This is a genomic window from Variovorax sp. Soil_C_19 (assembly GCF_057657255.1).
Genome location: NZ_JBDGIV010000003.1, coordinates 219896 through 274795, shown reverse-complemented (window position 1 = coordinate 274795; position 54900 = coordinate 219896). Strand labels below are relative to the sequence as shown.

At 68.5% G+C, this 54900-nt stretch carries 54 protein-coding genes and 1 tRNA gene (2 of these 55 only partly in view); 28 read left to right on the top strand and 27 right to left on the bottom strand.

What is annotated here, in order from left to right:
- On the top strand, positions 1 to 938 hold the 3' portion of the coding sequence (locus AC3A6R_RS08700) for a hypothetical protein (protein ID WP_487864269.1). It extends 304 nt beyond the left edge of the window; only the last 938 of its 1242 coding nucleotides appear in the window; its start codon lies off the left edge, out of view; its stop codon occupies positions 936 to 938.
- Complete coding sequence (locus tag AC3A6R_RS08695; protein WP_487864268.1) at positions 935 to 2158, top strand: lipopolysaccharide biosynthesis protein; 1224 nt, start codon at positions 935 to 937, stop codon at positions 2156 to 2158. Before AC3A6R_RS08700 ends, AC3A6R_RS08695 begins: the two co-directional genes overlap by 4 nt.
- Before the next feature lies 1 nt (position 2159).
- Here the strand turns inward: AC3A6R_RS08695 and AC3A6R_RS08690 are convergent, their stop codons facing one another.
- From AC3A6R_RS08690 to AC3A6R_RS08675, 4 genes are all read right to left on the bottom strand, one after another.
- Complete coding sequence (locus tag AC3A6R_RS08690) at positions 2160 to 5204, bottom strand: YjbH domain-containing protein (RefSeq protein WP_487864267.1); 3045 nt, start codon at positions 5202 to 5204, stop codon at positions 2160 to 2162.
- The gene (locus AC3A6R_RS08685) at positions 5201 to 5815 is read right to left on the bottom strand and encodes a YjbF family lipoprotein (RefSeq protein WP_487862132.1); all 615 of its coding nucleotides are present in this window, start codon (positions 5813 to 5815) and stop codon (positions 5201 to 5203) included. Before AC3A6R_RS08685 ends, AC3A6R_RS08690 begins: the two co-directional genes overlap by 4 nt.
- 134 nt (positions 5816 to 5949) lie before the next feature.
- Positions 5950 to 6255: a hypothetical protein gene (locus AC3A6R_RS08680; protein WP_487862131.1), complete on the bottom strand. Its 306-nt coding sequence runs from the start codon at positions 6253 to 6255 to the stop codon at positions 5950 to 5952.
- Positions 6256 to 6300: 45 nt separating this feature from the next.
- Positions 6301 to 6453: a hypothetical protein gene (locus AC3A6R_RS08675; protein WP_487864266.1), complete on the bottom strand. Its 153-nt coding sequence runs from the start codon at positions 6451 to 6453 to the stop codon at positions 6301 to 6303.
- Between the two features lie 101 nt (positions 6454 to 6554).
- Between AC3A6R_RS08675 and petA the strand changes: the two genes are divergently transcribed.
- The 6 genes from petA (at position 6555) to AC3A6R_RS08645 (ending at position 10881) form a co-directional block, all read left to right on the top strand.
- Positions 6555 to 7172: a ubiquinol-cytochrome c reductase iron-sulfur subunit gene (gene petA / locus AC3A6R_RS08670; protein WP_487862130.1), complete on the top strand. Its 618-nt coding sequence runs from the start codon at positions 6555 to 6557 to the stop codon at positions 7170 to 7172.
- Positions 7173 to 7186: 14 nt separating this feature from the next.
- Complete coding sequence (locus AC3A6R_RS08665; protein WP_487864265.1) at positions 7187 to 8623, top strand: cytochrome b; 1437 nt, start codon at positions 7187 to 7189, stop codon at positions 8621 to 8623.
- Positions 8624 to 8652: 29 nt separating this feature from the next.
- Entirely contained in the window at positions 8653 to 9426 is a 774-nt protein-coding gene (locus tag AC3A6R_RS08660; protein ID WP_487864264.1) for a cytochrome c1, read from the top strand.
- A 95-nt stretch (positions 9427 to 9521) separates the two neighbouring features.
- Complete coding sequence (locus AC3A6R_RS08655; protein ID WP_487862127.1) at positions 9522 to 10133, top strand: glutathione S-transferase N-terminal domain-containing protein; 612 nt, start codon at positions 9522 to 9524, stop codon at positions 10131 to 10133.
- 33 nt (positions 10134 to 10166) lie between these two features.
- Positions 10167 to 10733: a ClpXP protease specificity-enhancing factor gene (locus AC3A6R_RS08650; RefSeq protein ID WP_487864263.1), complete on the top strand. Its 567-nt coding sequence runs from the start codon at positions 10167 to 10169 to the stop codon at positions 10731 to 10733.
- A 72-nt stretch (positions 10734 to 10805) separates the two neighbouring features.
- Positions 10806 to 10881 (top strand) — tRNA-Thr (locus tag AC3A6R_RS08645).
- Between the two features lie 602 nt (positions 10882 to 11483).
- Here the strand turns inward: AC3A6R_RS08645 and AC3A6R_RS08640 are convergent.
- Positions 11484 to 12494: an SDR family oxidoreductase gene (locus tag AC3A6R_RS08640; RefSeq protein ID WP_487859372.1), complete on the bottom strand. Its 1011-nt coding sequence runs from the start codon at positions 12492 to 12494 to the stop codon at positions 11484 to 11486.
- 191 nt (positions 12495 to 12685) lie between these two features.
- On the opposite strand from AC3A6R_RS08640, the gene AC3A6R_RS08635 reads away from it, so the two are divergent.
- Positions 12686 to 13261 (top strand): DUF1003 domain-containing protein, encoded by a 576-nt coding sequence (locus AC3A6R_RS08635; protein WP_487859373.1) that lies wholly within the window; start codon positions 12686 to 12688, stop codon positions 13259 to 13261.
- A gap of 7 nt (positions 13262 to 13268) precedes the next feature.
- Here the strand turns inward: AC3A6R_RS08635 and recJ are convergent, their stop codons facing one another.
- Entirely contained in the window at positions 13269 to 14993 is a 1725-nt protein-coding gene (recJ, locus tag AC3A6R_RS08630; protein WP_487859374.1) for a single-stranded-DNA-specific exonuclease RecJ, read from the bottom strand.
- The gene (locus AC3A6R_RS08625) at positions 14990 to 15958 is read right to left on the bottom strand and encodes a hypothetical protein (protein ID WP_487864262.1); all 969 of its coding nucleotides are present in this window, start codon (positions 15956 to 15958) and stop codon (positions 14990 to 14992) included. Before AC3A6R_RS08625 ends, recJ begins: the two co-directional genes overlap by 4 nt.
- 62 nt (positions 15959 to 16020) lie before the next feature.
- Here AC3A6R_RS08625 and AC3A6R_RS08620 point away from each other — a divergent pair, with 62 nt between their 5' ends.
- From AC3A6R_RS08620 to AC3A6R_RS08605, 4 genes are all read left to right on the top strand, one after another.
- Complete coding sequence (locus AC3A6R_RS08620; RefSeq protein ID WP_487859376.1) at positions 16021 to 17277, top strand: lipoprotein-releasing ABC transporter permease subunit; 1257 nt, start codon at positions 16021 to 16023, stop codon at positions 17275 to 17277.
- Positions 17270 to 17974: a lipoprotein-releasing ABC transporter ATP-binding protein LolD gene (lolD, locus tag AC3A6R_RS08615; protein ID WP_487859377.1), complete on the top strand. Its 705-nt coding sequence runs from the start codon at positions 17270 to 17272 to the stop codon at positions 17972 to 17974. The genes AC3A6R_RS08620 and lolD overlap by 8 nt, the downstream gene beginning before the upstream one ends.
- Before the next feature lie 133 nt (positions 17975 to 18107).
- Positions 18108 to 19451 (top strand): NADP-specific glutamate dehydrogenase, encoded by a 1344-nt coding sequence (gene gdhA, locus AC3A6R_RS08610; protein WP_487864261.1) that lies wholly within the window; start codon positions 18108 to 18110, stop codon positions 19449 to 19451.
- A gap of 34 nt (positions 19452 to 19485) precedes the next feature.
- Positions 19486 to 20091 carry an ATP-dependent Clp protease proteolytic subunit gene (locus AC3A6R_RS08605; RefSeq protein ID WP_487859379.1) on the top strand — a complete coding sequence of 202 codons (606 nt, stop codon included), beginning with the start codon at positions 19486 to 19488 and terminating at the stop codon, positions 20089 to 20091.
- A 21-nt stretch (positions 20092 to 20112) separates the two neighbouring features.
- On the opposite strand, the gene AC3A6R_RS08600 is transcribed toward AC3A6R_RS08605, so the two are convergent.
- A complete protein-coding gene (locus AC3A6R_RS08600; protein WP_487864260.1) occupies positions 20113 to 20502 on the bottom strand; it encodes a RidA family protein in 390 nt (129 codons plus the stop codon).
- A gap of 189 nt (positions 20503 to 20691) precedes the next feature.
- Between AC3A6R_RS08600 and AC3A6R_RS08595 the strand changes: the two genes are divergently transcribed.
- From AC3A6R_RS08595 to AC3A6R_RS08560, 8 genes are read left to right on the top strand one after another with little or no spacing between them, the layout of a single operon-like run.
- The gene (locus AC3A6R_RS08595; RefSeq protein WP_487864259.1) at positions 20692 to 22275 is read left to right on the top strand and encodes an ABC transporter substrate-binding protein; all 1584 of its coding nucleotides are present in this window, start codon (positions 20692 to 20694) and stop codon (positions 22273 to 22275) included.
- A 33-nt stretch (positions 22276 to 22308) separates the two neighbouring features.
- Positions 22309 to 23250: an ABC transporter permease gene (locus AC3A6R_RS08590; protein ID WP_487859382.1), complete on the top strand. Its 942-nt coding sequence runs from the start codon at positions 22309 to 22311 to the stop codon at positions 23248 to 23250.
- Positions 23251 to 23253: 3 nt separating this feature from the next.
- Positions 23254 to 24093 (top strand): ABC transporter permease, encoded by an 840-nt coding sequence (locus AC3A6R_RS08585; protein WP_487859383.1) that lies wholly within the window; start codon positions 23254 to 23256, stop codon positions 24091 to 24093.
- Positions 24093 to 25130 (top strand): ABC transporter ATP-binding protein, encoded by a 1038-nt coding sequence (locus AC3A6R_RS08580; RefSeq protein ID WP_487864258.1) that lies wholly within the window; start codon positions 24093 to 24095, stop codon positions 25128 to 25130. The genes AC3A6R_RS08585 and AC3A6R_RS08580 overlap by 1 nt, the downstream gene beginning before the upstream one ends.
- A complete protein-coding gene (locus AC3A6R_RS08575; RefSeq protein ID WP_487864257.1) occupies positions 25127 to 26113 on the top strand; it encodes an ABC transporter ATP-binding protein in 987 nt (328 codons plus the stop codon). The genes AC3A6R_RS08580 and AC3A6R_RS08575 overlap by 4 nt, the downstream gene beginning before the upstream one ends.
- Positions 26110 to 27426, top strand: a complete 1317-nt coding sequence (locus AC3A6R_RS08570; protein ID WP_487864256.1) for an amino acid deaminase — start codon at positions 26110 to 26112, stop codon at positions 27424 to 27426. Before AC3A6R_RS08575 ends, AC3A6R_RS08570 begins: the two co-directional genes overlap by 4 nt.
- An 11-nt stretch (positions 27427 to 27437) precedes the next feature.
- Complete coding sequence (locus AC3A6R_RS08565) at positions 27438 to 28349, top strand: MurR/RpiR family transcriptional regulator (protein WP_487859387.1); 912 nt, start codon at positions 27438 to 27440, stop codon at positions 28347 to 28349.
- Positions 28346 to 29839, top strand: a complete 1494-nt coding sequence (locus AC3A6R_RS08560) for an N-acyl-D-amino-acid deacylase family protein (protein WP_487864255.1) — start codon at positions 28346 to 28348, stop codon at positions 29837 to 29839. The genes AC3A6R_RS08565 and AC3A6R_RS08560 overlap by 4 nt, the downstream gene beginning before the upstream one ends.
- Here AC3A6R_RS08560 and AC3A6R_RS08555 read toward each other — a convergent pair.
- From AC3A6R_RS08555 to AC3A6R_RS08485, 15 genes are all read right to left on the bottom strand, one after another.
- A complete protein-coding gene (locus tag AC3A6R_RS08555; RefSeq protein WP_487859389.1) occupies positions 29820 to 30380 on the bottom strand; it encodes a methyltransferase family protein in 561 nt (186 codons plus the stop codon). The genes AC3A6R_RS08560 and AC3A6R_RS08555 overlap by 20 nt on opposite strands.
- Before the next feature lie 30 nt (positions 30381 to 30410).
- Positions 30411 to 31169 (bottom strand): SDR family NAD(P)-dependent oxidoreductase, encoded by a 759-nt coding sequence (locus AC3A6R_RS08550; protein ID WP_487859390.1) that lies wholly within the window; start codon positions 31167 to 31169, stop codon positions 30411 to 30413.
- Complete coding sequence (gene paaZ / locus AC3A6R_RS08545) at positions 31169 to 33220, bottom strand: phenylacetic acid degradation bifunctional protein PaaZ (protein WP_487864254.1); 2052 nt, start codon at positions 33218 to 33220, stop codon at positions 31169 to 31171. Before paaZ ends, AC3A6R_RS08550 begins: the two co-directional genes overlap by 1 nt.
- Positions 33221 to 33369: 149 nt before the next feature.
- On the bottom strand, positions 33370 to 34101 hold the full coding sequence (locus AC3A6R_RS08540) for an ABC transporter ATP-binding protein (RefSeq protein ID WP_487864253.1): 732 nt from the start codon (positions 34099 to 34101) through the stop codon (positions 33370 to 33372).
- The gene (locus AC3A6R_RS08535; RefSeq protein ID WP_487864252.1) at positions 34098 to 36008 is read right to left on the bottom strand and encodes a branched-chain amino acid ABC transporter ATP-binding protein/permease; all 1911 of its coding nucleotides are present in this window, start codon (positions 36006 to 36008) and stop codon (positions 34098 to 34100) included. The genes AC3A6R_RS08540 and AC3A6R_RS08535 overlap by 4 nt, the downstream gene beginning before the upstream one ends.
- On the bottom strand, positions 36005 to 37033 hold the full coding sequence (locus tag AC3A6R_RS08530) for a branched-chain amino acid ABC transporter permease (RefSeq protein ID WP_487859394.1): 1029 nt from the start codon (positions 37031 to 37033) through the stop codon (positions 36005 to 36007). Before AC3A6R_RS08530 ends, AC3A6R_RS08535 begins: the two co-directional genes overlap by 4 nt.
- A 150-nt stretch (positions 37034 to 37183) precedes the next feature.
- Positions 37184 to 38332 carry an ABC transporter substrate-binding protein gene (locus AC3A6R_RS08525; protein WP_487859395.1) on the bottom strand — a complete coding sequence of 383 codons (1149 nt, stop codon included), beginning with the start codon at positions 38330 to 38332 and terminating at the stop codon, positions 37184 to 37186.
- 48 nt (positions 38333 to 38380) lie between these two features.
- Positions 38381 to 39475 (bottom strand): 1,2-phenylacetyl-CoA epoxidase subunit PaaE, encoded by a 1095-nt coding sequence (gene paaE / locus AC3A6R_RS08520; RefSeq protein ID WP_487864251.1) that lies wholly within the window; start codon positions 39473 to 39475, stop codon positions 38381 to 38383.
- Positions 39476 to 40012 carry a 1,2-phenylacetyl-CoA epoxidase subunit PaaD gene (paaD, locus tag AC3A6R_RS08515; RefSeq protein ID WP_487859397.1) on the bottom strand — a complete coding sequence of 179 codons (537 nt, stop codon included), beginning with the start codon at positions 40010 to 40012 and terminating at the stop codon, positions 39476 to 39478.
- Positions 40006 to 40797 (bottom strand): 1,2-phenylacetyl-CoA epoxidase subunit PaaC, encoded by a 792-nt coding sequence (gene paaC, locus AC3A6R_RS08510; protein ID WP_487859398.1) that lies wholly within the window; start codon positions 40795 to 40797, stop codon positions 40006 to 40008. The genes paaD and paaC overlap by 7 nt, the downstream gene beginning before the upstream one ends.
- 8 nt (positions 40798 to 40805) lie before the next feature.
- A complete protein-coding gene (gene paaB / locus AC3A6R_RS08505; RefSeq protein WP_487859399.1) occupies positions 40806 to 41102 on the bottom strand; it encodes a 1,2-phenylacetyl-CoA epoxidase subunit PaaB in 297 nt (98 codons plus the stop codon).
- On the bottom strand, positions 41099 to 42109 hold the full coding sequence (paaA, locus tag AC3A6R_RS08500) for a 1,2-phenylacetyl-CoA epoxidase subunit PaaA (RefSeq protein ID WP_487864250.1): 1011 nt from the start codon (positions 42107 to 42109) through the stop codon (positions 41099 to 41101). Before paaA ends, paaB begins: the two co-directional genes overlap by 4 nt.
- Positions 42110 to 42140: 31 nt before the next feature.
- Positions 42141 to 43460, bottom strand: coding sequence for a phenylacetate--CoA ligase PaaK (paaK, locus tag AC3A6R_RS08495; protein WP_487864249.1), 1320 nt, complete (start codon positions 43458 to 43460; stop codon positions 42141 to 42143).
- 20 nt (positions 43461 to 43480) lie between these two features.
- Positions 43481 to 43924: a hydroxyphenylacetyl-CoA thioesterase PaaI gene (paaI, locus tag AC3A6R_RS08490; RefSeq protein ID WP_487864248.1), complete on the bottom strand. Its 444-nt coding sequence runs from the start codon at positions 43922 to 43924 to the stop codon at positions 43481 to 43483.
- A gap of 3 nt (positions 43925 to 43927) precedes the next feature.
- The gene (locus AC3A6R_RS08485) at positions 43928 to 44731 is read right to left on the bottom strand and encodes an enoyl-CoA hydratase-related protein (protein WP_487864247.1); all 804 of its coding nucleotides are present in this window, start codon (positions 44729 to 44731) and stop codon (positions 43928 to 43930) included.
- Between the two features lie 157 nt (positions 44732 to 44888).
- On the opposite strand from AC3A6R_RS08485, the gene AC3A6R_RS08480 reads away from it, so the two are divergent.
- Together AC3A6R_RS08480 and AC3A6R_RS08475 are read left to right on the top strand one after the other, a co-directional pair.
- Complete coding sequence (locus tag AC3A6R_RS08480) at positions 44889 to 45491, top strand: phenylacetic acid degradation protein PaaY (protein WP_487859404.1); 603 nt, start codon at positions 44889 to 44891, stop codon at positions 45489 to 45491.
- Between the two features lie 71 nt (positions 45492 to 45562).
- Positions 45563 to 46204, top strand: coding sequence for a TetR/AcrR family transcriptional regulator (locus AC3A6R_RS08475; RefSeq protein WP_487864246.1), 642 nt, complete (start codon positions 45563 to 45565; stop codon positions 46202 to 46204).
- Here the strand turns inward: AC3A6R_RS08475 and AC3A6R_RS08470 are convergent.
- From AC3A6R_RS08470 to AC3A6R_RS08455, 4 genes are all read right to left on the bottom strand, one after another.
- Entirely contained in the window at positions 46188 to 47225 is a 1038-nt protein-coding gene (locus tag AC3A6R_RS08470; RefSeq protein WP_487859406.1) for a VWA domain-containing protein, read from the bottom strand. The genes AC3A6R_RS08475 and AC3A6R_RS08470 overlap by 17 nt on opposite strands.
- Positions 47222 to 48211 carry a DUF58 domain-containing protein gene (locus AC3A6R_RS08465; RefSeq protein WP_487864245.1) on the bottom strand — a complete coding sequence of 330 codons (990 nt, stop codon included), beginning with the start codon at positions 48209 to 48211 and terminating at the stop codon, positions 47222 to 47224. Before AC3A6R_RS08465 ends, AC3A6R_RS08470 begins: the two co-directional genes overlap by 4 nt.
- Complete coding sequence (locus AC3A6R_RS08460) at positions 48192 to 49205, bottom strand: AAA family ATPase (RefSeq protein ID WP_487859408.1); 1014 nt, start codon at positions 49203 to 49205, stop codon at positions 48192 to 48194. Before AC3A6R_RS08460 ends, AC3A6R_RS08465 begins: the two co-directional genes overlap by 20 nt.
- 62 nt (positions 49206 to 49267) lie before the next feature.
- Positions 49268 to 50260 carry a S1C family serine protease gene (locus AC3A6R_RS08455; RefSeq protein ID WP_487859409.1) on the bottom strand — a complete coding sequence of 331 codons (993 nt, stop codon included), beginning with the start codon at positions 50258 to 50260 and terminating at the stop codon, positions 49268 to 49270.
- A gap of 89 nt (positions 50261 to 50349) precedes the next feature.
- On the opposite strand from AC3A6R_RS08455, the gene AC3A6R_RS08450 reads away from it, so the two are divergent.
- The 5 genes from AC3A6R_RS08450 to tfpB form a co-directional block, all read left to right on the top strand.
- Positions 50350 to 51210: a TatD family hydrolase gene (locus AC3A6R_RS08450; RefSeq protein ID WP_487864244.1), complete on the top strand. Its 861-nt coding sequence runs from the start codon at positions 50350 to 50352 to the stop codon at positions 51208 to 51210.
- A gap of 131 nt (positions 51211 to 51341) precedes the next feature.
- On the top strand, positions 51342 to 51875 hold the full coding sequence (locus AC3A6R_RS08445) for a hypothetical protein (protein WP_487864243.1): 534 nt from the start codon (positions 51342 to 51344) through the stop codon (positions 51873 to 51875).
- A 75-nt stretch (positions 51876 to 51950) separates the two neighbouring features.
- Positions 51951 to 52490: a DNA-deoxyinosine glycosylase gene (locus AC3A6R_RS08440; RefSeq protein ID WP_487864242.1), complete on the top strand. Its 540-nt coding sequence runs from the start codon at positions 51951 to 51953 to the stop codon at positions 52488 to 52490.
- Positions 52490 to 53281: a class I SAM-dependent methyltransferase gene (locus AC3A6R_RS08435; protein ID WP_487859413.1), complete on the top strand. Its 792-nt coding sequence runs from the start codon at positions 52490 to 52492 to the stop codon at positions 53279 to 53281. Before AC3A6R_RS08440 ends, AC3A6R_RS08435 begins: the two co-directional genes overlap by 1 nt.
- On the top strand, positions 53278 to 54900 hold the 5' portion of the coding sequence (tfpB, locus tag AC3A6R_RS08430) for a type IV pilus assembly ATPase TfpB (protein WP_487859414.1). 168 nt of this gene lie beyond the right edge of the window; only the first 1623 of its 1791 coding nucleotides appear in the window; the start codon lies at positions 53278 to 53280; its stop codon lies off the right edge, out of view. Before AC3A6R_RS08435 ends, tfpB begins: the two co-directional genes overlap by 4 nt.

Sequence of the window (54900 nt, the reverse complement as noted above, 5' to 3'; positions counted from 1 at the left end):
GCGAAATCTGGGGCCAGCGGCCGGCGGACCTGCGCGGCGGCCAGCGCGAGAAGCTGTTCGCGGAGTTCGCGCGCGGCTTCATGGAGGCGCATGCGGATGACGTGGCTGTGTGGGAACTCTGGAACGAGCCCGACCACAAGACTTTTCTCAATCCGTCGCTGCATGCGGACTTCGGCGTCGCGACCGCGGCCTTCTGCAGCAGCATCTCGCAGCTGAAGACGCCGCCGAAGATCGTCATGGGCTTCGGCTTCGCCAAGCTGCCGTTCCACGCGGGCCAGGTGCCGGCGCCGATCGAGAATGCCTTCGTCTCGGCCGCCAAGTCGAACTGCCTGACGGACATCTCGATCCATCCGTACCGCTCGGTGCCCGAAACCGCCATCGCCGACTACGCCAGGCTGCGCGCCGAGCTCGACCAGCGGCAGTTGAACAAGGTGGGCATCGTGGCCTCGGAATGGGGCTATGCCTCGTACCTGCCGGTGCGCGACCGCAACGGCCAGGCCTCGCTGATCTTCCGCGAATACCTCACCAACGTGGCGGCCGGCATCAAGCTGCTGAACCTCTATGCCTGGAAGGACCGCGGCACCTCGGTCGTCGCGCGGGAAGACAACTTCGGGCTCAAGTCGAAGAGCGGCGAGAAGAAGGAGGCGTTCGGGAGCCTCACCGAGTTCCTGCGGATCGTGCGCGACGCGAGGAAGGTCTCCTACGAGGAGGCCGGAGGCGTGCACAAGCTGGTGCTGAGCCGTGGAAGCGCGCTGCTGCACGTGGTGTGGACCGAGCGCGGCGAACAGAACGTGGTCGTGCCGGCCGAGAAGGGCAGGAAATGCACGCGCGTCGAGTTCTTCCCGCAGGTGCGCCGCGGCGGCTGCGGTGCGCCGGACGAGGGCGGCTTCGCAGCCAGGGCCAGCGCCCAGCCGGTCCTGCTGTCGTTCTCGGAATGAACATCGCGGGAATTCGAAAGCGCCTGGGCCCGGTCTACGCGATTGCCGATCAGTGCATCTACAGCGCGAGCCAGCTGCTGCTGAGCTTCGCGCTCGCGCGCGCCCTGTCGCCCGCCGACTTCGGCATCGCCTCGGCCTTTCTCGCGATCGTCAGCTTCCAGTACATCCTGCACACGGCCGTGGTGCACGAGCCGATCCTGATCAAGCGCTACTACGCGAGCCGGTCGGCGGCATGGTGGAGCTGGGCGCTCGTGCTGGGCGTCTCGGTGGCGGGCTTCCTCGCGTGGCAGTTCACGAGCTTTCCCGGTCCGCTGGCCTGGGCCGGCATCGCGCTGATCGTGGGCTACGAGCTGTTCTGGACCGCGCGCAGCATGCTGCTCGTGGGACGGCGCTTTCTCGCGCTCTGCGCGTCGGGCCTCCTGGTGTGCGTCGGCTACGTGGTGGTGCTGATCGGGCTGAAGCCCGCTACATGGGCCGAGGCGCTGCTGTGGATCGCCATCGTCCAGTTGCCGTTCGCCCTGCTGATCGCCGGCAACCTGGGGCGCGTGATCGCGCCGCTGCCGGCGCCTGCCGATGCACAGGCCTTGACCATCGGCGAGGCCGCCAGCTATGGCTGGAAGGCCGGCCTTTCGCAGTGGATGAGCTGGATCATGACGGGCGGCGCGATCCTGCTGCTCGGCTCTTCGGCGGATGCCGCGCAGGGCGGGCTGCTGAAGATCTACATCACTTTCCTGCTGCCGATGCAGTACGTGCTGCTGGCGCTGGGTTACTACATCCTGCCGCGGCTCGCGGCCGGCTGGAAGACGGACGCGCGCAAGGAGGCGCACCGCCTCTTCGTCAAGTTCGTGCTGTTCGGCTTTCTCGTGGCGGCCGTCGGCGGCGTCGTGCTCGGCCTGCTCGGGCCGCACCTGGTGGTGCTGGCCTTCGGCCCGAACTACGCCGGCATGGATTTCTCGCCGTTCTTCTATGCCCCGGCCGTGTTCGGCCTCACGATGTGCCTGCGCACCGGATTCAGGGCCGCCGGACGGCCCGGCGCGCTGCTGTGGTGCTCGATCTTCGGTGCGCTGGTCTTTGCGGCCTGCATGCTCGCAACCAAGCCGCCGATCTCCTACATCCAGACCATCCATGCCATGACCGTCGGCTTCGCCTGCATGGCGGCGGCCATGATCGCCTGGCTGTTCTTCATCATGCGCGCCGGCGCCGCATCGCCGGCGCGCTGAGCTAGCGCCGCTCGAAGTTCAGGATGTTGTCGCCGGCGCGCGGCTCGCCCGTGCCCGGTGCGCGGAACTTGTAGGCGCTCGGGTCGCGCGCGGAGGTCATCTCGTAGAGCGGATGGATACGGCCCAGCCGCGCACCGCCGTCGCGCACCAGCGGCGCCCAGGCGAAGTTGGCGGTGAACTTGTTCGTGCGCGGCAGCAGTGCGTCGAACGGGATCGACAGGTAGATGCCCTTGTCGAAGCTGCCTTCGCCGAACTGCCGCGCCGAGACGTTCGTCTTCGTCGCGTAGGCGCCGAGCACCACGCCGTTGTCGAAGCGGCGGCTGATGTCGATCGTCACGCCGCGGTCGCCCGCGAGGTATTGGCCCGCGCTGACCTTCGCGAGCACGCCGTTCCAGCCTGTGTCCCAGTAGACCGTCGCATGGCCAGTGTTGACCTTGTAGTCGCGCAGTCCGAAGTCCTGCTCGAAGTCGCGTTGCCGCACATGGTTGAAGTCGACGCCGAATGCGAGCTTGCTGCGCCAGGGGCGGTAGAGCCACTCGCCGCCGACGCCGGCGAACATCGTTTCGAGCGCGCCGCCGTACACGCTGTAGTACTGGTTGTCGGTGAGCCGGCCCACATGCGTGAGCTGGAACACCGGCATGGTCAGCCGCCGCGAGGTCACGTATTCGCGCTGGAAGGTCCGCACGCGCGGCAGGTTGCTGGGCGCGGTGTAGGTGAACTTGTCGAAGTTGTCGACCAGGCGCAGGTTCAGCGCGCCGTTGACCCAGGTGCTCGGCGTGAAGCGGTACTCGGCCACGGCCTGCACACCGATCTGGTAGAGCACGAAGGCGTTCGGTCCGCCGAGGATCTGGCCCAGGCTGGGCGTGAGCCCGATAGTGAACTTGGGCGTGTCGCGCTCCCATGCGGGCAGGCGCTTGCTGCTGTCGATGTCGCCGCCGTTGTTGTCTACGGCGGCAGCGGCGGTGCGGCTTGTCACCACAGGCACGATCACGCCGGGATCGGCACCGAGCGGCGCGGGCGCGTAGTCGCGCTGGCTCGCGGCGCGTTGCTGGGCCGGGGTCTGCGCCTGGTAGTGCGCATTCACCCATTCGTCGCGGTCGACCACCTGCGCATGCATCGGCAGTCCGCGTTCCGAATAGTGCAGCACGAAATTCCGGACCGAGCCGGGCGCGTCGCGGTGCAGCACCGCGATGATCTGCTCGACGCGCGCACTGCGGTAGACGGTGGCGCTCTCGGTGATCCAGACGTGCAGCATCGCGCCCTGCGGCGCAATGCGCTGGATGGTCCAGTCGGTGCGGCGTTCGATGTCCGCTGCCGTGGCGGCCCAGCCCTGGAAGGCGGTGGGCGCGGTCGGCGAGAACTTCGGCGCGGGCGGGTCCGCCGTCTTGGGCATCTGCATCTTCGCGAGGTTGGTCTGCAGCGTGAGCCCGACCATCACCTTGTCGCCGCGCTCGAAGCCGGCCGAGAAGGTCACGCCCGGCGCGTAGCGGTACTCGAGCCCGATGTTGACCGGCGAGCGCTGCCGCTGGTTGTTGTTGAGCGGCTCGTTCTGATAGTCATTGCCTTCGTATTCGAGCTTCAGCGTCAGCGGCTCCCAGGGCGTGCGCCACTGCACGCCGCCGAACAGCGCGGCAGGTCCGCGGAAGAGCCGGCTGAAGTTAGCGCCGCCCCAGGTCGTCTGGCTCACTCGGGTCTTGAAGCGGCTGTCGAGCAGGCCGAAGGGGTTGCTGATGGTGCCGGCGTTCCCCATGTAGCCCCAACCGATGCCGAGGCTGAAGTCGAACTCGCCATAGCGCTTGTTCGCCACCAGGTACTCGGACGAGAACAGGCCGGTGCCGCCGATGTCGCGAAAACCGAGCGCCACTTCGGGCAGGTAGGCCGATTCCTTCCAGAGCCGCGCCTTCAGGTCGATGCTCTTGTCCTTGTAGCCCTGGTTGCTGAGGCCGATGCCGTAGATCCGGTTGCTGATCGAGCTGTAGCGGAAGCCCGCCTCGAGCCAGTCCAGCGGCTGGAACATCACGTTGAGCCGGGTGTACGGGGACACATGCGAGATCGACGTTCGCATGTCGCCCGCCTGGCCCATGCGTGCGGTCGGCGTCTGCAGCAGGCCGGTTTCGCCCCAGTCGTTGCCGCTGGTCTGAAGCGCTCGGTACTCGGGGGCCGGCTCGGTGAGGACGGAGATCACCGTCGAGGGCGGCGCGGCCGGAGAGTCCGGTGCGGAGGCTGCGGCCTCGGTGAGGGGCGCCTGCGCAGTGGCTTCTTCCTGCGGCGACGGCCCCTGCGTGGCCAGCAGCTTGATGATGCCCTCGGAGATGCGCCGCAGGTCGTCCATGCCGCGTGGCGCGGACCAGATCCAGGCGCCCGGCGCGGGCTCGTCCGACGGATGCGCGTTCCATGGCGACACGCCCACGCGCGCCGTGCGGCCGTCGGGCTGGGCAACCCAGGCCCAGTCGTGGTCGCCCTCGACATCGCAGGCCGCAACGTAGTCCCACGCCTTGCGGCCAGCCTCGTGCGCGACCTGGCACAGCCGGCCGTCGGGCTGCAGCACCGTCACGGTCCGCAGCGCTGGTGGCGGCGCCACCAGCTGCTGGCCGGCCGCGAGCACCGGGTCCTGGTCGGGATGCGCCTCGAGCCAGCGCGGGTCGACGATGCCGAGGGCCACGCGGCCGGTGACCGGCAGGCCCTGTAGCCGCGCGATCAGTTGCTGGTGCTGCGCCTGTTCGGCCTTCGGTGCGCGGCGGCGCGACGCTTCGAGCCGCACCAGCAGCGTGTTCTTGAGAAATTGCTGGGCCAGCCGCTCTTGCGGAACACGCCAGGCGAGTCCGGGCGATGCCGCGGCGGGCGGCTGCCGCAGCAGCCAGGCGCTCAGCCGCTCGCCGGGCCGGATGTCTGCGTCGCTCGTGGGCGAGGAGGCACTGTCGGCCGGCGCATTGGCAGGCACCTGGGCGTTTGCGGCGCAGCTTGCCGCCAATGCACAGGCGGCCATCGCAGCGCGAAGGGGCCGGGGATCCCTGGCAAGGCCACGCAGCAGAAGCGGACGGCTCATGAACCAGCGCTCGCCGCTGCGACGGGTGCTGGAGAAGAAGGCGTCCACTGCTCGAAGCTCATACACAGGTCATTGGAAATACATTGCTCGGAATAGACGACGCGCGGCGCGCCTCCCGCTTGCAGGACACCGAAGCGGGCGGCCGGGAGCGATGCGCTTGCCGGTCGCGTCGTGCTGCGCTCCTCGTACCAGCGCAGCGATGCGGCGGGCCTGCCGGCCAGCGCCGACTGGCTGGGAGCGGCGATCGGCGCCAGTGCCACCTCGTCGCGGATGCCGAAGCGGTAGCCGGGCATCATGTCGCGCTCACGCACGTAGGTTTTCGCGGCCGCGTCGCCGGACCAGGCGGGCAGCTTCGAGAAGCGCACCTCGCGCCAGTCGGTCGACAGCCCGCTCGTACCCACCAGCCGTCCGTCGAGCAGCCGCAGCACTTCGCCGCTGCCGCTGTACCAGACCTCGACCGCGCCTTCGGAGCGCTGGTCGATATAGCCCAGCGCCATGAAGACCGTCTGCGCGCCGGTCGTCACGCGCAGATAGCGGTAATTCGGATTGAAGGTGGGTTCGGAAGCGGCAGCGGACTGGCCGCCATAGAGATGCCGCGCCGTGGCCAGCATGGCCGAGGAACCGGAAGAGCAGCCGCCAATGCCCAAAAGAAATGCTGCCAGAAGACAGCATTCGACCGACCGCACGGCGAAGCCGGCGGACGGGACCTTTGGCGAGCGCCCTCCCGCAGGGAGGGCCGGCACGTTCAGTTGGTGCCGGTCGTGCCCGTGCCGGTGCCGCCGGTACCACCCGTACCGCTGCCGCCACCGCTGTTGCCACCATTGCCGCTGGCAACGGCCGCTGCGAGGCCGACGCTGGCGGCCACGCCGCCGGCTTGGGCCGCTGTGAGCTGGCCGAAGGCCGAGCTGGAGGCGCCCGAGCCGCCCCCCGGCTGAGGTGCCGGCGTCGCGACCGAAGCGGGTGCCGGCGGCGGGGTCTGCGTCTGGGCAAACGCCGAGGAGAGGCCCAGAACGGCGACAGCGGCCGCGGAAACCAATGGCTTAATTCTCATGGCGATATATCCTCTCTATAGCAATTAACAGTTGAGAGAAGACTATCAGCTGGCGAAGTGTGCCGCAACTAATTTACCTTTTATGGCGTTTGCGGGTGCAAATGGCTGTGTCGAAATGTCTTTGAAATAAATGGCTAATTCATTGTTCTTAATTGAGCCTTCTGCATGACCTGCATGACCTGCATGACCTGCATGCATGGGTTGGGGCCTGCGCGCCCGTGACCGTTGAATATGCGCTCCACAGCCCGCTACAATCGCGGGTTGACCCTGCTCCAGCGAAGAAGACTTAGAGGATCCCCATGAGTGACATGACCTCCGGCTCCCCCCGGATCGACACAAGCAAGCGGACGTGGTTGATCGCATCCAGCTGTGCCGGCGTAGCGGGAGGCGTGGCAACCGCGATTCCCTTTGTAAGCACATTCCAGCCCTCCGAGAAGGCCAAGGCCGCGGGCGCCGCCATCGAGGTCGACATCGGCGGCCTCCAGGTCGGCGAGAAGATCACCGTCGAGTGGCGCGGCAAGCCCGTCTGGATCCTCAAGCGTTCGCCTGAGCAATTGGCCGAGCTGCCCAAGCTCGATGGCCAGCTGGCGGACCCGCAGTCCAAGCGCTACCCCGACGAGTTCACCCCGGCTTACGCGCAGAACGAACACCGTTCGATCAAGCCCGATGTGCTGGTGGTGGTGGGCATCTGCACCCACCTCGGGTGCTCGCCCGTCGACCGCCTTCAGGCCGGTCCGCAGCCATCGCTGCCGAACGATTGGGAGGGTGGCTTCCTGTGCCCCTGCCATGGTTCGACCTTCGATCTCGCCGGCCGTGTCTTCAAGAACAAGCCCGCACCCGACAACCTGCCTGTGCCGCCGCACATGTACCTGTCGGACACCAAGCTCCTGATCGGTGAAGACTCCAAGAAGGCCTGAGGCAGAAGAAGAACATGGCTGAATTCCGCGAAATCTCCCCCAACGCGCCCGCGGGCGAGAAGCTCCTCAACTGGGTCGACAACCGGTTCCCGCTGACCAAGCTCTGGAACGACCAGTGGGGCAAGTACTACGCACCGAAGAACTTCAACTTCTGGTACATCTTCGGCTCGCTCGCGATGCTGGTGCTCGTCATTCAGATCGTGACCGGCATCTTCCTCGTGATGCACTACAAGCCCGACGCGAACCTCGCCTTCGCCTCGGTCGAGTACATCATGCGCGACGTCCCCTGGGGCTGGCTGATCCGTTACATCCACTCCACGGGCGCCTCGGCGTTCTTCGTCGTGGTGTACCTGCACATGTTTCGCGGCCTCATGTACGGCAGCTACCGCAAGCCGCGCGAGCTGATCTGGGTGTTCGGCTGTGCGATCTTCCTGTGCCTCATGGCCGAAGCCTTCATGGGCTACCTGTTGCCCTGGGGCCAGATGTCGTACTGGGGCGCGCAGGTGATCGTGAACCTGTTCGCGGCCATTCCGTTCATCGGCCCTGACCTGGCGCTCCTGATCCGCGGCGACTACGTGGTGAGCGATGCCACGCTGAACCGCTTCTTCAGCTTCCACGTGATCGCGGTGCCGCTGGTGCTGCTCGGCCTCGTTGTGGCCCACCTGATCGCGCTGCACGAAGTGGGTTCCAACAACCCCGACGGCATCGAGATCAAGGCCACGCGCGGACCTGATGGTCATCCGCTCGACGGCATCCCGTCGCACCCGTATTACACGGTGCACGACATCTTCGGCGTGGTGGTGTTCCTCACGATCTTCTCGGCCGTGGTTTTCTTCGCGCCGGAAGCCGGTGGGTACTTCCTCGAGTACAACAACTTCATCCCGGCCGATTCGCTCAAGACGCCGAACCACATCGCGCCGGTCTGGTACTTCACGCCGTTCTATTCGATGCTGCGTGCGACCACCGACGACATGGTCAACGTGTTCGCGCTGATCATCGGCGCGGCCGCGATCCTGAATTTCGTCAAGGGCAGGTCGGGCATGGCCCTGAAGATCGCGGTTGTCGTCGTGGCAGCCGTGGTGATCTTCCTGCTCAAGGCCTTCGACGCCAAGTTCTGGGGCGTGGTCGTGATGGGCGGCTCGGTCATCATCCTGTTCTTCCTGCCCTGGCTCGACAAGAGCGAGGTCAAGTCGATCCGCTACCGTCCGAGCTGGCACAAGTACGTGTACGCCGTCTTCGTGTTCTTCTTCCTGATCCTGGGCTACCTGGGCATCCAGGCACCAGGCGTCTGGGGCAACCTGGTCATCGGTTCGTTCGCGCTCGATATCGCGCAGACCATCTCGCAGATCGGCACGCTGTTCTACTTCGGTTTCTTCCTGCTCATGCCCTGGTGGAGCAGCAAGGGCGAGTTCAAGCCCGTGCCCGACCGCGTGACCTTCGCCGCCCATTGAGTAGCCCAAGAGAGCTCGAGAGAAACACGATGAAGAAATGCATTTCTGGCTGGATCGCGGTTGTGGGTCTGGCATTGGGCCTGAGCTTCTCCGCGGCCGCATCGGCCGCCGAGGGCGGCATTGCCTGGGACAAGGCGCCCAACAAGACCACCGACGTCGCTTCGCTGCAGAACGGCGCCAAGCTGTTCGTCAACTACTGCCTCAATTGCCACTCGGCCGCCTTCATGCGCTACAACCGCCTGCAGGACATCGGCATCAGCGAGCAGCAGATCAAGGACAACCTTCTGTTCACGACCGAGAAGGTCGGCGAGACGATGAAGGCCAACTTCGATCCGCGCCAAGCCAAGGATTGGTTCGGCACCACGCCGCCCGACCTGACGCTCGTAGCCCGCTCGCGGGCCGGCCATGGCGGCACCGGCGCCGACTACCTGTACACCTACCTGCGTACCTACTACCGCGACGACACCAAGGCCACGGGCTGGAACAACCTGGCGTTCCCGAGCGTCGCAATGCCCAACCCGCTGTGGGAACTGCAGGGCGAGCGCCGTCCGGTCTACACCAAGGTGGTGTCGCACGGCCACGAGACCGAAGTCTTCAAGGGCTGGGAGCAGGTCACGCCCGGCACCATGACCCCGCTGCAGTTCGACAATGCGGTGGGCGACCTCGTGGGCTACCTCCAATGGATGGCCGAGCCGGCGCAGAACACCCGCATCCGCATCGGCGTGTGGGTCCTGCTGTTCCTCGTCATGTCGTTGGTCTTCGTGTGGCGACTGAACGCCTCGTACTGGAAAGACGTCAAGTAGTTCCGTCCACGCCGACCGGGCGCCGCGCGCGTCCGGTCCCACAGAGTGGGTTGCGAACGCGACCCACTCTTTTTGATTTTTAGGAGTCTCTCGCCATGATGGTCTTGTATTCAGGAACGACCTGCCCCTTTTCCCACCGCTGCCGGTTCGTGTTGTTCGAAAAGGGCATGGACTTCGAGATCCGCGACGTCGACCTCTACAACAAGCCCGAAGACATCGGCGTGATGAACCCGTACGGCCAGGTGCCGATCCTGGTCGAGCGCGACCTGATCCTGTATGAGTCGAACATCATCAACGAGTACATCGACGAGCGCTTCCCGCATCCGCAGCTGATGCCCGGCGACCCGGTGGACCGCGCCCGCGTGCGGCTGTTTCTGCTCAATTTCGAGAAGGAACTGTTCGTGCATGTGGCCGCCCTCGAGAACCGCACCGCCAAGGGCAACGAGAAAGCCCTCGAGAAGGCGCGCGCGCACATCCGCGACCGCCTCACGCAGCTCGCGCCCGTGTTCCTCAAGAACAAGTACATGCTGGGCGACAACTTCTCGATGCTCGACGTCGCGATCGCGCCGCTGCTCTGGCGCCTCGACTACTACGGCATCGACCTGAGCAAGAATGCGGCGCCGCTCTTGAAGTATGCCGAGCGGATCTTCTCGCGTCCGGCCTACATCGAGGCGCTCACGCCGTCCGAAAAGGTCATGCGGAAGTAAGGTTCTCCCACGGGGCACGGTAGTAGAAATTTCATGATCAACGCGCTCGAGTCGTCCTCCACCCGCCCGTACCTGATTCGGGCGCTCTATGAATGGTGCACCGACAACGGGTTCACGCCCTATGTCGCTGTGCAGGTGGATGACACCGTGCAGGTGCCGCGCGAGTACGTGAAGAACGGCGAGATCGTGCTCAATGTGAGCTTCGACGCGACCAGCTCTCTCAAGCTGGGCAACGAGTTCATCGAGTTCAAGGCGCGTTTCGCGGGCTCGGCACGCGAGATCGTCGTGCCGGTGGGCCGCGTGATCGCCATCTATGCACGCGAGAACGGGCAGGGCATGGCTTTCCCGCCCGCCGTGCCTCTCAGCACGCAAGACGGCCAAGCGGGCGCAGAGCCGGTATTGCCAACGGCCTCGGCGCCAGCGCGCATGCCGCTGCGGGATGCGTCCCGGGGCACCGAGGGCGATGCCAACAATATCGTCCACTTGGTGTCTGGCGAAGACTCGAGCGACGCATCGGGCGTCGACGAGAACGCCCCCGACGAGCCGCCGCGCCCTCCGACCGGCGGCGGCAACCGCCCTTCGCTCAAGCGAATCAAATAGAAAAGAAGCCGGGCCGGGGGCGAATGCAACGCTCCGCAAGCCTTCGGTAGAATTCACCCACTCAGCAATCATGCCGCTTTAGCTCAATTGGTAGAGCACCCGCCTTGTAAGCGGAAGGTCGTCAGTTCGATTCCGACAAGCGGCACCATCTTCAAAGCCCGGTAGCGCCCCACAAGGCGCCTCGGGCTTTTTCTTGTTGCGCTGATTGCCCATCCACAAAAACAGGCCATCCGCTCGCTGCCGTTTCGCATCTGAAAAAGCTGCCCGTTGCCGCCGCGTCGCGTTGCCCGATGCGGCGCAAGGCATGACCGCCAGGTAACGATCATGAGGCATCGCGGCCGTAGCCCGTGGCTCTGCGTGGTTTAGGTCACGAATTCGGAAAGAAACGACGGTCGCGTCCTGCGCGTGTGCAGAACCATCATGCGGCCTAGTGACGGCAAATGGGAATCGTCACCCGCTTTGCCGCTATTTGAGAGCGTGGAAATAGCGACCGTCCGGAAGAGCAAATGGCGGATCAGTCCATCGATATGGCATTGGATGAATAAAGAACATCCAAGCCTTTGCGCAATTGCAGCCCGGAGCGTTCACCCTCAACAACAAGAAGGTCCAATGAAAGATCGGTGGGTGGCCGATCCGCAGCGCGTCGATTCCCGGGATCAAGGTGCCGATGGTCGACGCTCTGGTCACGGCGTTGAGCGTGCTCGACGCCATGACGTCGCACACTCTGCGCCGGCCGCCGCGACCGCCGGCTCACACCGCGCCGACGCTGCCCGTCACCGGCAGCACGATGCCGGTGATGTAGCCCGCGCAGCTCGGCGCGGCCAGGAACACGTAGGCCGGCGAGAGTTCCTCGGGCTGCGCCGGGCGTTGCATGTCGGTGGCCTTGCCGAAGTCCTTGATTTTTTCGGGCGGGCTGTCGGCCGGGTTCAGCGGTGTCCACACCGGCCCCGGCGCCACCGCGTTCACGCGGATGCCCTTGGGCAGCAGGTTGCTCGCGAGCGACTTGGTGAAGGCGTGGATCGCGCCCTTGGTGGTCGAATAGTCGAGCAGGTGGGCGCTGCCCTCGAGGCCCGTGACCGAGCCGGTGTTGATGATCGATGCGCCCTGGCCGAGGTGCGGCACTGCGGCGCGCACCATCTGGAAGTAGCCGAAGACGTTGGTGCGTAGCGTCATCTCGAAGCGCTCGTCGGTGATGTCCTCGATCGACTCGGCATGCAGCTGGAAGGCCGCGTTGTTCACCAGGATGTCGAGCTTGCCGAAGGCATCGACCGTCTGCGCGACCGCCTCGCGGCAGAACGCCGGGTCGCAGACATCGCCCCGAATGAGGGTGCAGCGCGTGCCTTCGGCTTCGACATGGCGCCGCGTTTCCTCGGCGTCCTCGTCCTCGTCGAGGTAGGCGATCGCCACGTCGGCACCCTCGCGGGCATAGAGCACCGCAACCGCCCGCCCGATGCCCGAGTCGCCGCCGGTGATCAGCGCGGCCATGCCCTCGAGCTTGCCGCTGCCCTTGTAGTCGGGCGCCTCGAAGCGCGGCTGCAGCGCAAGGTCCGCCTCGTTGCCGGGCTTCTTCAGGTGCTGCGCCGGCATCGGGTTGGCCGGCTGGGCGCGTTCGCCCATCTGGGCCGGCCGACTCGGCTTCTTGGCCGTGGGCTTGGCCTTGTCCTTGGCGTCTTGTGCCTGCTGGACCGCACGTTGCCGGGCGGCGGTGGAGCCGGCAGATTTCGCGGCGGATCTCCTGGCGGGGGCGGTGGTCGTCTTCATGGTGCGGGAACTCCTGCTTCGGAGATGCCACGCTAGTGCCGCGGCGGGGCGCCCGCGTAGGAATGCGTCCCGAATGCGCGCCCGTCGTGTCGCGCGACTGCACTTCGCCTGCATCGAACGACGACGCGCGCCTACGCCGGTGGACGCGCGGTTTGCGCATCTTGCAAGCTCTCGACTCCGGAGCACGGGCGATGGCGCCTGACAAGAACGACACGAACCCGCACACCACCGCACACCGCAAGAACGGTCGCCACGGGCATCCAACGATCCAGGACCTGACGCATCGCAACATCGAGGCGATCCTGGCGCTCGAAGAAGACAGCCGCCGGTCCAAGCCGCCGCTCTACCGGCTGGTCTCCCGCGTGGCGCGCTTCTGCGGCACGGTGGCCTTCCTGTGGTGGAACCTGGCATTCTTCGCCGTCTGGATCGCGCTCAACCAATGGGTCTGGCCTGTCGACCCGTATCCGTTCACCTTCCTGCTTTTCATGGTTTCGATCGAGGCGATCGTGCTTGCGATCCTGATCCTCATCAGCCAGAACATGTCGGCCGAAGAAAGCGAGCGGCGGCACCACCTCGACCTGCAGATCGACCTGCTGAACGAGCGCGAGATGACCGCGCTGCTGCGCCTCGTCACCCGCATGGCCGAGAAGATGGAACTGCCACCCGAAAGCCACGGCGAGGTCCGAGCGCTGACGGAGCGCATCGACCCCGGCAAGGTGCTGCACCAGATCGTCGAAGCCGAATCAATTCATCGCAACCGCGGTTGAGCGCGGCTCAAGGGAGTTCGGCAGCTTCGACGAGAAATCGCACGCGACGCACGCCCTGCCATTCGTCGGCATCGAGCCGGAACGCGAGCGTCACGCGCGGCGGCAGCGGCTCGGTGCGGCCGAACCAGATGCCGTCGACGGGCTGGCCCTGGTGGCGCAGCTTGAGCGCGAGGTGCTTCTCGCCGACGAGCCGCTGCGACACCACCTCGACCTCTTCGCTGAACGTGGGCGGCGCAAAGCCCTGGCCCCACACCTCGCGGTGCAGCGTGTCGACGAGGTCGATGCGCATGTACTCGCGCGCCAGCGGGCCGTCGGTGTCGATGCGGCGGGTCAGCGTGGCGGCATCGAGCCATTCGTGCGCCACTTCGGCCAGCGCGCGCTCGAACACCTCGAACCGGTCGCGCGCCACCGTGCAGCCGGCCGCCATCGCATGCCCGCCGAACCGCAGCAGCACGCCCGGGTGGCGCTTGGCCACGAGGTCGAGCGCATCGCGCAGGTGAAAGCCCGGGATCGAGCGCCCCGAGCCCTTGAGCTCGTGTTCCTTGCCGGGCGCGCCGCTCGCCGCGAAGACGAAGGTCGGCCGGTGGAAGCGGTCCTTGATGCGTGAAGCCACGATGCCGACCACGCCCTCGTGGAAGTCGGCGCCGAACACGCTGATCGCGGCGGGCGTGGTCTCGGCGCCTTCGACGTCGGCACCGAACAGCGATTCGGCGAGCAGCAGCGCCTGCTCGCGCATGCCGCCCTCGATGTCGCGGCGCTCGCGGTTGATGCCGTCGAGCAGCCGCGCGAGCTCGTCGGCGCGGGCTGCATCGTCGGTCAGCAGGCATTCGATGCCGAGCGTCATGTCCGCGAGCCGTCCGGCCGCGTTGATGCGCGGGCCCAGCGCGAAGCCGAAGTCGAAGGTGGTGGCCGCCGGCGCGTTGCGCCCCGCCGCCCTGAACAGCGCCGCGATGCCCGCGGGCATCGCGCCGGCCCGGATGCGCCGCAATCCCTGCGCCACCAGGCGCCGGTTGTTGGCATCGAGCTTGACCACGTCGGCCACGGTGCCGAGCGCGACCAGCGGCAGCAGCACGTCGAGCTTGGGCTGCGTGGCCGCCGTGAAGATGCCGCGCGCGCGCAGCTCGGAGCGCAGCGCGAGCAGCACGTAGAACATCACGCCGACACCGGCGATGCTCTTGCTCTCGAAGGCGCAGGCGGGTTGGTTCGGGTTCACCAGCACGTCGGCCGCCGGCAGTTCGGGGCCGGGCAGGTGGTGGTCGGTCACCAGCACCTGCAGGCCGCGCGCCTTGGCCGCGGCCACGCCTTCGACGCTCGCGATGCCGTTGTCGACCGTGATGAGCACGTCGGCGCCGCTCGCGGCCACGCGTTCGGCGATGGGAGGCGTGAGGCCGTAGCCGTCGACCACGCGGTCGGGAACGAGGTAGCCCACGTGCTGCGCGCCGAGCAGCCGCAGGCCGCGCACCGCCACGGCGCAGGCAGTGGCGCCGTCGCAGTCGTAATCGGCCACGATGCACAGGCGCTTGCCCTGGTTCATCGCATCGGCGAGCAGCACCGCCGCCTCTCGCGTGCCGTGCAGCGTGTCGGGCGGCAGCAGGCGCGCCAGGCCGTCGTCGAGCTCGTCGCCCGCCAGCACGCCGCGCGCGGCAAAGAGCCGCGCCAGCAGCGGATGCACGCCGGCCTGTTCGAGCGCCCAGGCGCTGCGCGGTGGAATGTCCCTGGCGATGATCTTCATAGGGCCTCGAGCACCGTGGTGGCCTGGGCGCGTTCGAACAGGCGCCGGGCCCAGCCGAGCAGGCCGCGCTGCTGCTGCACGCCGTAGCGCTGCGAGGCGCGGTCGCCGCACAGCGTGAGCGTGACGTTCGTGCCCGCGGTGTACGCCGCCAGCAGGTCGGCCACGGCGCCGGCGTCGAGCGCCTGCCAGGCCTCGGCCCAGCCGGGCCCGTCGTCGCGCAACGCGGGCACGCGCAGCGCCTCGCTGACCTCGGGCGGCGGCGAGGCGACCGTGGTGTCCGGCGGCAGCGCACCGGTGCCGCTGAGCCAGAAGGAGTTGATCGCGGGCACGCCGCGCGCGGCGCGCTCGTCGTTCACGCGTTGGGTGTAGAGAAGCATCTGCATTTCGTTCTGCAGCCGGCGCAGCGGCCGGGCCGCGTCGGCGAGCGGCGACCATTGAGAGATCGGATGGCCCACCGCGCGGTCGATCGAGGCCGTGGGCAGCCCGTCGAAGATGCGCCCGCGCGCCAGCCAGCGGCCCGGCGTGTGCGACGCATGCAGCGCAATGCCGTCCTCCTCGAAGAAGGGGCGGGCGGCCTCGAGCAGCGCCGCCGATTCGGCCGCGTCGATCTCGATGGCGGCCGGGTCGCCGAGCACCACGTCGTCGATGCCGACTTGCCAATGGCACAGCGACAGCCGCGCCCAGGCTTCGCGGTCGTGCGGCTCGGCGATGCCGGCCTGCCGCGCTTCGAGCGCCGCCCAGGGAATGCAGCCGTCGTCGGACGCGATGCCCAGCGCCCGCGCCAGCGCCCTTTCGTGGGGCGGGGAGCGCGTGCTTTCGTCCTGCGGGTCGGTGTCGACCAGCGTGAGGCGTGACAGCAGCGATTCGAGGTTCGGCAGCCTCAGCGCGGGCAGGGCCGCGCGGCATGCGGGGGAACCGCGGCCGGCGAAGGGGATCAACAGGTGTCGTGGGGGGGCTTCGGCCATCCGGCTATTGTCCGGGATGCCACAATCTCGGCGCGCGCAACGCGCCTTGGACCACTGAACTTATGCGACTTCCCTATGAACTGCAGCTCGGCTGGCGCTACACGCGCGCAGGCCGGGCCACGCGGCGCAACGGCTTCATCTCCTTCATCTCGGGCGTGTCGATGCTCGGCATTGCGCTCGGCGTGGCGGCGCTGATCATCGTGCTCAGCGTGATGAACGGCTTCCAGAAAGAGGTGCGCGACCGCATGCTCGGCGTGGTCTCGCACATCGAGATCCTGTCGCGCGACGGCCAGGCCCTGCCCGACCTCGACGCGATCATGGCCGCGGCGCGCCAGAACCCCGAGGTGATCGGTGCCGCGCCCTTCATCGCCACGCAGGCGCTCATCGCGCGCGGCGAGGACATGAAGGGCACGCTGGTGCGCGGCATCGTGCCGGCGCTCGAGCCCGAGGTGACCGACATCGCCACCACCGCGCAGAAGGGCACGCTCGACAAACTGGTGCCGGGCGAGTTCGGCATCGTGCTCGGCGGCGAGCTCGCACGCGCGCTGTTCGTGCAGCCCGGCGACCAGGTCACGCTGGTGGCACCGGGCGGGCAGGTCACGCCGGCCGGCGTGGTGCCGCGGCTCAAGCAGTTCACCGTGGTCGGTACCTTCGATTCGGGTCACTACGAATACGACTCGGCGCTCGCCATGATCCACGCGGAGGACGCGCAGCGCGTGTTCCGGCTCGAGGGCCCGAGCGGCATCCGCATCAAGCTCAAGGACCTGAACGAAGCGCGCGACGTGGCCGACCAGATGGCCGTCACGCTGCCGGGCCAGTTCCTCATCCGCGACTGGACGCGGCAGAACAAGACCTGGTTCGCGGCCGTGCAGGTCGAGAAACGCATGATGTTCATCATCCTCACGCTGATCGTGGCAGTGGCCGCGTTCAACCTGGTCTCCACGCTGGTGATGACGGTGACCGACAAGCGCGCCGACATCGCGATCCTGCGCACGCTCGGCAGCTCGCCGCGCAGCATCATGGGCATCTTCGTGGTGCAGGGGGCCATGGTCGGCGTGATCGGCACCGTGGCCGGGCTCGCGCTCGGCCTCGGCATTGCCTACAACATCGACGTGATCGTGCCCTTTCTCGAACAGTTGTTCCAGGCCAGCTTCCTGCCGAAGGACATCTACCTGATCAGCAAGATGCCGAGCGATCCGCAGCGCAGCGACATCATGCCGATCGCCATCATCTCGCTGGTGCTGGCGTTTCTTGCCACGCTGTACCCCAGCTACCGCGCGAGCCGCGTGAATCCCGCCGAGGCCCTGCGCTATGAGTGAACTCGCCCCTACCGCCGCCGGCAATGACGTGGTGCTCAAGGCCCGCGGCCTCACCAAGCGCTTCCACGAAGGCCGCATCGACCTGACCGTGCTGCACGGCGTCGACCTCGACGTGCACGCGGGCGAGACGCTCGCGATCGTCGGCGCTTCCGGATCGGGCAAGAGCACGCTGCTGCACCTGATGGGCGGCCTGGACGAACCCACCAGCGGCAAGGTCGAGCTGCTCGGCAAGGACATCGCCCATGCCGATGCGGCCGAGCAGGGGCGCCTGCGCAACCGGCACCTGGGCTTCGTCTATCAGTTCCATCATCTGCTGCCCGAGTTCAGCGCGCTCGACAACGTGGCGATGCCGCTCAAGATCCGGCGCGCCGAATCGTCGGAGGCCGCCGCTGCGGCCGCGAAGATCCTCGACAGCGTGGGCCTGGGCCAGCGCCTGCACCACCGTCCGGCCGAGCTGTCGGGCGGCGAGCGCCAGCGCGTCGCGATCGCGCGCGCACTGGTCACGCAGCCCGCCTGCGTGCTGGCCGACGAGCCCACCGGCAACCTCGACCGCAGCACCGCCGACACGGTGTTCGCGCTGATGCTCGAGCTCGCGCACAAGCACCGGACCGCCTTCGTCATGGTCACGCACGACCAGGATCTCGCGCGCCGCTGCGACCGCGTGCTGCAACTCGTGGCGGGGCGCCTGGCCGGCTGATTCTTTCGTGCAGGGACATCGGCGGCGCTGATGCACGTCATCAATGCGCCGCGCACCAGGATGGGCTCATCGATCCGGCAAAATGCACGGTCCGCACAGGGTTGTGCACCGTTTTGGAATTGGATTGATTGGAATGAAGCACGCATCCGTCGAGGACTTTCTCGCCCACGTCGCCCAGCGCAACCCCGGGGAGCCCGAGTACCTGCAGGCCGTGACCGAGGTCATGGAGAGCCTCTGGCCCTACATCGCGCAGCACCCGAAGTACACGGCGCACGGCCTGCTCGAGCGGCTGGTCGAGCCCGAGCGCGTGATCGTCTTCCGCGTGTGCTGGGTCGATGACCATGGCGAGGTCCGCGTGAACCGGGGCTTTCGCATCCAGCACAGCCTCGCGATCGGCCCCTACAAGGGGGGCTTGCGCTTCCATCCGTCGGTCAACCTGTCGATCCTCAAGTTTCTCGCTTTCGAGCAGACCTTGAAGAACGCGCTCACGACGCTGCCCATGGGCGGCGGCAAGGGTGGCGCCGACTTTGACCCCAAGGGCAAGAGCCAGGGCGAGGTGATGCGCTTCTGCCAGGCCTTTGCCGCCGAACTGTTCCGCCACGTCGGCGCCGACACCGACGTGCCGGCCGGCGACGTGGGCGTGGGCGGCCGCGAGATCGGCTTCATGGCCGGCATGGTCAAGAAGCTGACCAACCGCGCCGACTGCGTCTTCACCGGCAAGGGCCTGAGCTACGGCGGATCGCTGGTCCGGCCCGAAGCCACCGGCTACGGCAACGTCTACTTCGCCCAGGAGATGCTCAAGCGCAAGGGCCGTTCGTTCGACGGCCTGCGCGTCAGCGTCTCGGGCGCGGGCAACGTGGCCCAGTACACCATCGAGAAGGCCATGGCGCTCGGCGCCAAGGTCGTCACCGTGTCCGACTCGAGCGGCACCGTGGTCGACGAGGACGGCTTCACACCCGAGAAGCTCGCCGTGCTGATGGACGTGAAGAACCACCTCTACGGCCGCGTCAGCGACTACGCCGAACGCACCGGCACCCGCTTCATCGCTGGTGCGACGCCGTGGCATGTGCCGGTCGACGTGGCGCTGCCGAGCGCGACCCAGAACGAGCTCAACGCCGACGATGCGGCGCTGCTGGTGAAGAACGGAGTGGTCTGCGTGGCCGAGGGCGCCAACATGCCCTCGACCATGGCGGCGGTGAAGGTGTTCGAGGCCAACGACGTGCTCTATGCACCCGGCAAGGCGAGCAATGCGGGTGGCGTGGCCACCTCGGGCCTGGAGATGAGCCAGAACGCCTCGCGCCTGGCGTGGACGCGCGACGAGGTCGATGCACGCCTGCTGCAGATCATGCAGGGCATCCATGCGTCGTGCCTGCAGTACGGCGAGCGCGCCGACGGCCGCGTGAGCTATGTCGACGGCGCCAATGTTGCGGGCTTTGTGCGCGTGGCCGACGCGATGCTGGCGCAGGGCGTAATCTAAGGCCGACGCCATTCATCTCACCGGAGCGAAAGCCATGTTTTCACTGGACACCGACGACGACACCACGCCTGCGGCCACGGCCGAGCCGCGCAATTCCTACCTCGAGGAAAAAGCCTTCAAATCGCGCACGCTGCTGATCTTCGGCGGCATCACCGATTCGGTGGCCGCCGACGTCACGCGCAGGCTCATCGCGCTCGATGCCGACAGCACCGACAAGCCCATCGACATCCTCGTGAGCTCGCCCGGCGGGCACCTCGAATCGGGCGATGCGATCCACGACATCGTGCGCTTCATCAGTGCGCCGGTGAACATGATCGGCACCGGCTGGGTCGGCAGCGCCGCCACGCACCTGTTCCTTGCCGCCCCACGCGAGCGCCGCGTGTGCCTGCCCAACACCCGCTTCCTGATTCACCAGCCGAGCGGCGGCGCGGGCGGGCAGGCGACCGACATCGCGATCCAGGCGCAGGAGATCATCAAGGCCCGGCATCGCATCGCGCACGAGATCGCGCGCGAGACCGGCAAGCCGATCGAGGTCGTGATGACCGACATCGAACGCGACCGCTGGCTGTCGGCCGAGGAAGCGGTCGAGTACGGGCTGGTGTCGCGCATCATCCAGCGCAAGACCGAGCTGCACGGCTGAGAAAGCCGGTCGCGGTTTTCTTCAGCCCTTCGGCTTGTACGCCACCACGTCGATCTCGACCTTCGCATCGACCATCAGCCGCGCCTCGGTGGTCGAGCGCGCGGGCTTGTTCTCGCCGAAGTAGCTTATGTAGACGCGGTTGAAGGCACCGAAGTCGCGCGCGTCGTGCAGCCAGACGGTGCTCTTGCACACGTCGTCGAGCGTGGCGCCGGCCAGCGCCAGCACCTTCTTGAGGTTTTCCATCACCTGGCGTGTCTGCGCCTCGATGCCGCCCACGACGATCTCGCCGTCGGCATTGGCGGGCACCTGGCCCGAGACATAGATGAAGTCGCCGGCGCGCACGGCCGGGGAAAAAGGGCGGGCCTGGCGGTCGGAGGCGACGGGCGGGGCGCCGAGGTATTCGAGGGGCATGCGTGAACTCCTGCAGGGGGTCGGTGGAAAGAAAAATCGCAGGCCCCAGTATCCAGCCAATCTGAAAATCTATTTCAGAAAAAGTGACAAACACGGGTTTTCACGGATGAATAGGCGTGAATACTGCTTCAAAGTGCGGGCAAGAAAGAAAATTTCTTTCAAAACCTGTCTGCCCACGAAGGAGTTCCCATGCCCCACGCCGGTCTTTCCGCAGCCCGCCTGCCGCGCCCCATGCCGTCCCGGCGCAGCCTGCTCGGCGCTTCACTGCTGCTTGCGCTGCTTTGTGCGCTGCCCCACACGCCGGCCAACGCGCAAGGGCCGCGCAACCACGCCACGCTGGCGATGGTGGCCGAACCGCAGACGCTCGATCCGATGGCGTCGACCGCGGACCTGGTCGGAACCATCATGCAGCACGTCTACGAGACGCTCTACACCTTCGACGGCAAGTGGAACGTGGTGCCGATGCTCGCCGAGGCCATGCCGAAGATCTCGGCCGACGGCAAGACCTACGCCATTACCTTGCGCAAAGGGGTGATGCTGCACAGCGGCCGCGAGCTCAACGCCGACGACGTGGTGGCGAGCCTGCAGCGCTGGATGGAGCAGTCGCCGCGCGGCAAGGCCGTCGGCAAGGAGATCGAGAGCCTCAAGGCCAAGGGCCCGCTCAACGTCGAGATCGTGCTCAAGGCGCCGTATGCGCCGCTGCTGTCGCAGCTCGCGCTGCCGAGCGGCATGGCGGCGATCATGGCCAAGGACTCGATCGCCTCGCCGCTCAAGGACTTCGTCGGCACCGGCCCCTACCGGTTCAAGGAGCGCCGGCCCGACCAGTTCGTGCTGCTCACGCGCTTCGACAAGTACAGCGCGCGCAAGGAGCCCGCGAGCGGCTACGGTGGCAAGCGCGAGGCCGCGATCGAGGAGCTGCGCTTCGTGCCCGTGCCCAATGCCAGCACGCGCGTCGAGGGTGCGCTGGCGGGCCAGTACGACTATGCCGACCTGCTGCCGGTCGAGGCGCTGCCGCGGCTCGAGAAGTCGGGCGGCAAGATCGTGCCGATCATGACGCCCGCGTTCGGCTTTCCGTATCTGGTGCTCAACACCAAGGAGGGCGTGGCCGCCAACCAGGCGGTGCGCCAGGCGATCCAGTCGGCGCTCGGCGAAGGCGAGATGCTCGCGGCCGGCTTCGGCGACACGCGCTTCTTCGTGGCCGAGGGCAACCACTTCCCGAAGGGCTCGCCGTTCTATTCGACCGAAGGCACCGCGCGCTACAACGAGCGCAACGCGCCCAAGGCCAAGGAGGCTGCGGCCAAGGCCGGCTACAAGGGCGAGCCGATCCGCGTGCTCACGAGCCGCCAGTACGACTTCCACTACAACATGTCGCTCCTGATGGCCGAGCAGCTCAAGCGCGCGGGCTTCAAGGTCGACCTCAACGTGGTCGACTGGGCCACGCTGGTGCAGCGCCGCAACGACCCCAAGCTCTGGGACATCTACGTCACGCATTCGGGCCAGTTCCCCGAGCCAATGCTCTCGCCCCCGCAGCTCGGCGACGGCGCACCCGGCTGGTGGGACACGCCCGCCAAGAAGGCCGCGCTCACCGCCTTCAACACCGAGAGCGACCCGGCCAAGCGTGCCGCGCTGTGGGGCAAGGTGCAGCAGGTGGTCTACGAAGAAGTGCCGTACATCAACGTCGGCAAGTTCAACGGCCTCTCCGCGAAGAGCCCGGCGCTCGACAACTACCAGCCCGCGACCTGGCCGTTCTTCTGGAACGCCCGGATCAAGTAGGCGCCCTCGGCATCCGACGCGACCCTCCCTCCAATGATCCGCTACATCGCCTCCCGCGCCGCCGGCATGCTGGTCGTGCTTGCCATCGTCGCGGTGCTCGTCTTCGTGCTCACGCGCGCCGCCTCGGGCGACCCTGTCTCGGTGCTGCTGGGCGACCAGGCCACCGCGGCCGACATCGCGCGCGTGCAGAAGGACTACGGCCTCGACAAGCCCCTGCCGGTGCAGTTCGGCTACTGGCTGCGCGAAGTGCTGCAGGGCAACCTCGGCACCTCGATCTTCCTGCAACGCCCGGTGGCACAGGCGCTCTGGGAGCGGGCCGAGCCGACCACGCTGCTCGCGCTGATGGCGGTGGCGATCGCGGCGTCGATCGGCGTGCCCTGCGGCATCGTCTCGGCGGTGTTCCGCGGCCGCATGGTCGACCAGCTCTTCACCGGCATCGCGATGCTCGGCGCGAGCATCCCGAGCTTCTGGCTCGGCATCGTGATGATCCAGGTGTTCGCGGTCTCGTTCGGCTGGTTCCCGGTCTCGGGCTACGGCGCGCCCGATGCGCCGCTCGCCGAACGCCTGCATGCGCTGGTGCTGCCGGCCGCGGTGCTGGGCCTGCTGAACTCCGCGCTCATCATCCGCTTCACGCGCGCCTCGATGCTCGACGTGCTCGGCGAGGACTACGTGCGCACCGCGCGCTCCAAGGGGCTCAGCGAAAGCGTGGTCGTGCTCAAGCATGCGCTGCGCAACGCGCTGGTGCCGATCGTCACGGTGATCGGCCTCACGGTCGCGCTGATGATCGGCGGCGCCGTCGTCACCGAAACCGTGTTCGGCCTGCCGGGCGTGGGCAACCTGGTGGTGAACGCCGTGCTGCGGCGCGACTACCCGGTGATCCAGGGTGCGCTGCTCGTGATTGCCGCGATCTACGTGCTCATCAATTTCTCGATCGACCTGCTGTATGCAGTGGTCGATCCGCGCGTGAAAGTCTGAACGATGCGCATGCCCCGAATGCTCCGCCAGCTGATGCACCGCCGCATCGTGATGCTGTCCGCGCTCGTGCTGCTGGCGATCGCGGTGCTTGCGGTCGGCGCGCCGCTGTTCGCTTCCATCGATCCCAACGACACCGCCGTGCTGCAGCGGCTGAAGGCGCCGGGCGCCGAACACCTGCTCGGCACCGACGAGCTCGGCCGCGACATGTATTCGCGCATCCTCCACGGCGCGCGCTATTCGCTCGCCATCGCGGCCCTCACGGCGATCGGCGCGGTGGTCGCGGGCACGGCGCTGGGCCTTGCGGCCGGCTTCTTCCGCCGGCTCGACGCGCCGCTGATGCGCGTGGTCGACGCGATGATGTCCTTCCCCGACATCCTGCTGGCGATCGCGCTGGTGGCGATCCTCGGGCCCTCGCTGCTCAACACCGTGCTCGCGCTGGTGCTGGTCTACACGCCGCGCGTGGCCCGCGTGGTGCGCGCCTCGACGCTGGTGGTGCGCGAGCTGCTGTTCGTCGAGGCGGTGCGCGCGCTCGGCGTGCGCACCTCGCGCATCCTGTGGCGCCACATCCTGCCCAACCTGATGTCGCCGATCCTGGTGCAGGTCTCGTTCATCTTCGCCTACGCCATCCTGGCCGAGGCGGGGCTGTCGTTCCTCGGCGTCGGCGTGCCGCCCGAGATACCGACCTGGGGCACCATGGTGGCGGGCAGCCAGCAGTACGCGCACCAGGCCTTCTGGGTGGTGCTGTTCCCGGGGCTGGCGATCATCCTCACGGCGCTCTCGCTGCAGCTGCTCGGCGACGGCGTGCGCGACCTGCTCGACCCCAAGCTCAAGAAAACCTCGTGATGACGAACGCGAACGACATCCCCCGTCTCACGGTCAGCAACCTGAGCACCAGCTTTCCCACCGAGGACGGCCTGGTGCGTTCCGTGGCCGAGGTGAGCTTCTCGATCCGGCCCGGCCGGACCACCGCGCTGGTCGGCGAATCGGGCTCGGGCAAGTCGGTCACCAGCCTCACGCTGATGCGCCTGCTGCCGAAGACCGCCAACGCGCAGGTCAGCGGCAGCGCATCGTTCGTGACGCGCGAAGGCCAGACGCGCGACCTGCTGCAGATCGACGAGCGCGAGATGCGCTCGCTGCGCGGCAACCAGCTGGCGATGATCTTCCAGGAGCCGATGACCAGCCTCAACCCGGTGTTCACCATCGGCGAGCAGATCGCCGAGAGCGTGCGGCTGCACAAAGGGCTCGACCGCAAGGCCGCGCTCGCGCATGCGCTGCGCATGCTCGAACTGGTGGAGATCCCGGCCGCGGCGCAGCGACTGCACGAGTACCCGCACCAGCTCTCGGGCGGCATGCGCCAGCGCGTGATGATCGCGCTCGCGATGGCCTGCGACCCGACGCTGCTGATCGCCGACGAACCCACCACCGCGCTCGACGTGACGATCCAGGCGCAGATCCTCGCGCTCATGCGCCGGCTCCAGGCCGAGACCGGCATGAGCATCCTGTTCATCACGCACAACCTCGGCGTGGTTGCGCACCATGCCGACGACGTGGCCGTGATGTACGCGGGCCGCGTGGTCGAGAGCGCGCCCGTGCGGCCGCTGTTCGCGCAGCCGGGCCATCCCTACACGCAGGGGCTCCTTGCCTGCCTGCCGGGCAAGGCGCGCGCGGCGGGCCAGCCCCGGCCGAAGCGGCTGTACGCGATACGCGGGCAGGTGTCGAGCCCGCTCGCGCCGCCGCCGGGCTGCGCCTTCGAGCCGCGCTGCGACCATGCGGAGGCGGCCTGCCGGTCGGCCGTGCCGCCGCTGATCGACATCCGGCCGGCGCGCCAGGCACGCTGCATTCGCGTGCAGCCCGACGTACCGCTCGCGAGGCTCACATGACCACCGCACTCTCCGCTTCCCCCCTGATCGAAGTCCGCGGGCTCAAGAAGTACTTCGGCAACGGCGACCGTCCCGTGCGCGCGGTCGACGACGTGTCGTTCGCGATCCAGCCCGGTGAGACGCTGGGCCTGGTCGGCGAATCGGGTTCGGGCAAGAGCACCATCGGCCGCACCGTGCTGCGGCTGGTCGAGCGCACCGCGGGCCAGGTGCTCTACCGCGGCGACGACATCGGCGCGCTCTCGGGCGAGCGCATGCGCCGGCTGCGCAGCAAGCTGCAGATCATTTTTCAAGACCCGTATGCAAGCCTCAATCCGAAGATGCGCATCGGCGCCATCCTCGGCGAGGCGCTCGCCACGCACGGCCTGCACAAGGGCAAAGAGGCCCGCGAGCGGCGCATTGCCGAACTGCTCGAGACCGTGGGCCTGCGCGCCGAGCATGCGAGCCGCTTTCCGCACGAGTTCTCGGGCGGGCAGCGCCAGCGCATCGGCGTGGCGCGCGCACTCGCGGTCGAGCCCGAGTTCATCGTGGCCGACGAGCCGCTGTCGGCGCTCGACGTGTCGATCCAGTCGCAGGTGATCAACCTGCTGGCCGACCTGCGCGAACGGCTCGGCCTCACGATGCTCTTCATCTCGCACGACCTCGACGTGGTCGAGTACCTCTGCGACCGCGTGGTGGTGCTGTACCTTGGCAAGGTGATGGAAGTGGCCACCACCGACGAGCTCTTCGCACGCCCCGCACATCCCTACACGCAGGCGCTGCTGGCCGCGAGCCCGCGGCCCGATCCCGACACGCCGACCCTGCACGTCGCTCTCAAGGGCGACATCCCGAGCCCGATCGCGCCGCCGTCGGGCTGCGTGTTCCGCACCCGCTGCCCGCACGCGATCGACGCCTGCGCCCGCACCGTGCCGCCGCTCGAAGAGGTTTCCAACGGACACTACAGCGCCTGCATTCGCCGGGAACTGCTTTCCAACATCGCCGCATGACCATGACCTTCGCCGACACCGCCCCTGTCAACGATTTCGACGATCCGCTGCTCGGCAGCGGCTTCAAGGGCTACCCGCGCACCCAGCCGCCACGCCGCCGCAGCGAAGTCGGCGCGGCCGGATGGAACGTGCTCGCGGGCGACCTGCCGCTGCCGCTGGCCGTGCTGCGGCGCGAAGCGCTCGAACACAACCTGGCATGGATGCAGGCCCGCGTGCGCGAATGGGGCATCGACCTCGCGCCGCACGGCAAGACCACCATGTCGCCTCAGCTGTTCCGGCGCCAGCTCGATGCCGGCGCCTGGGGCCTGACCTTCGCCACCGTCACGCAGCTTGCCGTGGGCGTGGCCGCGGGCGCGCGCCGCACGTTGATCGCGAACCAGGTGGTCGGCGACGAGGACCTCGCCGGCATCCAGCTGCTGCTTGCCGCGCACGCCGACCTGCGCGTGGTGTTCCTGGTCGATTCGCTCGCGCAGCTGGCGCTGATCGAAGACTGGTCGACGCGCCACGCCGAGAGCGTGCCGTTCGAGGTGATGCTCGAGATCGGCGTCGAGGGTGCGCGCACCGGCTGCCGCACGCACGACGAAGCGGTCGCGCTCGCCACGCGGCTGCGCGCCAGCGATGCCGTCAAGCTCGTGGGCATCGAGACCTACGAAGGGCAGGGCGCCACCGGTGCCAGCGAACCCGATGCCGCCTACGCCAACGCGCTGATGGACCGCGTCGAAGCCATTGCGCGCCACTGCGACACGCAGGGCCTGTTCGAGGCCGACGAGGTGCTGGTGTCGGCCGGCGGCTCGGCCATCTTCGATCTCGTGGCGGGGCGGCTCAAGCCGGCGCTCGGCGCACCGGTGCGCGGCCTGCTGCGCTCGGGCTGCTACGTGACGCACGACCATGGCTTCTACAAGCGCATGGTGAGCGCGGTCGACGAGCGCCTGGGCTGCGGCTGCGGCGAGGGCCTGGTGCCCGCGATGGAAGTCTGGGCCACGGTGCAGTCGCGGCCCGAGGCGGGCCTCGCGATCCTTGCCGTCGGCAAGCGCGACATCTCCTTCGACCTCTCGATGCCGATGCCGATCGCGCGCGCGGCACGCGGCGCGCGGGTCGCCGAGCCGGTGCCCACCGGATGGAAGATCACCGCCCTGAACGACCAGCACGCCTACCTGCGCTGGGACGCCGCCGAGGAGGCGCTGGCGCCGGCCGTCGGCGACCGCGTCGGCCTCGGCATCTCGCACCCGTGCACCACCTTCGACAAATGGCACTGGATGCCCATCGTCGAGAACGACTACCGCGTCAGCGACGCGGTGGCGATGCACTTTTGAAGCGCGCACCGATGACGCCCTCGCTGCTCCAGAAGATCGCGCAGACCCGCACCGGCGCGCCGGCCACGCGCCGCGCGATCCTCGACCTGATCCTCGAGGACCCCGATCGGGTGCTCGAGGAAAGCTTCGAATCGCTGGCCGCGCGCTCGGGCAGCTCGGTGCCGACCATCATGCGCACCTGCCGCGACCTCGGCTTTGCCGGCCTGCGCGAATTCAAGCTCGCGCTGGCGCAGGACCTCGCGCTCGGCGGTTCGCCGCTGCATCGGCGCGTGAACATCGAGGACGCGGCCGACGAGGTGGTCTCCAAGATCGCGCGCAGCGCCGCGGCCTCGGTCTCGGGCGTGCGCAGCCAGCTCGACATGCAGGTGCTCGACGGCGCCGTGGCCGCCATCGCCGCCGCACCGCACGTCGACCTGTATGGCGCGGGCGCCACCTCGTGGTTCATGGCCAACGACCTGCAGGCGCGGCTGTTCCGCCTCGGCCTCTCGGCCAACGCCTGGGCCGACTACCACCTGCAGCAGGTGGCCGGCGCGGCGCAGCGTCCCGGCGGCGTGGTGATCGCGATCTCGCACGTGGGCGGCATGCCCTCGCTGCTCGACGCGGTCGACATCGCACGCGGGCAGGGCGCCAAAGTGGTCGCGCTCACGCGGCCGGGCACCGCGCTCGCCGCCAGGGCCGACTTCCTGCTCGGCCTCTCGGTGCCCGACGACGCGGTGATGCACGTCGGCATCGACGCCTACCTGACGCACCTCACCGCGATCGAGATCCTCACGGTGCTGGTGGCGCAGCGCCGCGGCGAGCCGGCCGTGCAGCGGCTGCAGCGCGCGCGCGAGGCCTTCCAGCGCCACGGCATCGACGCCAGCACCCATCCGCTGCAGAGCTGGGACGGCGGCGGCATCCATCCGAAGGACGCCGCGGCATGACGACGGGCACCGCGCAGAGGCCTGTGCTGCTCGAGGCCGGCCTGGTGGTCGACGGCGCGGGCGGCCCCGCGTGGACCGGCGACGTGCTGCTCTCGGCCGACCGCATCGTCGCGCTCGGCGAAGGCTTGCGCGAGCGGCTCCCGATGGGCCTTTCGCTCTGCGACCTCGACGTGGTCGACTGCCGCGCCAGGGTGATCGCGCCGGGCTTCATCGATGCGCACACGCACGACGATGCGATCGTGCTGCGCGATCCGCTGTGCCTGCCCAAGCTCTCGCAGGGCATCACCACGGTGGTCACCGGCAATTGCGGCATCTCGCTCGCGCCCTACCGCACGCCGCAGTCGTTGCCGCCCCTCACGCTGCTCGGCGCCGACTCGTTCCGGCATGCGAGCATGGCCGCCTACCGCGCTGCGGTCGATGCGGCGCAACCCGCGCTCAACGTGGCGGCGCTCGTGGGCCACACCACCTTGCGCTTCGCGACCATGGCCGCGCTCGACCGGGCCGCGACCGGCGACGAACTCGCGCGCATGGCGGCGCTGCTCGACGACTGCATGGCCGAAGGGGCGCACGGGATGTCGTCGGGGCTCTTCTACGAAGAGGCCTTTGCCGCACCGGCCGAGGAAGTGACCGCGCTCGCACGTGTCGTCGCACGCCACGGCGGCGTGTACGCCACGCACCTGCGCAGCGAGATGCAGCGGATCATCGAGGCGTTGCACGAAGCTGGCGACACGGCCTTCGACGCCGGCGTGCCGCTGGTCATCTCGCACCACAAGTGCGCCGGTCCCGCCAACTGGGGCCGCACCAAGGAAACGCTGCCGCTGATCGAAGCGCTGGCCCAGCGGCAGCAGATCGCGATGGACGCCTATCCCTACGTTGCGGGCTCCACCGTGCTGCGCGAGGACCTCGTCGACGGCGTCATCGACGTGCTGCTCACCTGGTCCGACCCGCACCCCGAGATGACCGGCCGGCTCGTGGCCGACATCGCGCGCGAGTGGGGCGTGAGCGAGCAGGAAGCCGCCGTGCGCCTGAAGCCTGGTGGCGCCTGCTATTTCCAGATGCAGGAAGAAGACGTGGAGCGCGTGATCGCGCATCCGCTCACCATGATCGGCAGCGACGGCCTGCCGCACGACCGCCATCCGCATCCGCGATTGTGGGGCGCGTTCCCGCGCGTGTTTGCGCGCTACTGGCGCGAGCGGCGCCTCTTCACGCTCGAGCAGGCGGTGCACAAGATGACCGGCATGACCGCGCGCAACCTGCGCATCGCCGACCGCGGCCTGCTGCGGGCGGGCGCGATGGCCGACGTGGTGGTGTTCGACCCCGAGACCATCGCCGACACCGCGACCTACGACAAGCCGCACGGCGTGAGCCTGGGGATCGAGCGGGTGTATGTGAACGGCGTTCTTGCCTACCGCGGCGATGCGGGCGAGGCGCGCGTGATCGCGCGCGCGGGGCGCATGCTGACGCGCGCCGCTAAACCACGAACGGAATAAACCGCCGCGTGCGCCCCATGTAGTCGCGGTACGCCTCGCCGAAATGCGCGAGGCATTCCTTCTCGTCGCTGAGCGCCGTCAGCACCAGCAGCACCGTGGCGGCCAGCACCAGCGCGAGCGTGAGCCAGGTGAACTGCTTGAGGAACGCGCCCCAGGCCAACAGCATCAGCGCGGTGTACATCGGGTGGCGGATGTAGCGGAAGGCGCCGGTGCTGACGATCGACGAGGTCTTCTCGAAGGCGTACAAGGCGGGGTCGTCGCCGCGCGCCTCGGTCGGCTTGCCATCGGCCTTGAGCCGCCGGACGGCGTGGATCGGCAGCCAGATCGACACGACGAACATCAGGCTCGACACGATCTGCACTGGCGATGACGGGTTGGCATGCCAGACCGGCAGGTTCACGATGATGAGAACCAGCATGCATTCCCACGCGAAGAAGCGGTAGAACCCGTGCGAGCCCGGCTGGCGCAGCGGCCCTCGCGAGACGTACACCAGCGCGGCGGAGCCGGCGACGAAGAGAAGGATCTGAAACCAGAAGAGCATGGCGGCCGAATCTACACGGACCGCCGCCCTTCAGCCAGATATGGAGAACCCGCCGTCGACCGGAATGGCCGTGCCCGTGACGTAGTTGGAGGCTTGGCTCGCGAGGAACACGGCGGTGCCGGCGATGTCGGCCGGCTGGCCCCAGCGGCCGGCGGCGGTGCGGGCCACCACGCGGTCGTAGAGCGTGGGGATCAGCGTTCGCGCACCGTCGGTCAGCTCGGTCTCGAACCAGCCCGGCAGGATGGCGTTGACCTGGATGTTGTCGGCTGCCCACGAGAGCGCGGTCGACTTGGTGAGCTGCACGATGCCGGCCTTGCTGGCCGCATAGGCCGGCGCGTAGGGTGCGCCGAAGATCGACATCATCGAGCCGATGTTGATGACCTTGCCGCCGCCGGCGCGCTGAAGGTGCGGGTGCGCGGCGCGGCTGCAGAGGAACGCGCTCGTGAGGTTGGTGTCGAGCACCTGGTTCCATTCGGCCAGCGAGAGCTGGTCGACGGGCTTGCGCACCGTGGTGCCCGCGTTGTTGAGCAGGATGTCGAGCCGCCCGCAGCGTGCCGCGGCTTCATCGATGGCCTGCTGCACCGAGGCCTCGTCGCGCACGTCGACTTCGAGGGCGAAGCTGTCGCTGCCGAGTGCCCGCAGCCTTTCGACCGCGGCGGCCGACTTGGCGGCATTGCGCGCCGCGACGACGACGCGCGCGCCGGCCTTGGCCAGGCCTTCGGCCATGCCGAGGCCGATGCCGCCGTTGCCGCCGGTGACGAGCGCTGTTTTTCCGGTGAGATCGAACATCAGGGGGCTTCCGCTTTCTTGGAGACGAGGGTCAGGATATCGTAGCTCGCGACCAGCTCGCCGTCCTGGTTGGTCACCTCCACGTCCCACGCCACCACGCCCTGGCCCTGGCCGCTGGCGTCTTTCTTCCGGCGGTCGATCTTGCGCTTGCAGGTCAGGCGCGCCTGGATGGTGTCGCCGATGCCCACCGGCTTGACGAAGCGCAGCGTGTCGAGGCCGTAGTTGGCGAGCACCGGGCCCGGCGACGGAGAGACGAACAGCCCGGCCGCGGCCGACAGCACGAAGTAGCCATGCGCGATGCGCTTGCCGAACGGCGACTGCCGCGCCGCGACCTCGTCGAAGTGCATGTAGAAGTAGTCGCCCGAGATGCCGCCGAACGCCACGATGTCGGCTTCGCCCACGGTGCGGCGGTGGGTGAGCAGCGAGTCGCCGATCTGCAGTTCCTCGAAGTGGCGGCGGAACGGATGCACCTCGCTCTCGCGCACGGCGGCGCCGCGCACATGCTCGCCGGTCACGGCCGAGAGCATGGTGGGCGAGCCCTGCACCGCGGCGCGCTGCAGGTAGTGCTTGACGGCGCGCAGGCCGCCGAGCTCCTCGCCGCCGCCCGCGCGGCCCGGTCCGCCATGCTTGAGCTGGGGCAGCGGCGAGCCGTGACCGGTCGATTCTGCCGCGGCTTCGCGGTCGAGCACGAGCAGCCGGCCGTGCCATGCGGCGGCCACCGGAATCGCGCGGGCGGCCATGGCGGGGTCGCGCGTGACCAGCGTGCCCACGAGGCTGCCGCGTCCGCGCGCGGCCAGCGCCAGTGCCTCGTCGATGCCGTCATAGGGCATCAGTGTGCTGACCGGGCCGAAGGCCTCGACCTCGTGCGCCGCGTCGTGTTCGAGCGGCTTGCGGCTCAGCAGCAGGGTGGGCGCGAAGAAGGCGCCTTCGGCCACGCCGTCGCCGAGCGGCGCGAAGCCGTCGCGTTCGCCGTAGACCAGCTCGGCGCCTTCCAGCAGCATGGCCACGCGCGCGGCCACGTCGGCCTGCTGCGCATGCGAGGCCAGCGCGCCCATGCGCACCTCTTCACGCGCGGGGTCGCCGATGACCGTCTTGGCGAGCCGCGCGCGCAGGCGCTCGGCCACCGCGTCGAGGTGTTGGCGCGGCACGATCGCGCGGCGGATCGCGGTGCACTTCTGGCCGGCCTTGATGGTCATCTCGCGCGCCACCTCCTTCACGAAGAGATCGAACTCCTCGTCGTCGGGCGTCACGTCGGGCGCGAGGATCGCGCAGTTGAGCGAATCGGCCTCGGCGGTGAAGGGGATCGAACGGGCGACGAGGTTCGGATGCACGCGCAGCTTGGCGGCGGTGTCGGCCGAGCCGGTGAAGGTGACCACGTCGGGCTCCAGCAGCCGGTCGAGCAGGTCGCCGGTGCTGCCGACCACGAGCTGCAGGCTGCCCTCGGGCAGGATGCCCGACTGCACGATCAGCCTCATCAGCGCCTCGGTGACGAAGCTGGTGGCGGTGGCCGGCTTGCCGATGCAGGGCATGCCCGCGAGGAAGCTCGGCGCGAACTTCTCGAGCAGGCCCCACACCGGAAAGTTGAAGGCGTTGATGTGCACCGCGACGCCGCCGCGCGGCACCAGGATGTGCGTGCCCGCGAAGCCACCCTTCTTGCCGAGCGGGAACGCCGGGCCCTCGTGCATAAGGTTGCCCGAGGGCAGCTCGTTGGTGCCGATGCCGGCGTACGCGCTCAGCGTGCCGGCACCGCCTTCGATGTCGATCCAGCTGTCGGTGCGCGTGGCACCCGTGTGGGCCGAGATCGCGTAGAGCGTTTCCTTGTTCGCGGCGAGGTACTTGGCCAGGGCCTTGAGGCGCTCGGCGCGCTGTTGGAAGTCGAGCTTCATGAGCGCGGGGAGGCCGGTGCGCCGCGCGTGCTGCAGCGCCTCGGCGAAGTCGATCGCCTCGGCGTGCGTGCTCGCCACGGGGCGGCCGTTGACGGCGCTGCGCAGCAACTGCGCGCTCTGGTTGCCGATCCAGCGGCCGGCGATGTAGCTTTGGAGTGTGGTCATGTCGATGTCCTTTCGAGGTCTGGCTCCTTCCCCCTCCGGGGGAAGGTTGGGATGGGGGCTGGCGGCACTTGTTCCGAACTCAGCGCTTCGTCGAACGCCGTCGTGCCCCCACCCCAACCCTCCCCCAGCGGGGGAGGGAGAAAAAACGGTCAGTGCTTCTTTCCGATGCCCAGGTACGTCTCGATGATCCGCGGGTCGTGCAGCAGCTCGCGGGCATCGCCTTCGAGCGCCACGGCGCCCATCTCGAGCACGTAGGCGCGGTCGGCCACCTGCAGCGCGGCACGTGCGTTCTGTTCCACCAGCAGCACCGAGACGCCGTGGCTGCGCAGTTGCGACACCACGCGCAGCACCTCGCGCACCACCAGCGGCGCGAGGCCGAGCGAGGGCTCGTCGAGCATCAGGAGCCGCGGCCGCGCCATCAGCGCGCGGCCGATGGCGAGCATCTGGCGCTCGCCGCCCGACAGCGTCGAGGCCATCTGCGGGCGCCGCTCGCGCAGGCGCGGGAAGATCTCGAACACTTCCTCCATGCGCGCGCGCTGGTCGCGCTGGCCCTTGCGCCAGCGGTAGAAGCCCCCGAGCAGCAGGTTGTCCTCGACCGACATCTCGCCGAACAGCTCGCGCCGCTCGGGCACCAGCGCGACGCCGCGCGCCACCATCGCCTCGACGCTCGGGCGTGCGATGGTTTCGGCGCCCAGGCGCAGCGCGCCGGTGGAGGGCAGCAGGCCCATGGCCGCGCACAACAGCGTGGTCTTGCCGGCGCCGTTGGGCCCGATCACGGTGACGATCTCGCCTTCGTTCACCTGCAGCCGCACGCCGTGCACCGCCTCGACGGTGCGGTAGGCGACACAGAAGCCGTCGAGTTGGAGAATCGGGGCGCTCATCGCACGGCCTCCTGCAGGTCGTCGTCGGCACTGCCGAGGTAGGCCTCGAGCACGCGCGGATCGGCCTGCACCTCGGCGGGCGTGCCGGTTGCGATCACGGTGCCGAATTCGAGCACCGTCACGCGGTCGGCCAGGTTCATGACGAATTCCATGTCGTGTTCCACCACCAGGATGCCGAGGCCTTCAGTGCGCAATTGGCCGAGCAGGTCGGAGAGCGCGCGCTTCTCGAGATGGCGCAGGCCCGCGGCTGGCTCGTCGAGCAGCAGCACCGAGGGCTGGCCCGCCAGCGCTCGCGCGATCTCGACCACGCGCTGCTGCCCCAGCGAGAGCGAGGCGGCCGGCGCATCTGCATGGCCGCCGAGGCCGCAGCGTTCGATCTGGCGGCGGGCCTCGGCGAGCAGCGCAGCTTCTTCGGTGCGGTCCAGCCGCAGCATGGCGGAGAGCCAGCCGCGGCGGGCGCGCAAGTGGGCGCCGAGCGCCACGTTCTCCACCACGCTGCGCTGCCCCAGCAGCCGCACATGCTGGAAGGTGCGGCCCAGGCCCAGCGCGGCAAAGGCGCGCGAAGGCTTCCCGGTCATCGGCTGGCCCGCGAGCCGCACGCCGCCCGCGCTCGGGTCGTCGACGCCGGAGACCATGTTGAAGAACGTGCTCTTGCCGGCGCCGTTCGGGCCGATGAGCGCATGGATCTCGCCGGCCTTCAGCGTCATGGAGATCGCGTCGTTCGCCACCAGGCCGCCGAAGCGCTTGCTGACCTCGTTGGCCTCCAGCAGCACGGTACCGGCGGCGGGCAGCGTGCGTTGCGCGAGCTGCTGCGCGGCAACCACCGTTGGCTGCGCGCCGCCCGTGCGGGGCTTCTCGCGCACCCAGCGGTGCGACAGGCGCGCCAGCGTGGGCCAGAGCCCGTCGGCGAAGCGCTGCAGCACGAACAGCATCAGCAGGCCGAACACGATCACCTCGAAGTTGCCGCTGGTGCCGAGCAGCGAAGGCAGAACGTCCTGCAGCTTCTCCTTCAGCAGCGTGATGAGCGCGGCGCCGAGCACCGCGCCCCACAGGTGGCCTGCGCCGCCCACCACCGCCATGAACAGCAGCTCGATGCCGATGTTGAGGTTGAACGGCGTCGGGTTGACGAAGCGCTGCAGGTGCGCATAGAGCCAGCCCGACACGGCGGCAAGCAGCGCCGCGAGCACGAAGAGCTTGATGCGGTGCCGCGCGGTGTCGACGCCCATCGACTCGGCCATCAGCCGCCCGCCCTTGAGCGCGCGGATGGCGCGCCCTTCGCGCGAATCGAGCAGGTTGTGCATGGCCCAGAGCGCGAGCAGCAGCACGGCCCAGATCACCACGCCGAGCGCGCGCGGCGAGGCGAACGAGAAGCCCGCGACGACCAGCGGCGGCACGCCCGTGATGCCGGTCTGGCCACCGAGGAACCCCATGTTGCCGAACAGGTAATAGAGGCTCAGGCCCCAGGCGATGGTGCCGAGCGGCAGGTAGTGGCCCTGCAGCTTGAGCGTGACCGCGCCGAGCGCCCAGGCGAGCGCGAAGGTCAGCACCAGGCCCAGCAGCAGCCCGGCCCAGGGCAGCAGCGCGGAGTCGGCGAAGCCGCCCAGCCATGCGGCGACCATCGGCGAGGTGCAGATCCAGGCGGTGGCATACGCGCCCATGCCGACGAAGGCGGCCTGCCCGAACGAGGTCATGCCGCCCACGCCGGTCAGCAGCACCAGGCCGGTCGCGACCAGCGCATAGAGCCCTATGTTGCTGAGCACCGAGACCGTGAAGTCCGGCAGGAAGCCCCAGGCCAGCGCGAGCGCCCCCACGAAGGCCAGCGTGAGCTGGCGCGGCGTGACCAGCGGCGGGCGCACGGGTGCCGCCGCGGCGTCGGCAGTGGCGTTGGAAGATGCGGTGCGGTTCATTCCTCGTCCTCCACATGGTGGCTGTGCAGTGAGCGCCACCACAGCACGGGGATGATCAGCGTGAAGACGAGTACCTCCTTGTACGGGCTGGCCCAGAACGAGGCGAAGGCTTCGAGCTGGCCGACCAGCAGCGCGCCCGCGAGCGCCAGCGGATAGCTCGCGAGCCCGCCCACGATGGCCGCGACGAAGCCCTTCAGGCCGATCAGGAAGCCGGTGTCGTAGTACACCGTGGTGAGCGGCGCGATCAGGAGGCCCGACACCGCGCCGATGAGCGCTGCGAGCGCGAAGCTCAGGTCACCCGAGAGCCCCGTGGGAATGCCCGACAGGCGCGCGCCGACGCGGTTGATCGCGGTCGCGCGCAGTGCCTTGCCGACCATCGAGCGGCCGAAGAAGAGGAACATGGCGATCACCAGCAGCAGCGTGATGCCGACCACGACAAGCGACTGGCCGCTGACCGGAATGCCGCCGATGTCGAAGCGCGCGTCAGAGAAGGCGGTGGTGCGGTAGCCCTCGGCGCCGAAGAACAGCAGGCCCAGGCCCACCAGCACCCCGTGCAGCGCGACCGAGACGATCAGCAGCATCAGCACGCTGGCGTCGGCCAGCGGCCGGTAGGCCAGCCGGTAGAGCAGCGGTCCGAGCGGCGCGATCAGCACCAGCGTGGTCAGAGCCTGTGCGGCCATCGAGGTCGGGCGCAGCCCGAGCACGAGCGCGCAGGCCGCGGCCGGCAGCACCACGCACCAGGCCAGCGTGGAGCCCCACTCGACCAGCGCGCCGCGCTTCCAGCGCCAGGCTTCCACCACCAGCACCATGGCCGCGAGCGCGACCAGCAGCCACAGCGTGGCCGGCACACTGCCCGCCTGCAGCATCGCCATCGACAAGGCGCCGAAGGCGACGAACTCGCCCTGCGGGATGAAGATCACGCGCGTGACCGAGAACACCAGCACCAACGCGAGCGCCATCAATCCGTAGACGGCGCCGTTCACGATGCCGTCCTGCCCGAGCAGCAGGGCGATCTGAAAATCCATGGAAGAAAACCTTCGGAAATCGGTGTGTTGCTCCTTCCCCCTTTGGGGGAAGGCGGGGATGGGGGCAGGCGCGGCACTTTCGGTTGCGCGGCGTTCAATGCCGCCGTGCCCCCACCCCAGCCCTCCCCCAGCGGGGGAGGGAGCAAATCATCAGGGCTGGAATTTCCAGGCGCCGTTCTCGATCTTGACCATCACGCGCGCGCGCTGGTCGAGGCCCAGGTGGTCCTTCTCGGTCATGCTGAACACGCCATGCGCGCCCGACACTTCCTTGACCTGCTCGAGCGCATCGCGCAGCGCCGCGCGGAACTCCGGCGTGCCGGGTTGCGCCTTCTTGAGCGCGACCGGCACGGCTGCCGTCATCAGGAGGCCCGCGTCCCAGGCATGCGCGCCGAAGGTCGAGACCGAGTTCTTGCCGTTCGCGGCTTCGTAGGCGCTCACATAGGCGAGCGCCGACTTCTTCACCGGGTGGCTGGCCGGCAGCTGCTCGGCCACCAGCACCGGGCCCGCGGGCAGGAAGGTGCCTTCGACGTCCTTGCCGCCCACGCGCAGGAAGTCGGCGTTGGCCACGCCGTGCGTCTGGTACATCTTGCCGGTGTAGCCGCGCTCCTTGAGCGTCTTCTGCGGCAGCGCGGCCGGCGTGCCCGAGCCGGCGACGAGCACCGCATCGGCCTTCGTCGCCATGATCTTCAGCGCCTGACCGGTGACCGAGGTGTCGGTGCGCGCGTAGCGCTCGTTGGCGACGACCTTGAGCTTCTTCAGCTCGGCGGCCTTCGCGAACTCCTGTGACCAGCCTTCGCCGTAGGCGTCGGAGAAGCCGATGAAGGCCACGGTCTTCACGCCGCTGGCCGCCATGTGCTCGGCGATCGCAAGCGACATCATGATGTCGTTCTGCGGCGTCTTGAAGACCCACTTCTTCTTGTCGTCCATCGGCTCGACGATGCGCGCCGAGGCGGCGATGGAGATCATCGGCGTCTTCGCCTCGGCGACCACGTCGATCATCGCGAGCGAGTTGGGCGTGGTGGTGGAGCCGAGCACGATGTCGACCTTGTTCTCGGCGATGAGCTTGCGGGTGTTGGCCACGGCCGCCGTGGTGTCCGACGCATCGTCGAGCACGATGTAGTTGATCTTTTGGCCCCCGATGGTCTTGGGCATCAGTGCGATGGTGTTCTTCTCGGGAATGCCGAGGGACGCGGCCGGGCCGGTGGCCGAAAGCGTGACGCCGACGTTGACGTCGGCCCAGGCGGCAGCGGCGGTGGCGCAGAGCGCGGCGATCAGCAGGGGTTTGAAGAAGAATTTCATGGGTGGTTGTCTCCGGTGTTGTCGATGGGTGAGGGGTGATGGTTTTTCTTATCGTTCGTCGAACGACAGCGTGACGCGCTCGGTCAGCGGATGGGCCTGGCAGGTCAGCACGAAGCCTGCGGCGACTTCATTCTTGTCGAGCGCGAAGTTCCTTTCCATGCGGACTTCCCCCTCCACGCACTTGGCGCGGCAGGTCCCGCACACGCCCGAGGTGCACGAGAAGGGCACCTCGAGCCCGGCGGCCGATGCCGCATCGAGGATGCTCGGTTGTCCTTCGGTGAAGGTGATCTCGCGTTGCAGGCCGTCGCGCACGATCGTCACGCGCGCCTGCCTCGCGTCGCCCGGCAGCGCTTCGTGCACCACGGCACCGACCTGTGCGCCCGCGCCCGCCGAGGGCAGCGCGACGCCGAATCGCTCGATGTGGATGCGGTCCTCGGGCACGCCGGCCGCCAGCAGCGCCGCCTCGGCCTCGTCGTTCATCTGGAACGGGCCGCAGACATAGGCATGGTCGATGCCGTGCGCCGGCACCACGGTGCGCAGGAATTCGCCGATCTTCGCGCGGTCCATCACACCGCTGCCGAGCGGTGAATCGGTCTGCTCGTCGGAAAACACATGGTGCAGCACGAGCCGCGTCATCCATCGGTTCTTCAGGTCCTCGATCTCTTCCTTGAACATCGTGGACTGCAGCTGCCGGTTGCCGTAGACCAGCGTGAAGCGGCTTCGGGGCTCGCGCGCCAGCACGGTCTTCATGATCGACAGGATCGGCGTGATGCCGCTGCCGCCCGCGATGCCGACGTGGTGCCGTGCGGCGCCGGGTTCGATCGGCACGAAGAAGCGGCCCTGCGGCGCCATCACCTGCACCGTGTCGCCGGGCTGCAGGTGCGCGTTGATCCAGTTCGAGAACACGCCGCCGCGCACCTTGCGCACGCCCACGCGAAGTTCGCCGTCGTCGAGGCCGGCACAGATCGAGTACGAGCGACGCAGGTCCTGGCCGTCGATCTCGCGGCGCAGCGTGAGGTACTGCCCCTGCGTGAAGCCGAAGACCTCGCGCAGCGCGGGCGGCACGTCGAACGAGACGATCACGGCCTCGGCGGTGTCGGGTTCGACCGCCTTCACGCGCAAGGGGTGGAAAAGGGTGCTCATCTAGATCGGCTTGAAGTGTTCGAAGGGTTCTTGGCAGGCGAGGCAGCGGTACAGCGCCTTGCAGGCGGTCGAGCCGAAGGCCGAGAGACGTTCGGTACGCTCGCTCTCGCAGCGTGGGCAGGCGATGCGTTCGCCCGCGATGCGGCCGAAGAGGCGGATCGGTACCGCGGTGCCGGCGGCGGCTTCGGCCGAGAGGTGCGCAGGCGGTGCGATGCCGTAGGCCTTGAGCTTCGTTCGCCCTTCGTCGCTGATCCAGTCGCTCGACCATGCGGGTGCGCGGCGCAATGTGGCGCGCGCCGGGCCGAGCCCGGCCCCGGCGATGGCGGCCAGCACGTCGTGTTCGATGGCCTCGGTGGCGGGGCAGCCGGAGTAGGTCGGCGTCAGCACGATCTCGAGGCCGTCGTCATGCTCGATGACCTCGCGCACGATGCCGAGGTCGCAGACCGAGACCGCCGGCACCTCCGGATCGGGCACGCCGTGCAGCACGGCCCAGGCCGCGTCCACGCGCGAGGCGGCCAGTGCGTTCGCCGTCACCACACGCCTCCGGGATAGGCGCGCTGCAGGTGCTGCATCTCGGCCAGAAGGTAGCCCATGTGCTCGCTGTGCACCCCCCGCTTGCCGGTGCTGCGGAAGGCGGCTTCGGCCGGCATCGCGAGGCCTGCGCCGTCGAGCACCTGCTGCATCTCCGCGAGCCAGGGCGCGCGCAGTTCGCTCCATGCGGGGCCGAGGCCGCTCGCGCTGGCTGCGGCATCGACCTCGTCGCTTTCGAACAGTTCGGGCATGTAGAGCCAGAGCTGCTTCAAGGCCTTTTCGGTGCGGCGGCGCGATTCGTCGGTGCCGCCGCCGAGGCGGACCACCCAGTCGGCCGAGTGCTGCTGGTGGTAGCGCGCCTCTTTCAGCGCCTTGCCGGCGATGGCGGCCACCTCGGCATCGTTCGATGTTGCGAGGCGCTGCCACAGCAGCTTGAGCAAGGTGGCGACCATGGTGTTGCGCACCACGGTGAAGGCGAAGTCGCCGCGCGGCAGCTCGACGAGCGTGAGGTTGAAGTAGTCGCGCTCGTCGCGAAGGTAGGCGAGCTGGTCCTCGTCATGCGCGCGGCCCTCTTCTCCACCGGAAGCCTCGAGGGTGCCCGCGTGCGTGAGCAGCGCGCGCGCCTGGCCCACGAGGTCGAGCGCGATGTTGGCCATCGCGATGTCTTCCTCCAGCACGGGCGCGTGGCCGCACCATTCGCCGAGCCGCTGCGCGAGCACGAGGCAGGTGTCGCCGATGCGCAGCAGGTACTGCACGGCGGGTGTCCGGTTCAGTTCGATCGATGCTTGCATGGCGGCGCTCACATGTGGTCGACCGACTTGGGCAGCGCGTAGAAGGTCGGATGCCGGTACACCTTGTCTTCGGCGGGGTCGAAGTACATGTCCTTCTCGCCCGGATCGCTCGCCACGATCTGGTCGGAGCGCACCACCCAGATGCTGCTGCCTTCCTGGCGGCGCGTGTAGACATCGCGCGCCATCTGGATCGCCATCTTCGGGTCGGCGGCGTGCAGGCTGCCGCAGTGCTTGTGGTCGAGGCCGGCCTTGCTGCGCACGAAGACTTCCCACAGCGGCCACTCTTGCTTGGCGTCGGCGTTCATGCGGCTTCCTTCATCGGTTGCTTGGCGGCGTGGGCCAGCGCGGCTTCGCGCACCCATGCGCCGTCTTCCCAGGCGTCGACGCGGGCCTGCAGGCGCTCGCGGTTGCACGGGCCGTCGCCGCCCACCACGCGCCAGAACTCGCTCCAGTCGATGGCGCCGAAGTCGTGCGCCTGGCGTTCTTCGTTCCACTTCAGGTCGGGGTCGGGCAGCGTCACGCCGAGGATGCGCGCTTGCTCGACCGCGGCGTCGATGAACTTCTGGCGCAGCTCGTCGTTGCTGACGCGCTTGATGCCCCAGCGCATCGACTGCGCGCTGTTGGGCGACTGGTCGTCGGGCGGACCGAACATCATGATCGAGGGCCACCACCAGCGGTTGACGGCGTCCTGCACCATCGCCTTCTGCGCGTCGGTGCCGTGCGTCATCATCGTCAGCAGCGACTCGAAGCCCTGGCGCTGGTGGAAGCTCTCCTCTCGGCAGATGCGGACCATGGCGCGCGCATAGGGCGCATAGGAGCAGCGGCAGATCGGCACCTGGTTCATGATGGCCGCGCCATCGACCAGCCAGCCGATGGCGCCCATGTCGGCCCAGCTCAGCGTGGGGTAGTTGAAGATCGAGCTGTACTTGGCGCGGCCGCTGTGCAGCGCGTCGAACATCTGGTCGCGCGAGGTGCCGAGCGTCTCGGCCGCGGCATACAGGTAAAGGCCATGACCGCCTTCGTCCTGCACCTTGGCGAGCAGGATGGCCTTGCGCTTGAGCGTGGGCGCGCGGCTGATCCAGTTGCCTTCGGGCAGCATGCCGACGATCTCGGAGTGGGCATGCTGGCTGATCTGGCGCACCAGCGTCTTGCGGTAATGCTCGGGCATCCAGTCTTTCGCCTCGATGAATTCGCCGGCATCGATGCGCGCCTCGAAGCCTTCCTCGCGCTGCATCTCCTGGGCGGAACGCACGGCTTTCTTCTTGCCGTCTGCCGCGTCCTTGCCCATGGTGTCCATGGCCTGGGTGTACATGTGCGTGTCCTTTGAAACGGTGTGGTGGAAATCAGCCCCGGGGACGGGTGTCGACCACCCGCCGGGCCTTGCCGGTCTGCGTGCGTTCGATCGAATCGGGGTCGAAGACGCGCACCGTCGTCGAGATGCCGACCAGCGTCTTCACGCGGTCCTGCACCCAGCTGGCGATGGCGTCGCGTTCGGCTTGCGCCACGCTCGCGTTGCGGTGCTCGAGCTCGCAGTGCACCTCGACCTCGTCGAGCAGCCCCTCGCGGCGCACGTGCACCTGGTAGAGGCCGGAGAGCCGGCCTTGCGCCAGCACGATCTCCTCCACCTGCGTGGGAAAGACGTTGACGCCGCGGATGATCATCATGTCGTCGCTGCGCCCGACGATCTTGCCCATGCGGCGGAAGGCACGCGAGGTGGGCGGCAACAGGCGCGTGAGGTCGCGCGTGCGGTAGCGCACGATCGGCATCGCCTCCTTGCTGAGCGAGGTGAAGACCAGTTCGCCTTCCTCGCCGTCGGCCTTGAGCTCGCCGGTGTCGGGGTCGATGATCTCGGGGTAGAAGTGGTCTTCCCAGATCACCGGGCCGTCCTTGCTCTCGACGCATTCGCTCGCCACGCCGGGGCCCATCACCTCCGAGAGCCCGTAGATGTCGACCGCGTCGATGCCGGCCTTGGCCTCGATGTCGCGGCGCATCGCCTCGGTCCAGGGCTCGGCACCGAAGATGCCGATGCGCAGCGAGCTGTCCTTCGCGTCCAGCCCCTGGCGCTCGAACTGCTCGATGATCACCTGCATGTAGCTCGGCGTGACCATGATGATGTCGGGCCTGAAGTCCTGGATCAGCTGCACCTGCTTCTCGGTCTGGCCGCCCGATACCGGAATGACGGTGCAGCCTGCGCGCTCGGCGCCGTAGTGCGCGCCGAGGCCGCCCGTGAAGAGCCCGTAGCCGTAGGCCACGTGGACCATGTCGCCCGCGCGCCCGCCCGCGGCGCGGATCGAGCGTGCCACCAGGTCGGCCCAGGTCTCGATGTCGTTCTTCGTGTAGCCAACCACCGTCGGCTTGCCGGTGGTGCCCGACGAGGCATGGATGCGCGCGACCTGCTCGCGCGGCACCGCGAACATGCCGAAGGGGTAGTTGTCGCGCAGGTCGCTCTTGACCGTGAACGGAAACTTCGACAGGTCGGCGAGCGTTTTCAGGTCATCGGGGTGCACGCCCTTGGCATCGAAAGCGCGGCGGTAGTGCGGCACGTGGTCGTAGGCGCGCTGCAGCGTGGCGCGCAGGCGCTGCACCTGCAGCGCGGTGATCTCGTCGCGGCTCGCGGTCTCGATCGGTTCGAGTTCGCCGGGGGCGGGGTGTCTTGCGGTCATGGCGGCGTGTCTCCTCAGGCTTAGGCGGGCACGGCAGGGCGGCCCTTGGCCGTGTACGAACGGCCGCGGAACATCGCGATGCGCTCGCCGCGCTGGTTGGTGATCTCGGTGTCGTAGACGCCGGTGCGGCCGGCCTTCGAGACTTCGAAGCAGCGCGCGGTCAACAGGTCGCCTTCGCGTGCCGGTGCGATGAAGTCGATCGAGAAGCCCGAGGCGACGGTCAGTTCGTTGTACGAGTTGCAGGCGAAGGCAAAGGTCGAATCGGCCAGCGTGGCCATGAAGCCGCCGTGGCAGATGGCGTGGCCGTTGAGCATGTCGGCGCGCACGCGCATCTCGATCGTGGCCTGGCCGGGGCCGACCTCGACGATGCGCATGCCCAGGCCCTTGCTCGCGTTGTCGTTGGCGAACATGCTGTCGCGCACGTGCTCGGCGGTCTGCTGCGGGGTGCGTGTGGGTTCACTCATGGCTCAGCGGTCCTTGAAGACAGGGAGGCGCTTGGCACGGAAGGCCTCGACGCCTTCGCGGTAGTCGCCGGCATGGCCGAGGTCGCGCTGGGTGCGGGCTTCCTCGGCGAGCGCTTCGTCGAGGCGCAGGCCGTCGGCGGCGGCCATGGCCTCGCGCGTGGCGACGAGCGCGCGCGTCGGCATGGCCGCGAGCCGGGCGGCGAGGGCGGCGGCCGTCTCGGCGAGCACCGCGTCGTCCACGCATTGCCAGATCAGCCCGATGCGCGCCGCTTCTTCCGCGGGGAGCTTGTCGCCGAGCATCGCGAGGCCCAGCGCGCGCGCCGGACCGACGAGCCGCGGCAACAGCCAGGTGCCGCCCGTGTCGGGCACGAGGCCGATCTTCGCGAAGGCCTGGATGAAGCTCGCCGAGCGGCCGGCCACCACGAGGTCGCAGCAAAGCGCGAGGTTCGCGCCCGCGCCCGCGGCCACGCCGTTGACCGCGGCGACCACCGGCACCGGCATCGAGCGGAGGCGTGCGACCAGCGGGGCATAGAAGGTGGCGATGACGTGGCCCAGGTCTTTGGGCGCGGCACCGGGGGCGGGGTCGGGCGCCACCGAGGGATCGGCGAGGTCCTGGCCGGCGCAGAAAGCGCGGCCCGCGCCCGTAAGCACGAGGCAGCGCACCGCCGTGTCCTCGGCCGCCTCTTCGAGCGCCGCCATCAGCGCGGCATGCAGTTCGGTCGTGAAGCTGTTGAGCGCCGCGGGCCGGTTGAGGCGCAGCGTGCGGACGGCGCTGGCATCGTCGATGAGAACCAAAGGTTCTGCCATGGGCTTTGTCTCCCGTTGTTCAAGAAGGGCGGCCAGCAGCGCAAACACTATTGACCGACCGTTCGGTTGATTTTAGGATCGTCCCCGGTATCCGCACAAGCGCCGGGGCCTCGGGCAAACCCTGAGCCGGCCGTTCCACCCCGAGGAGACGTTCCGAATGCCCAGCTATTCCATCGACGGCGTGATTCCCGTGGTCGACCCCACCGCCTACGTGCATCCGAGCGCCGTGCTCATCGGCGACGTGATCGTCGGCCCGCGCTGCTACGTGGGCCCGTGCGCGAGCCTGCGCGGCGACTTCGGCCGCATCGTGCTCGAGGAGGGCTCGAACGTGCAGGACCACTGCTGCGTGCACGGCTTTCCCGACCAGGACACGGTGGTGGAGGTCAACGGCCACATCGGCCACGGCGCGATCCTGCACAGCTGCGTGGTGCGCCGCGATGCGCTGGTCGGCATGAACGCGGTAGTGATGGACGAGGCCGAGATCGGCGAGCAGGCGATCGTGGCCGCCTGCGCCTTCGTGCCGGCCGGCATGAAGGTGCCCCCGCGCACACTGGTGGCGGGCATTCCGGCCAAGGTGAAGAAGGTGCTCAGCGACGAGGAGATCGCCTGGAAGCTGGAAGGCACGCACACCTACCACGCGCTGACCGATCGCAGCCTCGCGAGCCTGCGCGAAGTGGCACCGCTCGCGCGCCCCGAGGCTGACCGGCCGCGGCTGCCCGACTTCGACGTGCAATCGCTGATCGCGATGCGGCGCGGCTAGGGCGCCGCGTTCGATCGTGCAAGATCGCGGGTTGTCCGCAGCCACTTGCCCCCAGGAAGAAAGAAGACCCGATGCCGCGTGGAAGATCCGCCACCTACGACGACCAGCGCGAACTCATCCTCGCGCGCGCGGCCGAGCTGTTCGCGCGCCGCGGCTATCCCGCGACCTCGATGAACCAGGTGGCAGAAGCCTGCAAGCTCTCGAAGGCCACGCTCTATCACTACTACAAGGACAAGAGCAGCCTGCTGATCAGCATCGCCGAGACACATGTCTCGCGCCTGGCCGCGCTGGTGGCCGAGGAAGAGGCCTCCACGCACACCGACGAGGAGCGGCTGCGCCGCTTCATCTACCGCATCGTCGAGGAATATGCGGGCGCGCAGAACGCGCACCGCGTGCTGACCGACGACGTGCGCTTTCTCGAGGAAGAAGACCGCGAGCGCGTGCTCGACCAGGAGCGCGAGGTGGTGGCCGCCTTCGCGCGGGCAGTGTCGGCGCTGCGCCCGGGCGCGCCGAGCGACGACCTTGCCAAGCCGCTCACGATGCTGCTGTTCGGCATGATCAACTGGATGTTCACCTGGATGAAGCCCGATGGCCGGCTCGACCACGCATCGATCGCGCCGATCGTGGCCGACCTGTTCCTCGGCGGCATCGGCGCGGTGAAGGCGCCGCCGCCGCGCGCGCTGGCGGCGGCTGAAGCTAAAGAATCCGGTTGAACCAGAGCAGCGACAGCCCGGCCGACAGCAGCGTGAGGATCGCCGCGCCGAGCGCGAAGAGCGCCGAGATCTCGGTCTCCTTCTTCTCGACCGTGAGCCGCGAGCTCAGGGTCTCGTAGACCTTCTTGAGGTCGGTGGCCGTGCCGGCGTAGAAGTAGTCGGCCTGGGTCTTGTTGGCCACGGCCTTGAGCGTTTCCTCGTCGAGCCGCACCCGCATCGACCAGCCCTCGAAACCGATGGTCTCGCCGTCGACCGTGCCCACGCCCACGGTGTAGATGCGAACGCCGCGGTCGGCCGCCGCCTTGGCGGCATCGAGCGGGTCGACGCCGGTGGTGCGCTGGCCGTCGGTGAGCATGATGATCGCGGCCGAGGTGTACGAGCCCGGTGCCACCGGCGTGAACTCCTTGGCCTGCTTCTCGGGCTGGTCGATCGGCGTGCCGCGCTGCCGGCTCGGTGTGCTGAACTGCGACACGTCGATGCCCGCGTCGGGGAACAGCGTGGCGAGCGAGACCACGATGGCATTGCCGGTGGCCGTGGCGCGCTGCAGCTGGAAACTGTCGATCGCGGTCATCAGGTCGTCGTGGCTCGTGGTGGGCAGCTGCGCCACCTGCGCGCTGCCCGCGAAGGCCACGATGCCGACCTTCACATGGCGCGGCAGGTCCTTGATGAAGCTCTTGGCGGCCTCCTGCGCCGCCACGAGCCGGTTGGGTTGCACGTCGGCGGCGCGCATGCTGCCCGACACGTCCATCGCGAGGATGATCGTCTGCTGGTTCGACGGCAGCATCACCACGGCCATGGGCCGTGCCGCCGCCACGAGCATGGCGGCCATGGCGAGCAGGAAGAGCAGGGGCGGGATGTGCCGCCGCAGGCTCTGGCCCGTGCCCATCGCCTCGCGCACGATCGACAGGCTCGCATAGCGCACGGCCATCTTCTTCTTGCGCCGGATCAGCCAGATGTAGAGCAGCACCAAGAGCGGCAGCGCCGCCAGCAACCAGAGGAATTGAGGCCAGAGAAACGTCATGCTGCCACCGCCTTCATGCTGCCCGGGCCGATGCGCGTGCGGCGCTTGCGCAGGTCGGCGAAACGAACGATGGCTTCCACCAGGTCGTCGCTGGTCGAAAGCTCGAGCGCGTCGACGCCCGCCTTGGCGAGCGCCGCGCGCAGTGCGTTCTCGCGCTCGGCGGCGAGCCGCGCGAAGCGCTTGCGGAAACCGGCGTCGTGCGTGTCGACCCAGAGCTGCTCGCCGGTCTCGGCGTCGCGCAGCGGCACCAGTCCGAGGTCGGGCAGCTCGAGTTCGAGCGGGTCGAACAGTCGCACCGCCACCACCTCGTGCCGCTGCACCAGCTGGCCGAGCGGGCGCTCCCAGCCCGGCTCGCTGAGGAAGTCGGACACCACGAACACCATGGAGCGGCGCGGCATCAGCATGGCGGCCGACTTGAGCAGGTCGTCCAGGCGCGTCATGCCCTTCTGGGTGGGCGCGGCCTCGGCCTTGTCGGCGCGGCGCTCCATGGCATGCAGCAGGTGCAGCACATGGCGGCGGCCGCTGCGCGGCGGGATCACCGCCTCCAGGTCGCTGCCGTAGACCAGCGCGCCGACACGGTTGCCGTGGCGCGTGAGCAGGCGCGCGAGCACGCTGACGAAGCCGGCCGAGATCTCGCGCTTGGCCTTCAGGCCCGAACCGAAATCGACCGAGCGGCTCAGGTCGAGCACGAACCAGGCCGCCATCTCGCGGTCTTCGGTGAACACGCGCACGTAGGGCGTCTGCAGGCGCGCCGTGACGTTCCAGTCGATATGGCGCACGTCGTCGTGGTGCTGGTATTCGCGCAGGTCGGCCAGGTCGAGGCCGGCGCCGCGCATCAGCGTGCGGTAGTCGCCCTGCAGCAGCCCGTCGAGCCGGCGGATCACCGTCCATTCGAGCCGGCGCAGCACCCGCTCCGCCCCGCCAGCCTGCGCGATGAGGCGTTCGTCGTTGGCGGCCGCGGGGGCCTTACGCCACCAGCTTTTCATGTTCGAGGGGCTTTGGGGGAGCAGGGACGGCCTTCATGATCTTCTCGATCAGGCTGTCGGGTGTGAGGCCTTCCGACAATCCTTCGTAGGAAAGCGTCACGCGGTGGCGCAGTACGTCGGGCACCAGCGCGGTCATGTCCTCGGGCAGCGCATAGCTTCGGCCGCGCAGCAGCGCGAGCGCGCGGGCGCCTTCGGTGAGGCTGATGCTCGCGCGCGGGCTGGCGCCGAAGGTGATGAAGCGGCGCATGTCCTTGAGGCCGTGCTTGTCGGGCGTGCGCGTGGCCGAGACCAGCTTCACCGCGTACTGGATGAGCGAAGGGTCGACGTAGACCCGCCGCGCCTCGGCCTGCAGCGCCGCGAGCTGCTCGGTGGTGGCGACCGGGTTGGCCTCGAGCGGTGCGCCGATCACGCGCTGGACGATGACGAACTCTTCCTCGTCGGTGGGGTAGTCGACCAGCACCTTCATCATGAAGCGGTCGACCTGCGCTTCGGGCAGCGGATAGGTGCCTTCGGTCTCGATCGGATTCTGCGTGGCCATGACCAGGAACGGGCGCGGCACGCGGTGCGTCTCGCCCGCGATCGTGACCTGGCGCTCCTGCATCACCTCGAGCAGCGCGCTCTGCACCTTGGCGGGCGCGCGGTTGATCTCGTCGGCCAGCAGCAGGTTGGCGAACACCGGGCCGAGCGAGGTGCTGAACTCGCCGGTCTTCTGGTTGTAGATGCGGGTGCCGACGAGGTCGGCCGGCACGAGGTCGGGCGTGAACTGGATGCGCTTGAACTGGCCGCGCACCGTGTCGGACAGCGTCTTGATGGTGAGTGTCTTCGCGAGGCCCGGAACGCCCTCGACCAGCAGGTGCCCGCCCGCAAGCATCGCGACCATCACGCGCTCGAGAAAGCGGTCCTGGCCCACCACCACGCGCTTGACCTCGTAGAGGATCTGCTCCATCAGCTCGGCCGTGCCGGTGGACGTGGAATAAGGGGTCTCGGTGCTCATGCGGTGGCCTCTTGCTGGATGGACGGTCGAAAGTTCGAAGGGGCGGATGGGCTTCGGGCCGGCTAGAACGGCGGCGAGCCCGCGGCCGAAGCGGCGTTCTCGATCGGCACGGCAAAACCGATGCCGATGAAGGTGCGCTGCTGTGTCGGGTTGAGGATGGCGGTGACGATGCCGAGCACCTCGCCTTCCATGTTGACGAGCGGGCCGCCCGAGTTGCCGGGGTTGGCGGCGGCATCGAACTGGATCAGGTTGCCGAGTTCCTGCTTGCCCTCGGGCGAGCGGAACGAGCGCTTCAGGCCCGACACCACGCCGGCCGATACCGAGGGGCCGATACCGAACGGAAAGCCCACCGCGGCCACCTGATCGCCGGGCTGCAGGTCGGCGGTCGAGCGCATCACGGCGGGAATCAGGTCGTCGGGAATCTTCTGCGCCTGCAGCACAGCGAGGTCGTTCTCGGGCTGCACGCCGGTGATGGTGGCCGTGGCTTCGAAGCCATCGGCGAAGGTGACCTTGATCGTCTCGGAGCCTGCGACCACATGCAGGTTGGTGAGGATCACGCCCTTGTCGACGATCACCACGCCGGTGCCCACACCGCGCTCGACCTCGCCCGGAGGCGGGTCGGCCTCGGGCGGCTTGCCCTTGGCGAGATTGCGGCCGCGCTTCTGCGTCTTGGCTTCGGGCGTAGCTTTTTCGGGGCCGTAGCCGACCACGCGCACCACCGAAGGCCGCACGATCTCGGCGGCTTTGGCGGCGGGAGACGGAAGGGGCTGGGTCTGCAGCGTGCGCAGCACGGCCGAATCGATGTCTTTCTGCGTGAGCGCCCTGGCGCCCTGGCGCGGCCACCAGGCGGTGCCGGCAACAAGCGCGGCGCTCAGCAGCACGACCAGTGCGAAGCTGCGTCGGCCGGGCTGCCAACCGGCCTTGCCCGGAGGGACGGCCGGGGAAGGGGTGCCGCCGGATGCGCCGCCGGCGGCTTCTGGCAAAGGCGAGGCGGCCTCGTCGGCCGCACCAGGCAGCGTGCGGGGCGAACGGCTGTAGAAGGCGGGCCTGCGCATCGAAGCACCTCCGGCAAAGGAACGACGGGAGAGGGGTTCACAGTAGCACGCTTTCCGCGGCCTTGCATCCCTTCGGGCATCATCGGGCGATGGCTGTCTTGATCGATACCCACTGCCATCTCGACGCGCCCGAATTCGGTGCGGAAATGCCCGTCGTCCGGGCGCGCGCGGCCGAGCGCGGCGTCGCGCTGTGCGTCATTCCGGCCGTGGGCGTCTTCAACTTCGCCACCGTGCGTGAGCTCGCGCGGGTGCAGGGCGACGCTTATGCGCTCGGCATTCATCCGCTGTGCACCGGCAATGCCGAGGAGGCCGACCTCGAGACCCTCGACGCCGAGCTGTCGGCACGCCATGACGATCCGCGGCTCGTTGCCGTCGGCGAGATCGGCCTCGACTATTTCGTCGAGGGGCTCGACAACGACAAGCAGCAGCACTTCTTTCACACTCAGTTGCAACTTGCGCGCAAACACGATCTGCCGGTGCTCATCCATGTGCGCCGCTCGGTCGACAAGGTGCTCAAGCACCTGCGGCAGACGGCGGGCGGGCGGCCGTGGCGCGGCATTGCCCACGCCTTCAACGGCAGCGAGCAGCAGGCCCGGGCCTGCATCGAACTCGGGCTCAAGCTGGGTTTCGGCGGCGCCGTAACCTTCGAGCGCGCGTTGCAGCTGCGGCGCCTGGCGGCATCGTTGCCGCTCGAATCGATGGTGATGGAAACCGACGCGCCCGACATCCAGCCGCACTGGATCTACCGCACGCAGGCGCAGCGCGCGGCCGGCGAGGCGCAGGGCCGCAACGAGCCCGGCGAGCTGCCGCGCATCGCCGAAGTGGTGGCGCAGCTGCGCGGCATCGGGGTCGACGAACTGGCCGAAGCCACGACGCGGAATGCGCTCGACGCCATGCCGCGGCTCCATGGCCTACTCGCACTGTCGGAAGGCGGGCCGCCCAGCCCGTAGGCCGGTGCCCCGACTTGGGGCCACGCCGGTGAAAGCCATTTTTTTGCTGTCATCCTCCGGGTTCGAAGTGGCGTTGCCGATGAGTGGCAACTCCGCCACTCCAACACCTGATTCAAAAAAGGAGTCTTCACATGACCACATCTTCGATTCGCACCCTGCCCGCCGTGCTCGCACTGGCGCTCGCCTCGATCGGCATCTCGGCCGTGGCGCAGACCGCCACCACCACGACCACCACCACCGTCGAACCCACCGTGACCGAAAGGGCGAAGGAAGCCGGCAGCGACGCGGTGGACGCCACCAAGCGCACGACCAAGAAGGCGGTGAATGCCACCGAGAACGGTGCCGAGAAGGCGTGGGACGCCACCAAGCGCACCTCCAAGAAGGCGGCCAACGCCACCGAGGACGGCGCCGAGAAGGCCTGGGACGCGACCAAGCGAACCACCAAGAAGGCCGTGAACGCCACCGAAAGCGGCACCGAAAAGGCGTGGGACGCCACCAAGAACACGACCAAAAAGGCCACCAGCGCAACGAAGAACGTCGCTGCGAAGACCGGCGATGCCGTCGAGAATGCTGGCCACAAGACGGCCGACGGCATGCGCAGCGCCGGCCATGCGATCGGCGAGAAGGTGCCCGGCACCGCCGAGCACGACGCGGCCAAGAAATAAGCGCCGGCCCGCCGCGTGACAAGACCCGCTTCGGCGGGTTTTTTCGTTGGCCCGGGCAATGCCAAGATCACGCCCATGACGCAATCCACCCGAACCGGCCGCGCCAGCGGCAAACCCGGCCCGGTGCTCACCGGCCTGGCCCCGGTGGTCTCGCCGGCCACCGTCGTGCTGATCCTCGGCAGCTTCCCCGGCGTGCGCTCGCTCGAGCTCCAGCAGTACTATGCGCATCCTCAAAACCAGTTCTGGAAGATCTTGCAAGCCATCTGGCCCGACCACCCGCTCCCGATGGGCGTGGACAGCTACCCGCAGAAGAAGGCCTGGCTGCTCGAACGTGGGCTGGGCGTGTGGGACGTCTATGGCGCCTGCGAGCGCGAGGGCAGCCTCGACACCGCGATCCGCGCGCCCGTGGCGAACGACATTGCGGCGCTGCACCTGCCGAAGCTCGCCGCCATCGCTCACAACGGCGGCGAGAGCTTCAAGCATGCACGCCACACGCGCACCCTGGGCGTGCCGGTCTACCAGTTGCCTTCCACCAGTCCCGCCAACGCGTCCTGGCGCTTCGAGCGCAAGCTCGCTGCCTGGCGCGAGGTCTTCGCCGCCCACCACCTTCTTTGATGGCCACCAGCAAGAAAAGCAAAACCCCCGTGCTTCCCGAAGTCAATTTCTCGGACTGGGGCGACATCCGCTACCTGCACCTGGGCACCGAATGGGTCCAGGGATCGATGAAGATCGACGCGCCGTTCGAGATCGAGCTCGAGTACGTGCAACGCATGATGGCCTGGCTGCTGTTCGCCGAGCCGAAAGAGGTGGCGAACCTGCACGCCATGCAGCTCGGCCTGGGTGCGGCCACGCTCACCAAGTTCAGCCGCAAGACGCTGCGCATGCGCACCACGGCCATCGAGCTGAACCCGCAGGTGGTGTCGGCCTGCCGCGGCTGGTTCAAGCTGCCGGCCGACGATGCGAAGCTGCGCGTGGTGGTGGCCGATGCCGCGGCCGAGATCCGCAAGGCCGAGTGGCAGGGCACGGTCGATGCGCTGCAGGTCGACCTGTACGACCACGAGGCGGCGGCGCCAGTGCTCGACAGCGAAGACTTTTATGCCGACTGCCGCGCGCTACTCACCGACACCGGCTGCATGACGGTGAACCTGTTCGGCCGGTCGTCGAGCTACGAGCGCAGCCTCGAGAAGATCGCGGCTGCCTTCGGCGCGGACGCGGTGTGGGCCTTCAAGCCGACGCGCGAAGGCAACACGGTGGTGCTGGCACAGCGCGCGCCCGCCCGGCCGAAGCGCGAGGCGCTTGCCGAGCGCGCACAAACGATCCAGACTCGCTGGGACCTGCCTGCGCCGAAGTGGCTGCGGGTGTTCAAGCCGCTCCATCCCACCCTCACGCGTTCTTCCGGTTCATGAGTGCTGTCCCTGCCGTTCCCGCTGCCGTTTCCGTGCGCCACGAAGGCCCGCTCGACCTGCGCCGCCTGATCGAGTGGCTGGCCGCCGATGGCGTGATCTCGGCCGTGGAGGCCAAGCGCACCATCGCGCGCTGCGCACAGGCCGAAAGCCGGCAAGCGCCGCTGGTGCGGCTCGCCAACGTGGCCATGACGCGCGAGAGCGACGGCAAGCCGCTCGACCTGGAAATGCTCACGCAGTGGCTCGCGGGCCGTGCGGGCCTGGCCTACCTGCGCATCGATCCGCTCAAGGTCGACGTGGGCAAGGTCGCCGACACCATGAGCGCCGCCTACGCCGAGCGCCACAAGGTGCTGCCGGTGCAGGTGCTGCCCAACGAGGTGGTCGTGGCCACGGCCGAGCCTTTCCTGACCGACTGGATCGCCGAGGTCGAGCGCCAGGCACGCCGTTCGGTGCGCCGCGTGGTGGCCAACCCGGCCGACATCCAGCGCTACACGGCCGAGTTCTTCGCGCTCGCCAAGTCGGTGCGCGCCGCGCAGAAGGCCGGCGGCAACACGGGCGGTGCGAGCTTCGAGCAGTTGGTGGAGCTTGGCAAGAGCACCCGGCAGCTCGACGCCAACGACCAGAGCGTGGTGCAGGTGGTCGACTGGCTCTGGCAGTACGCGTTCGACCAGCGCGCCAGCGACATCCACCTGGAGCCGCGCCGCGAGCAGGGCGTGATCCGCTTCCGCATCGACGGCATCCTGCATCCGGCCTACCAGATGCCGATGGGCGTGATGAACGCGATGGTGGCGCGCATCAAGCTGCTGGGCCGCATGGACGTCGTCGAGAAGCGCCGGCCGCTCGACGGCCGCATCAAGACGCGCAACATGCGCGGCGACGAGGTCGAGATGCGGCTGTCGACCCTGCCGACCGCCTTCGGCGAGAAGATGGTGATGCGGATCTTCGACCCCGACACGGCGGTCAAGGACCTCGACGCGCTCGGCTTCTCGCAGCATGACGCGCACCGCTGGGAGCAGCTCGTCACGCGGCCCAACGGCATCGTCCTCGTGACGGGGCCGACCGGCTCGGGCAAGACCACCACGCTCTACTCGACGCTCAAGCGGGTGGCGACCGAAGAGGTGAACGTGAGCACGGTCGAGGACCCGATCGAGATGATCGAGCCCGCGTTCAACCAGACGCAGGTGCAACCCCAGCTCGACTTCGGCTTTACCGAGGGCCTGCGCGCGCTGATGCGGCAGGACCCGGACATCATCATGGTGGGCGAGATCCGCGACCTTGCCACGGCCGAGATGGCGGTGCAGGCCGCGCTCACCGGGCACCTCGTCTTCAGCACGCTGCACACCAACGATGCGCCGAGCGCGATCACGCGGCTGATGGAGCTCGGCGTGCCCTCGTACCTCATCAATGCCGTGATGCTCGGCGTGCTGGCCCAGCGGCTCGTGCGCACGTTGTGCCCCCATTGCAAGCAGCCCGACGAAGGCATCACGCGCGAGAAGCTCGAAGCCATCGTGAAGCCGTGGCAGATCACCGGCTCGGTGCGCGCCTACAAGCCCGTGGGCTGCGTCGACTGCCGCATGACCGGCTACATGGGGCGCATGGGGCTGTACGAACTGCTGAGCGTC

Coding starts and splice junctions, on each gene's coding strand:
- AC3A6R_RS08695 (WP_487864268.1), top strand. CDS start 935: ATGAACATCGCGGGAATTCGAAAGCGCCTGGGCCCGGTCTACGCGATT.
- AC3A6R_RS08690 (WP_487864267.1), bottom strand. CDS start 5,204: ATGAGCCGTCCGCTTCTGCTGCGTGGCCTTGCCAGGGATCCCCGGCCC.
- AC3A6R_RS08685 (WP_487862132.1), bottom strand. CDS start 5,815: ATGCTGGCCACGGCGCGGCATCTCTATGGCGGCCAGTCCGCTGCCGCT.
- AC3A6R_RS08680 (WP_487862131.1), bottom strand. CDS start 6,255: ATGAGAATTAAGCCATTGGTTTCCGCGGCCGCTGTCGCCGTTCTGGGC.
- AC3A6R_RS08675 (WP_487864266.1), bottom strand. CDS start 6,453: ATGCATGCAGGTCATGCAGGTCATGCAGGTCATGCAGAAGGCTCAATT.
- petA (WP_487862130.1), top strand. CDS start 6,555: ATGAGTGACATGACCTCCGGCTCCCCCCGGATCGACACAAGCAAGCGG.
- AC3A6R_RS08665 (WP_487864265.1), top strand. CDS start 7,187: ATGGCTGAATTCCGCGAAATCTCCCCCAACGCGCCCGCGGGCGAGAAG.
- AC3A6R_RS08660 (WP_487864264.1), top strand. CDS start 8,653: ATGAAGAAATGCATTTCTGGCTGGATCGCGGTTGTGGGTCTGGCATTG.
- AC3A6R_RS08655 (WP_487862127.1), top strand. CDS start 9,522: ATGATGGTCTTGTATTCAGGAACGACCTGCCCCTTTTCCCACCGCTGC.
- AC3A6R_RS08650 (WP_487864263.1), top strand. CDS start 10,167: ATGATCAACGCGCTCGAGTCGTCCTCCACCCGCCCGTACCTGATTCGG.
- AC3A6R_RS08640 (WP_487859372.1), bottom strand. CDS start 12,494: ATGAAGACGACCACCGCCCCCGCCAGGAGATCCGCCGCGAAATCTGCC.
- AC3A6R_RS08635 (WP_487859373.1), top strand. CDS start 12,686: ATGGCGCCTGACAAGAACGACACGAACCCGCACACCACCGCACACCGC.
- recJ (WP_487859374.1), bottom strand. CDS start 14,993: ATGAAGATCATCGCCAGGGACATTCCACCGCGCAGCGCCTGGGCGCTC.
- AC3A6R_RS08625 (WP_487864262.1), bottom strand. CDS start 15,958: ATGGCCGAAGCCCCCCCACGACACCTGTTGATCCCCTTCGCCGGCCGC.
- AC3A6R_RS08620 (WP_487859376.1), top strand. CDS start 16,021: ATGCGACTTCCCTATGAACTGCAGCTCGGCTGGCGCTACACGCGCGCA.
- lolD (WP_487859377.1), top strand. CDS start 17,270: ATGAGTGAACTCGCCCCTACCGCCGCCGGCAATGACGTGGTGCTCAAG.
- gdhA (WP_487864261.1), top strand. CDS start 18,108: ATGAAGCACGCATCCGTCGAGGACTTTCTCGCCCACGTCGCCCAGCGC.
- AC3A6R_RS08605 (WP_487859379.1), top strand. CDS start 19,486: ATGTTTTCACTGGACACCGACGACGACACCACGCCTGCGGCCACGGCC.
- AC3A6R_RS08600 (WP_487864260.1), bottom strand. CDS start 20,502: ATGCCCCTCGAATACCTCGGCGCCCCGCCCGTCGCCTCCGACCGCCAG.
- AC3A6R_RS08595 (WP_487864259.1), top strand. CDS start 20,692: ATGCCCCACGCCGGTCTTTCCGCAGCCCGCCTGCCGCGCCCCATGCCG.
- AC3A6R_RS08590 (WP_487859382.1), top strand. CDS start 22,309: ATGATCCGCTACATCGCCTCCCGCGCCGCCGGCATGCTGGTCGTGCTT.
- AC3A6R_RS08585 (WP_487859383.1), top strand. CDS start 23,254: ATGCGCATGCCCCGAATGCTCCGCCAGCTGATGCACCGCCGCATCGTG.
- AC3A6R_RS08580 (WP_487864258.1), top strand. CDS start 24,093: ATGACGAACGCGAACGACATCCCCCGTCTCACGGTCAGCAACCTGAGC.
- AC3A6R_RS08575 (WP_487864257.1), top strand. CDS start 25,127: ATGACCACCGCACTCTCCGCTTCCCCCCTGATCGAAGTCCGCGGGCTC.
- AC3A6R_RS08570 (WP_487864256.1), top strand. CDS start 26,110: ATGACCATGACCTTCGCCGACACCGCCCCTGTCAACGATTTCGACGAT.
- AC3A6R_RS08565 (WP_487859387.1), top strand. CDS start 27,438: ATGACGCCCTCGCTGCTCCAGAAGATCGCGCAGACCCGCACCGGCGCG.
- AC3A6R_RS08560 (WP_487864255.1), top strand. CDS start 28,346: ATGACGACGGGCACCGCGCAGAGGCCTGTGCTGCTCGAGGCCGGCCTG.
- AC3A6R_RS08555 (WP_487859389.1), bottom strand. CDS start 30,380: ATGCTCTTCTGGTTTCAGATCCTTCTCTTCGTCGCCGGCTCCGCCGCG.
- AC3A6R_RS08550 (WP_487859390.1), bottom strand. CDS start 31,169: ATGTTCGATCTCACCGGAAAAACAGCGCTCGTCACCGGCGGCAACGGC.
- paaZ (WP_487864254.1), bottom strand. CDS start 33,220: ATGACCACACTCCAAAGCTACATCGCCGGCCGCTGGATCGGCAACCAG.
- AC3A6R_RS08540 (WP_487864253.1), bottom strand. CDS start 34,101: ATGAGCGCCCCGATTCTCCAACTCGACGGCTTCTGTGTCGCCTACCGC.
- AC3A6R_RS08535 (WP_487864252.1), bottom strand. CDS start 36,008: ATGAACCGCACCGCATCTTCCAACGCCACTGCCGACGCCGCGGCGGCA.
- AC3A6R_RS08530 (WP_487859394.1), bottom strand. CDS start 37,033: ATGGATTTTCAGATCGCCCTGCTGCTCGGGCAGGACGGCATCGTGAAC.
- AC3A6R_RS08525 (WP_487859395.1), bottom strand. CDS start 38,332: ATGAAATTCTTCTTCAAACCCCTGCTGATCGCCGCGCTCTGCGCCACC.
- paaE (WP_487864251.1), bottom strand. CDS start 39,475: ATGAGCACCCTTTTCCACCCCTTGCGCGTGAAGGCGGTCGAACCCGAC.
- paaC (WP_487859398.1), bottom strand. CDS start 40,797: ATGCAAGCATCGATCGAACTGAACCGGACACCCGCCGTGCAGTACCTG.
- paaB (WP_487859399.1), bottom strand. CDS start 41,102: ATGAACGCCGACGCCAAGCAAGAGTGGCCGCTGTGGGAAGTCTTCGTG.
- paaA (WP_487864250.1), bottom strand. CDS start 42,109: ATGTACACCCAGGCCATGGACACCATGGGCAAGGACGCGGCAGACGGC.
- paaK (WP_487864249.1), bottom strand. CDS start 43,460: ATGACCGCAAGACACCCCGCCCCCGGCGAACTCGAACCGATCGAGACC.
- paaI (WP_487864248.1), bottom strand. CDS start 43,924: ATGAGTGAACCCACACGCACCCCGCAGCAGACCGCCGAGCACGTGCGC.
- AC3A6R_RS08485 (WP_487864247.1), bottom strand. CDS start 44,731: ATGGCAGAACCTTTGGTTCTCATCGACGATGCCAGCGCCGTCCGCACG.
- AC3A6R_RS08480 (WP_487859404.1), top strand. CDS start 44,889: ATGCCCAGCTATTCCATCGACGGCGTGATTCCCGTGGTCGACCCCACC.
- AC3A6R_RS08475 (WP_487864246.1), top strand. CDS start 45,563: ATGCCGCGTGGAAGATCCGCCACCTACGACGACCAGCGCGAACTCATC.
- AC3A6R_RS08470 (WP_487859406.1), bottom strand. CDS start 47,225: ATGACGTTTCTCTGGCCTCAATTCCTCTGGTTGCTGGCGGCGCTGCCG.
- AC3A6R_RS08465 (WP_487864245.1), bottom strand. CDS start 48,211: ATGAAAAGCTGGTGGCGTAAGGCCCCCGCGGCCGCCAACGACGAACGC.
- AC3A6R_RS08460 (WP_487859408.1), bottom strand. CDS start 49,205: ATGAGCACCGAGACCCCTTATTCCACGTCCACCGGCACGGCCGAGCTG.
- AC3A6R_RS08455 (WP_487859409.1), bottom strand. CDS start 50,260: ATGCGCAGGCCCGCCTTCTACAGCCGTTCGCCCCGCACGCTGCCTGGT.
- AC3A6R_RS08450 (WP_487864244.1), top strand. CDS start 50,350: ATGGCTGTCTTGATCGATACCCACTGCCATCTCGACGCGCCCGAATTC.
- AC3A6R_RS08445 (WP_487864243.1), top strand. CDS start 51,342: ATGACCACATCTTCGATTCGCACCCTGCCCGCCGTGCTCGCACTGGCG.
- AC3A6R_RS08440 (WP_487864242.1), top strand. CDS start 51,951: ATGACGCAATCCACCCGAACCGGCCGCGCCAGCGGCAAACCCGGCCCG.
- AC3A6R_RS08435 (WP_487859413.1), top strand. CDS start 52,490: ATGGCCACCAGCAAGAAAAGCAAAACCCCCGTGCTTCCCGAAGTCAAT.